We start from the raw sequence: 57,671 nt of genomic DNA on the forward strand, positions 1-57,671 counted from the left end.
GTGCAACTGGTCGACGCGCTCACGGCTGCGGGCCTGGGCTATATAGAAGTCGGCAGTTTCGTCTCGCCCAAATGGGTGCCGCAGATGGCGGGCTCCGCCGATGTCTTCGCGCAGATCCAACGCAAACCGGGCGTCACCTATGGCGCCCTCGCGCCCAACTTGCGCGGTTTTGAGGATGCCCTCGCCTGCGGGGTCAAGGAAGTGGCGGTATTCGCAGCGGCTTCCGAAGCCTTTTCACAGCGCAACATCAATTGCTCGATCAGCGAAAGCCTGGAGCGTTTCGTGCCGATCATGGATGCCGCGAAACAGCATGGCGTGACGGTGCGCGGTTACGTGTCCTGTGTGCTGGGCTGCCCCTATGAAGGTAACGTCGCCCCCGAGCAAGTCGCCCGGGTCGCCCGCGAGCTCTACGCCATGGGCTGCTACGAAGTCTCGCTGGGCGACACCATCGGCACCGGCACCGCTGGCGCGACCCGCAGGATGTTCGAGGTGGTATCGGCCGATGTGCCGCGGGAAAAGCTGGCCGGGCATTTCCACGACACTTATGGCCAGGCCATGGCCAACATTTACGCCAGCCTGCTGGAAGGGATCTCGGTGTTCGACAGCTCCATCGCCGGGCTCGGAGGCTGCCCTTACGCCAAGGGCGCCAGCGGTAACGTCGCCACCGAAGACGTGGTTTACCTGCTCAACGGCCTCGGCATCGAAACGGGGATCGACCTGGACGCGCTGATCCTGGCCGGCCAGCAAATTTGCTCCGTGCTGGGGCGCCCGACGGGTTCGCGCGTGGCCAAGGCTCGTAGTGCGCAGTGAGTGTGCGGGTTGTGTCCGGGTGTTACCGCCCACGCTGAAAACGTGGGCGGGAACGAGTAACACGGAAACAAATTGTCAGGGATTCCCTGAGAGAAAAATCCTACAAAATATTAAGTTGTTGATTTAAAAGAATTTTTAAAAGTTGGCACGGCTTCTGCTATCTCTATGGCATAACAAGAACAAAAAAAGCAGCAAAGCTAATAAAAATAAGACGTAACGACTCTGACATAACAAAAACAACACGGCAGAGACGCAGCTAACAGATTTTTTTGGAGAAGGTGTGCTTTTCAGGGTGCTTTTCGAAGTAACCCGCAACCGGGCAGAGAACAATAAAACTACCTTCAGGTAGCTCCCGAACTGGTTGGATCGCTCAGCGAAAAAGTAGATCAGCGCTCAAAAAAATACGTTTGCTCTTGATCCCGGATGGGGATCGCCAAAAACAGCGGTAAAGGGCAACGGTTGCCAAAAACAAAAACAGACCGCCCCTCAATAATAAAAAAAGAGCACACGCAACGAAAATTAAAGGGGAGCTTCGGCTCCCCTTTGTGCTATCTGCGATTTGGTTTTTTACCACCCCCTGTGGGAGCGAGCCTGCTCGCGAAAGCGGTGGTTCAGTCGACATCCATATTGAATGTGCTATCGCCTTCGCGAGCAGGCTCGTTCCCACAAGAGGAATGAGTCAGGCTTTGTTGATGCGCAACTCCTCGATACTGATCTCGCGCATCCTGAATTTCTGGATCTTGCCGGTCACGGTCATCGGGAACTCTTCCACGAACTTGAAGTAACGCGGCGTCTTGAAGTGCGCGATACGCTCCTTGCACCAGGCTTGCAGCTCTTGCTCGGTGGCGCTGTGGCCGGGGTGGAACTTGATCCAGGCAACGATCTCTTCGCCGTAGCGCGAGCAAGGAATGCCGATCACCTGCACATCAGCCACGGCCGGATGGGTAAAGAAGAATTCCTCCAGCTCCCGCGGATAAATATTCTCACCACCGCGAATGATCATGTCCTTGTTGCGACCGGCAATGCACACGTAGCCCTCGTCGTTCATGCTCGCCAGGTCGCCGGTGTGCATCCACCCTGCCTGGTCGATCGCTTCGGCGGTGCCTTGCGGGTTGTTCCAGTAGCCGAGCATCACACTGTAACCGCGGGTGCACAGTTCGCCGATGGTGCCGCGTGGTACCGGATTGCCTGCCTCGTCGATGATCTTGCTTTCGAGCTGCGGCTGAGTACGGCCGACGGTGGTGACGCGCAGTTCAAGATCGTCCATTGGGCCGGTCTGTAACGACACCGGACTGGTTTCCGTCATGCCGTAGGCAATCTGCACTTCGCTCATGTGCATTTCATTGATGACCCGGCGCATCACTTCGATCGGGCACGTCGCCCCGGCCATGATCCCGGTGTGCAGGCTCGACAGGTCGAACTCGGCGCGTTGCGGTTGATCGAGCATGGCGATGAACATGGTCGGCACACCGTAAAGCGCGGTGGCTTTTTCTTCGGCGACGGTGCACAGGGTCAACAGTGGATCGAACGCATCGTTGGGGTAAATCATCGTGCTGCCGTGGGTGATACAACCCAGATTGCCCATGACCATGCCGAAGCAGTGATACAACGGCACCGGAATCACCAGGCGATCAGTGGCCGCCAGGCCGAGACTTTCGCCGACCATGTAACCGTTGTTGAGAATGTTGTAGTGACTGAGGGTCGCGCCCTTGGGGAAGCCGGTGGTACCGGAGGTGTACTGGATGTTCACCGCCTGGTCGAAATGCAGGCTGTCCTGGCGCTCGTGCAATTGTTCGTCCGACACGCCGCCGGCCAGATCGGTCAGTTGCGACCACGGCAAGAACCCGCTTGGCGGTTGCGCATCCAGGCTGATGACGCCCCGCAACTCGGGCAAACGTTCGCTCTGTAGCTTGCCGATGGACTGCTCCGCCAGTTCCGGCACCAGGCCTTGCAACATGGCGTGATAGTTGGAGGTCTTGAAGGCCCCGGCACACACCAGCCATTGGCAACCGGATTGCTTCAACACGTATTCGAGTTCGGAACTGCGGTAGGCCGGGTTGATGTTGACCAGGATCACGCCGATCTTCGCGGTGGCGATCTGGGTGATGCACCATTGAGCGCAGTTCGGCGCCCAAATGCCCAGACGATCACCGGTCTGCAGGCCCAGCGCCAGCAGTGCTTTGGCGTGCAGGTCGGCAGCCTCCGCCAATTGCCGCCAGGTGTATCGCAGCTGCTGATGGCGCACGACCAGCGCTTCCCCGTTCGGGTACTTTGCCACTGTGTTGTCGAACGCCTGGCCGATGGTCATCGCCAGCAAGGCTTTGTCCTGGGAACCACGGGTGTAACTACGCTGCGGATTTGCACTGGGTTGATCCATGACGACCCCTATTGTCTTTATTAACGGGCTATTCGCGGACGACCATTGTGGGAGCGAGCCTGCTCGCGAAGTGGTCATTACATTCAACAAAAATGTCGACTGATCCGACGCTTTCGCGAGCAGGCTCGCTCCCACAATGGTCGTCCGCGTTCTATCTTGAACTGCCTCTACTCTCGCTCAAGTTGACGTTAACGTAAAGGGTGATTGACAGCCTTTCGTCACAGGCTTACGTTAACGTAAAGGTGAGAGCCGAACCATTGCCCTCCCCACCCTACAAAAAAGCCAAAAGGTGCCCCATGAGCTACCCATCCCTGAATTTTGCCCTCGGTGAAACCATCGACATGCTGCGCGATCAGGTTCAGTCCTTCGTCGCCAAAGAGATCGCCCCTCGCGCTGCTCAGATCGACACCGACAACCTGTTCCCCGCCGACCTGTGGCGCAAATTCGGCGACATGGGCCTGCTGGGCATCACCGTTCCGGAAGAGTACGGCGGCGCGGGCCTGGGCTATCTGGCCCACGTGGTGGTGATGGAAGAAATCAGCCGTGGATCGGCCTCGGTTGCCCTGTCCTATGGCGCGCACTCCAACCTCTGCGTCAACCAGATCAACCGCAACGGCACCCACGAACAGAAAACCAAATACCTGCCGAAGCTGATCAGCGGCGAGCACATCGGTGCCCTGGCCATGAGCGAACCGAACGCCGGTTCCGACGTGGTATCGATGAAACTGCGCGCGGACAAGCGCGGCGACAAATATGTTCTCAACGGCAGCAAGACCTGGATCACCAACGGTCCGGATGCCAACACCTATGTGATCTACGCCAAGACCGACCTGGAAAAGGGCCCTCACGGCATCACCGCCTTCATTGTCGAGCGCGACTGGAAAGGCTTCAGCCGCAGCAACAAGTTCGACAAGCTCGGCATGCGCGGTTCGAACACTTGCGAACTGTTCTTCGATGACGTCGAAGTGCCGGAAGAAAACATCCTCGGCGTGCTCAACGGTGGCGTGAAGGTGCTGATGAGCGGCCTCGACTACGAGCGCGTCGTACTCTCGGGCGGCCCGACAGGGATCATGCAAGCCTGCATGGACCTGATCGTGCCGTACATCCACGACCGCAAGCAGTTCGGCCAAAGCATCGGCGAGTTTCAGCTGATCCAGGGCAAGGTTGCCGACATGTACACCCAGCTAAACGCCAGCCGCGCCTACCTGTACGCCGTGGCCCAGGCCTGCGAGCGCAACGAAACCGCACGCAAGGACGCCGCCGGCGTGATCCTCTACAGCGCCGAACGCGCCACGCAAATGGCCCTCGACGCGATCCAGATTCTCGGTGGCAACGGCTACATCAACGAATTCCCGGCCGGTCGCCTGCTGCGTGACGCCAAGCTGTACGAAATCGGCGCCGGCACCAGTGAGATCCGTCGCATGCTGATCGGTCGTGAACTGTTTAACGAGACGAAATGAATTTCGTCAGCTGCAAGCCACAAGCTTCAAGCGACAAGCAGAAGCTTTCCTCTTGCAGCTTGAAGCTTGCCGCTTACAGCTGCTTACGGAGTAAGCCATGATTTTGCATACCCAGCTCAACCCCCGTTCAGCGGAGTTCGCCGCCAACAGCGCGGCGATGCTCAAACAGGTCGACGCACTGCACACCCTGCTTGCCCAAGTGGCGCAAGGTGGCGGCCCGAAGGCCCAGGAACGCCACACCTCGCGGGGCAAACTGCTGCCCCGTGAACGCATCAATCGCCTGCTGGATCCGGGCTCGCCGTTTCTGGAGATCAGCCAACTGGCGGCCTACGAGGTGTACGGCGAAGACGTTCCAGCCGCTGGCGTGATTGCCGGGATTGGCCGCGTGGAAGGCGTCGAATGCATGATCGTCGCCAACGACGCCACGGTAAAAGGTGGCTCGTACTACCCGCTGACCGTGAAAAAACACCTGCGCGCCCAGACCATCGCCCAGCAGAACCGCTTGCCGTGCATTTATCTGGTGGACTCCGGCGGCGCCAACCTGCCGCGCCAGGATGAAGTGTTCCCGGACCGCGAGCACTTCGGCCGGATCTTCTTCAACCAGGCCAACATGAGCGCCATGGGCATTCCGCAGATTGCCGTGGTTATGGGCTCCTGTACCGCTGGCGGCGCTTATGTGCCGGCAATGGCGGACGAAGCGATCATGGTGCGCGAGCAAGCGACGATTTTCCTCGCCGGCCCGCCGCTGGTGAAAGCCGCGACCGGTGAAGTGGTCAGCGCCGAAGACCTGGGCGGGGCCGATGTGCATTGCAAGATCTCCGGGGTGGCCGACCATTACGCCGAAAGCGATGAACATGCACTGGCCATTGCCCGCCGCAGCGTCGCCAACCTCAACTGGCGCAAACTCGGCGAAGTTCAGCAACGCACGCCCATCTCCCCGCTCTACGGCAGCGACGAGTTGTACGGCGTGGTGTCAGCCGATGCCAAGCAGCCGTTCGACGTACGCGAAGTGATTGCGCGGTTGGTGGATGGCTCGGTGTTCGATGAGTTCAAGGCCTTGTTCGGGACGACGCTGGTGTGCGGTTTTGCCTACCTGCACGGCTACCCGATCGCGATCCTGGCCAACAACGGCATCCTCTTCGCCGAAGCGGCGCAGAAAGGCGCGCACTTCATCGAGCTGGCCTGCCAGCGCGGCATCCCGTTGCTGTTCCTGCAAAACATCACCGGCTTCATGGTCGGCCAGAAATACGAGGCCGGCGGGATTGCCAAGCACGGTGCGAAACTGGTGACCGCCGTGGCGTGTGCCAAGGTGCCGAAATTCACCGTGATCATCGGCGGCAGTTTCGGTGCCGGCAACTACGGCATGTGCGGTCGGGCCTACGACCCGCGCTTCCTGTGGATGTGGCCGAATGCGCGCATCGGCGTGATGGGTGCCGAACAGGCCGCCGGCGTACTGGTGCAGGTCAAGCGCGAACAGGCCGAGCGCGGTGGTCATGGTTTCAGCGCCGAACAGGAAGCCGAGATCAAGCAACCGATCCTCGACCAGTACGAAGAACAGGGCCACCCCTACTATTCCAGCGCTCGCTTGTGGGACGACGGCGTCATTGACCCGGCACAAACCCGTGATGTCCTTGGCCTGGCCTTGTCGGCATCGCTGAATGCGCCAATCGAACCGAGCCGCTTCGGCGTGTTCCGGATGTGATTTTTTTGTGGGAGCGAGCCTGCTCGCGAAGGCTTCACCGCGGTTCATCTACAGTACCGCGTGATCGTTCTTCGCGAGCAGGCTCGCTCCCACAAGGACCGTGGAGAACGGAAGAAATGAGCGACTTCAACACCCTCGAACTGCTGACCGACCCACGGGGTTTTGCGACCCTGTGGCTCAGCCGCGAAGAAAAGAACAACGCGTTCAACGCCGAAATGATCCGCGAACTGATCCTTGCCCTCGACCAGGTGTCGAGCGATGCCAGCCTGCGCTTTCTGCTGGTGCGTGGCCGCGGCAAGCATTTCAGCGCCGGCGCCGACCTGGCGTGGATGCAGCAATCGGCCGAACTCGATTACCACACCAACCTCGACGACGCCCGGGAACTGGCGGAGTTGATGTACAACCTGGCCAAACTGAAAGTCCCGACCCTGGCGGTGGTGCAGGGTGCGGCCTTTGGCGGGGCGCTGGGCCTGATCAGCTGCTGCGACATGGCCATCGGTACCGATGATGCGCAGTTCTGCCTGTCGGAAGTGCGCATCGGCCTGGCACCGGCGGTGATCAGCCCGTTCGTGGTGCAAGCCATCGGCGAGCGCGCCACCCGGCGCTATGCCTTGACTGCTGAGCGTTTCGGCGGGCAACGGGCACGGGAACTGGGTTTGTTGTCGGAGAGCTATCCGGCCCACGAGCTGGAACAGAAAATCGAGCAGTGGATCGACAATCTGCTGCTCAACAGCCCGGCGGCCATGCGCGCCAGCAAAGACTTGCTGCGTGAAGTCGGCGACGGCTCGCTGAACCCGGCGCTACGCCGCTATACCGAAAACGCCATCGCCCGCATCCGCGTCAGCCCTGAAGGTCAGGAAGGCCTGCGCGCCTTTCTGCAAAAACGTCCGCCGAGCTGGCAAGCCGAAATCACCCCCAAGGAGCCGCATTGATGAGCGCACCCGTCCTCACTACCCTGCTGGTGGCCAACCGTGGCGAAATCGCTTGCCGGGTGATGCGCACCGCCAAGGCCCTGGGCCTGACCACCGTGGCCGTGCACAGCGCCACCGACCGTGACGCCCGGCACAGCCGCGAAGCCGACATTCGCGTCGATCTCGGTGGCAGCAAGGCCGCTGACAGCTATCTGCAAATCGACAAATTGATCGCTGCCGCCAAGGCCAGCGGCGCCCAGGCGATCCACCCCGGTTATGGCTTTCTGTCGGAGAACGCCGGGTTCGCCCGCGCGATCGAAGCGGCCGGCCTGATTTTCCTCGGCCCACCCGCCTCGGCCATCGACGCCATGGGCAGCAAATCGGCGGCCAAAGCGCTGATGGAAACCGCCGGCGTTCCGCTGGTGCCGGGTTATCACGGCGAGGCTCAAGACCTCGACACCTTCCGCGACGCCTGCGAACGCATCGGCTACCCTGTGCTGCTCAAGGCCACGGCCGGGGGCGGCGGTAAAGGCATGAAAGTCGTCGAGGACGTCAGCCAGCTGGCCGAAGCCCTGGCCTCGGCCCAGCGTGAAGCCCTGTCGTCGTTCGGCGATTCGCGGATGCTGGTGGAGAAGTACCTGCTCAAACCCCGTCATGTGGAAATCCAGGTGTTCGCCGATCAACACGGCAATTGCCTGTACCTCAACGAACGTGACTGCTCGATTCAGCGGCGACACCAGAAAGTCGTCGAAGAAGCGCCAGCCCCCGGCCTGAGCCCGGAACTGCGCCGCGCCATGGGCGAAGCCGCTGTGCGTTCGGCGCAAGCCATCGGTTACGTCGGTGCCGGCACCGTAGAATTTTTGCTCGATGCCCGTGGCGAATTCTTCTTCATGGAGATGAACACCCGACTGCAGGTCGAACACCCGGTCACTGAAGCCATTACCGGTCTCGACTTGGTGGCCTGGCAAATTCGCGTGGCCCGTGGCGAAGCATTGCCGATGACCCAGGATCAGGTGCCGCTGAACGGCCATGCGATTGAAGTGCGGCTCTATGCCGAGGACCCGGGCAACGATTTCCTGCCGGCGACCGGCCGTCTGGAGTTGTACCGCGAATCCGCGCCGGGTACGGGTCGTCGCGTGGACAGTGGTGTCGAGGAAGGCGACGAGATTTCGCCGTTCTACGACCCGATGCTCGGCAAACTGATTGCCTGGGGCGAGGACCGTGAACAGGCGCGCTTGCGACTGCTAAGCATGCTGGACGAGTTCGCTATCGGCGGGCTCAAGACCAACATCAACTTCCTGCGCCGGATCATTGCGCATCCGGCGTTTGCTTCGGCGGAACTGGATACCGGGTTCATCCCGCGCTATCAGGAACAACTGCTGCCTGCACCGGCCGAGCTCAGCGATGAGTTCTGGCAGGCCGCCGCCCAGTCGTTCGCCCAAAGCCAGCCGCGTTCACCGCGCGCCGATGACCCGAGTTCGCCTTGGGCCAACAGCAATGGTTTTCGGGCTGGCTTGCCGACGGAAATCACCCTGCACCTGAGTTGTGAAGGCCAGGACCGCGCATTGACGTTGGGCGCCGCCAATGCCCACAGCGCACAGCTCAAAGGCGAGCATTTGCTGACGGAACACGACGGCGTGCGCCGCCAGCATCGGGCTATCCGTCGTGGTGACTTCGTTTATCTGCAATGGGAAGGTGAACTGCGCCGCATCGAGTCCTACGACCCGATCAGCGCCGTCGAGGCCAGTCACAGCCATCACGGCGGGCTGACCGCGCCCATGAACGGCAGCATCGTGCGCGTGCTGGTGGAAGCCGGGCAAACGGTCGAAGCCGGGGCACAACTGGTGGTACTCGAAGCGATGAAGATGGAGCACAGCATTCGCGCGCCCCATGCCGGTGTGATCAAGGCACTGTATTGCCAGGAAGGCGAGATGGTCAGCGAAGGCAGTGCGCTGGTCGAGCTGGAAGAGGCGTGAAATGAAGAACGCCCCCAAGGGGCGTTCTGATCAGAATTTGGCTGTCGCCTGAACCACCACGCCGATGATTCGGCACTCTTGGGTGTAAAGGGCTTTCGGATACGTCGGATTGAGCGGGACCAGGTAACGCTGCCCGCCCTCTTCGATCAACTTGCGAAAAATCGCCTCGCTGCTGCTTGGCCATTGCGCGATCACCAGCTTGCCAGGTACGGCTTCCACGTCCGGGTCCACCAGGATCAACATGCCCTCGGCGATGCTCAGGCCACTGGGTGCGGTCATCGCATCGCCCGTGACCGTCAACCAGAAAGCCGCACCTTGAGCGTGATAATCGGACAGTTCGAAACGGTACTGCGCCTGTTCCCCATCGCGGACTTCTCCGGTCTCCCGCCAGTCACTGACCGGGTAGCGGAAGTACGGATTGTACTTCTGCGTCAGGGAAATCCCGTCTTCCTGTGAGTCCGAAGGCTCGCGAATGACCAAAGCCACTTCGAGAAAGTCCATGCCGAGCGCCTTCAACACCCGGTTCATGTTTTCCACGCCAGGCTCGCGACGTTTATTCAGCCAGTGACCCACGCCGCCCTGGGACATCCCGAGGCGGTCGGCGAGTATTTCTTGAGTGACTTTGAGTTCACTCATCTTGGCCTTGACCAATTCAATCCATTTATCCATGGGCGGCACGATACGTGGTGGACTCCGGTCATCAAAACACAAATTGTAGTATTTAAATTATGGTCACAAATACAGATCGTACTAGGATGGCTTCACGGATCTGAATCTACCACGGAGCTTGCCATCACCATGACTCAACCTGCCAACGACTTGCCTGATATGCAAATCGACACCTCCCTCACCTCGCCCCAAGGTTCGGCCGCTGCCCAGCGCGCACTGGACTATTACTTGAAACCGGCTGTTTCAGAGGAAGTGGTCGAGGCGCGTTTCTTTGATGTGAACCGCAACATCAGCTGCGAGGAGGCACTGGTCCATGCCACGGACCTGCTGCGATGCGCCGCCGCCACAGCCTGCGAGTCAGCCAGTCATCTGCAGGGGACGAACCGGGACCTGGCATTTTCGACGGTGCATATGATCGACATGGCCAAGGCCATGGTGGATCGGTCACTGGAGCGATATCAGAACGGTTGAAGCGAAGGTGCAAAAAAGAGAGGACGGGAAAGAATTTTCCAATCGCGCAGATAAAATCATTTGACTTGCAAACGAGAATGATTATTATTGCATCATCTGATCGCGAGATCAGTCGATGGCCCAGGGACCTTAGGTCGGTTTCCTGGACTATCTCCTCATCAGGCTAATCACGGTTTTTGACCCGGCTTTTTGCCGGGTCTTTTTTTGCCAGTTTTCTGGCTTATGTCTTCAGGCTAATGAAGTCTGTAGGTGCTGCAAATTCGATGGCGCGGATGATATCAAAAGAATATTTGTTGGCCAGAAAAGCCTTTAATCACGAGGGCAAACTAATGGTAAATAGCACTTGAGAACCAATCGCACAGTCTCTAAGCTGCGTCGGCGTCAAGGAGGACGCCCCCCCGTTTCTCCTTCATACGCGACTTGTCCCCGGCGATGACATCGCTGCAAGGCAGGCAAAGACCAAATGCCCTTGCCGCCCCTCTCTCCCCTCAATACACAGCAATATGCGAATCCGTTCGCGGCTCGGTTCCGCCACAAAGTACCCCGGTTTCAGGGTCGCGCAGGATGATTTGCCCGCGACCGTAACTGGTGAGATCGCAAGCCACCTCTACCTCATGCCCACGCCGAGCCAATGCCGCCGCCATGTCTCGCGAAGCGTCCTGCTCGATACCGACCTTCAGTCCACCCAGCCATTGCCAACGCGGCGCATCGAGGGCCGCTTGCGGGTTGAGTCCGAAATCCACCAGGTTCATCACCATCTGCACATGCCCTTGCGGTTGCATGTAACCGCCCATCACACCGAAGGGTCCCATCGCCTCGCCGTCCTTGCTGAGAAACCCGGGAATGATGGTGTGGAAGGTCTTTTTGCCCGGCGCCAGGCAATTCGAATGCGCGGCATCAAGACTGAACTCTTCACCCCGGTTTTGCAGGGCGATACCACTGTCGGGCAACACCACGCCGGAACCGAAGCCGTGATAGTTGCTCTGGATGAATGACACCATGTTGCCTTCGGCGTCGGCGGTGGCCAGGTACACGGTGCCGCTGGCGTGGGGATCGCCCGGCTGCGGCGCCACGGCCCGTTCGCCGATCTGCGCCCGGCGATGGGCCGCATAGTGGTCGCTCAGCAAGTCGTCCACGGCGACCCGCATATGTTCCGGGTCCGTGATGTAGTGCAAGCCATCGCAGTAAGCGAGCTTCATGGCTTCGAGCTGACGGTGCCAGGTTTGCTGGCTGTCTCGATGATCGAAATCGAAGCCCTCGAGAATCTTCAGGGTCATCAATGCCACGAGCCCCTGGCCGCTGGGTGGAATCTCCCAGACATCGACACCGCGGTAGTTGACCTTGATCGGGTCGACCCATTGCGCGCGGTAATCCTGCAGGTCGCTGGCGCGCAAATAGCCGCCCGTGGCCCGCGAATGCGCATCCAGCCGTTGCGCCAGGGCGCCGCGATAGAAACTTTCGCAACCGGTGGTTGCCAGTTCACTCAAGGTGCGCGCCTGGGCCGGGTTGCGGAACAGTTCACCGGCACGGGGCGCGCGGCCATCAATCAGAAAGGTGTCGAACCAGCTCTCAAGCACGTCGCTGCGATCCCTGCTGTTATCTTGGCTGAAATCGTCCAGCGCGGCTTGCCATTGCAGGGCAACCACCGGAGACACCGGAAAACCATCCCGCGCCAGACTGATTGCCGGTTGCAGCAAATCGGCAAAGGGCAGTCGACCGAAACGCGTGGACAGCTCCGCCCAGGCTGACGGACAACCCGGGACGGTCACCGGCGTCCAGCCATGCAGCGGCATCTTGTCATGACCGGCAGCTTTCACCGCCTCGATGCTCAAGGCTTGCGGGGCCGCGCCGTTGGCGTTCAAGCCGTGCAACTTGTTTTGCGTCCAGACCAGCGCAAAGGCATCGCCGCCGATGCCGCAACCGGTGGGTTCAACCACGGTCAGTGCCGCGGCCGTGGCGATGGCCGCATCGATAGCGTTACCGCCGCGACGCATGATTTCGATGCCTGCTTCGGCGGCCAATGGCTGAGAGGCGGCAACCATGCCGCGTTTGGCGAAGACACTTTGACGTTGTGAGGCGTAGGGGTATTCATGGGCGGAAAATTTGAACATGGCAGACTCACACAAAGGTTTTTGACGGGTTCACAACACGCGACTGAGAAACGCCCGCGTACGGGCATGACTGGGCTGGCTGAAGATCTGTTCGGGCGGGCCTTGCTCGATCAGTTCGCCCTGATCGAGTACCACCACGCGGTCGGCCACCTCGCGGGCGAAACCCATTTCGTGGGTCACCACGACCATGGTCATGCCCTCCTCGGCCAGTTCCTTCATCACTTGCAGCACTTCACCCACCGTCTCCGGATCCAGGGCACTGGTGGGTTCGTCGAACAGCATCGCCTGGGGCTTCATGGCCAATGCCCGGGCAATAGCCACACGCTGCTGCTGACCACCGGACAACATCGATGGATAGTGATCGGCCTTCTCCGCCAGCCCGACCCGCTTGAGCAGCGCCCGCGCCTGCTCCACCGCCGCCGCGCGTGCTACGCCCAGCACATGGATCGGTGCCTCGATAATGTTTTCCAGGGCGGTCATATGCGGGAACAGGTTGAAGCGCTGAAACACCATGCCGATGTCCCGCCGCTGGCGGGCGATGTTGCGCTCCGAGTCACGGGCCAGGCTGCCGTCGGCGCGGGTGCGGTAACCCATTGGCTGTCCGGCGACGCGAATCTGTCCGGACTGAATGTCTTCCAGCAGGTTGATGCAGCGGATGAAGGTGGTTTTGCCGGACCCGGAGGCACCGATCAGCACCACCACTTCACCGCGCCGCACTTGCAGGGAAATGCCCTTGAGTATTTCCAGGTCACCGAAGGACTTGTGAATGTCCAGCGCTTCGATGACCAGTTCTTCACTCATGTGTGCCATCTCAACGCCCCCTCAACAGTTTCATGGTGTTGCGCCCGAACATCCGGCTGGCCGCCGGCGCCGGACGGTCCGACTGACCGAAGCGGGTTTCGAGCCAGCGCTGGAAAAAGCCCCAGAGTGTGGTCAAGGCCAGGAAGTAGATAGCCACGACCAGGTACAACTCGAATACCCTGAAAGTCGCCGACGTCACCATTTGCGTACTGAGCAACAGTTCCTGTACCCCGATGACGCTGACCAGCGTGGTGTTTTTCAGCATCACGTTGAACTCGTTGCCCAGCGGCGGCACGATCACCCGGAACGCCTGTGGCAACACGACACGCCGCATCAGCTTGGGAAAGGTCATGCCCAATGAACGACCGGCTTCGTACTGCCCCTTGTCCACCGCGCCGATACCGGCACGGATGATCTCGGCCATGTACGCGCCTTCATTCAGTCCCAACGCGATGATCGCGGCCTGAATGTTGCCGGGCACGACGATCCAGCCAAGGTCCAGGTCTTCAAAGCGGAAAATGCCCCCCGCCGCCAATGCCGTGTACAGAAAAACGATCTGTACCAGCAGTGGTGTGCCGCGCATCAGCCAGACATAAAAACGCACCGGGTATTGCAACAGCGGGTTGCTCGACAGCTTCATCAACGCGGCAATCAGGCCCAGGACGCAACCGAGCGCCATCGCCGAAACGCTGATCAGGCAGGTCAGCCACAGCCCCGTCAGGTAGACATCGCTGGGCTGCAACAGGTACTGCCAGAACACATCCCAATTGAAGTTCATCAGGTTTGCCCTCAGTCCAGTTTGTCGCTGTCGACATGCCATTTGCTGAGAAGCGCGGCGTAACTACCGTCGGCGCGCATGCCTTGCAGGACTTCGGTCAATGCCACCGTCAACTGTGGATCGCTCTTGCGCACGCCAAAACCGGTGAGGATGCGATTGAACGCCGGCACCGCCGACTGGAACAGGTCCGGGGCCAGTTGCTGATAATGTCCGGCCGATTCGACCGTGGTACCGAAGGCGTCCACCTGATTGATGCGCAAGGCCTGGAAGGCGTCGGCATCGACGTTGTACACCACCAGTTTCATCGGTGCCTTGCCGGCCGCTTCGAGCTTTTCGTTTTCCTTGCCCAGCAGCACACGGATGGTCGAACCGTTGCTGACCGCGACCTTGAGCCCGGACAGGTCTTCCAGGGTACTCACCGCTTTCGGATTGCCCTTGGGTACAACGATGGATTGGCTGGAATACATGAAGTTGACGATGTCGATCACCTCGCGGCGTTCGGGTTTGTCGAACAACTGATCGACGATCATGTCGCACTGCTGCGCCAGCAGTGCCGGGATCAATCCGGCGAAGGGCGAGATGCGCCATTCGACCTTTTTGTCACCCAGGCGCTTGGCAATCGCTTCCCCCATGTCGACCTGCAGCCCGACCGGTTTCTGCTTCATGTCAAACGACACCAGCGGTGGCGAGTCCATGCCGGAGCAATAGACGATCTTCTCGCTTTTGCTCAGTCGCTCGGGTAACTCGGGGGCGGCGAGCGCCCATTGCGAACACAGACTCAAGGTGAACACGGCAACTAACGCGCAAGGCTTGTGCATGGTGCATGACTCCAGTTGGCTGGTTGTTCTTCTATTGGTGAGCTTCGAGAAACTGAATAAGTCGCGGAATGGTGCCCTCAATGTGTTCGCACACAACGGCGGCGGCTTTGTCCGGGTCGCCCGAACGCAGTGCGTCAATGATCGAGGCGTGTTCGTCCCGGGCGCTGCGGGGTTTGTCGGCGTGTTGCAGCCACAGGCGCATGTGCGGCTCGATCACCGAATACAGCGCCGAAATCTGCCGCATCAGGCGCGGACGTTCACTCAGGCTGCACAGGTATTCATGAAAGGCGCGATGGCGGCTGACCCACTCGGCGCCGTCTTCGCGGTAGTCGTCCATCTCATCGAGCAGGCGCTCCAGATGACTGAAGTGGCGCTCGGTGATTTTCGTCACCGCAACTCGAATGGCCAGGCCTTCGAGAGCGCTGCGCATCTCGAACACTTCGCGCATTTCCTCGATGTTCAAGCCGCGCACGATGGCACCGCGGTTTGGCCGCAGCGTCACCAGGCCGTCGGCATCCAGACGCCGGAAGGCTTCGCGCACCGGCATGCGGCTCATGCCGATTTCCCCGGCGATGTCCTCGGCAATCAGCCGCTCACCGGTGCGGTAACGTCCTTTGCAGATGGCTTCCAGGAGAAAGTTGTAAGCCTCCTCCTCGGCGGTAACGGGCTGGCGCTCGGCGTAGACAGGGGCGAATTTCATCGGGTGCACCTTTTGTATTTTTGTATCCAATTATCCATAAAGCCAAAAAAGCACATTGCGTGCCAGATTCGGCGCACAGCGCGCAGGTGTTTGATTGGATTGATTTAACTGAAATCAGGAAGGCCGATAGCCGCCATGGGCGCCGAACGGGAACGAGTTGAAATGAACCAGGGTGTAACCAAACCGCCACAAAACGGTGCGGGCAGTAACACGGCCAGTGGCAATGCAGTGAAGGTGAATTTCGAGCCGCGAAGCCAAACTTCGGCATGGTCGGTGAAACGTTTTTTCTCCGCTGCCAGCCCCCTTCTCTTGCGTGTAAAGTAGCCGCCATAAAAATCTTAATCAGGAACCCTGACCGTGGCTAAAACTCTCGACATCAGCGCCAACTTCGACAGCGGCAACATCCAGGTGATCGATGTCAGCGACCCGCTCAAACCCCTGCTGGCCATCCGTCCCGATACCAAAAGCAGCCATTTTCAATGGTTCCACTTCAAGGCCAGCGGCCTGCATGTCGGCCAGGAACACTGGTTTCGCCTGAACAATGCCAGCCAGTCCTCGTACAACAAGGCCTGGGATGGTTATCAGGCCAGAGCCTCCTACGATCACGTCAACTGGTTCCAGGTACCGACCATCTTCGAAGGCGACTGTCTGCGCTTTTGCCTCGAAGCCACACAAACCCACGCCTGGTTCGCCTACTTCGAACCCTACAGCCGTGGCCGCCACGATTGGCTGATCGAGCAAGCACTGACCAAGGCCGGCGCCGAACTGCTGGCCACCGGCAAGAGCGTTGAAGGTCGCGACATTCAGTTGCTGCGCAAAGGCACCGGTGCCGAAGGCCGGCGCAAGGTATGGATCATTGCCCAGCAACACCCTGGCGAACACATGGCCGAGTGGTTCATGGAAGGCGTAATTGAGCGTCTGGAAAGACACGACGACCCGGTGCTGAACAAACTGCTGGCCAGCGCCGACCTGTACCTGGTGCCGAACATGAATCCGGACGGCGCTTTCCACGGCCACCTGCGCACCAACGCCATGGGCCAGGACCTGAACCGCGCCTGGCAGAGCGCCAGCCCGGAGATCAGCCCGGAAGTGTTTTTCGTCCAGCAGCAGATGGAAAAGTACGGCGTCGATATGTTCATCGACGTCCACGGCGACGAGGAAATCCCCCACGTCTTCACCGCCGCTTGCGAAGGCAATCCGGGCTACACGCCACGGATCGAAAAACTCGAAGAGCACTTCCGCAGCCACCTGAAGAAAACCACCAAGGACTTCCAGACCAAGCACGGCTACACCCGAGACGAACCGGGCCAGGCCAACATGACCCTGGCCTGCAACGCCGTTGGCCAGAAGTACGACTGCCTGTCCCTGACCCTGGAAATGCCGTTCAAGGATCATGACGATCATCCGAACGCGGAGACTGGCTGGTCGGGCAAGCGTTCGAAGCAGTTAGCCAAGGATGTGTTGATGACAGTGGCGGAAATGATCGATACGCTGCGCTGAATGAAAATAAGACACTACGCCCTGGGAACAGGGCATAGTTTTTACATCCATTTCAGTGTTCCGAAACAATCTATAAGTTTTTACTCTTTATAAATAGAGACTGCCACTCTAATTGGTCGCAACCAACTCCCGCCCGCACTCAACGCCTTCAGCCGAATTTCTCCTGTATACATACCCTTGGGCAGGGTAGGGTTGAGAGACGCTACGTATGTAAGCCATACATGCATATCCCAGCCATTCACACAGGATGACGGTCTATTCAAAGCACCCCGCACGCACGTTCCCACGGATCTCTGACCAAGCAAAGTGACCTTGTGCGGTACTCCTGAGCTATTGAAAAGTGTCGCAGTCAGGTATGTCGGGTTTCCTGCGCTGGACCCCTCGAAATACACCGGACCTTCAGCTGCATTGTAGGCAAGCACACCTGCTGCCCGGTCAGTCTCTGTTGGCTGCCTGGGGATCGTCAACAGCGCTGAGACTTCATTGCCAACGCCGGCCAGAATCATACGTTCTCCGTCAAAGGAGGGCGCATAACCGGAAAGCCGCTGGGCATTCTCGCGCCAGACACGTGCTGTATCGGCAGTTACAGCATTCCCTCGAGGCAGGCCAAACTCATCCTTCACATTCGGTGTCGAGTAGTAGACTTGCCGATTTCCGCCGCACAAAAGACTGCCTGACTTTCCATTGTAGTATCCGAATCTATAGTTACTCACACTATTTGTATTGCAATGATCACTACCAGCATTATGGCCAAGTTCGTGCGCAAATGTCGTCGCGCTGTATTGATTTCCAATCGCGCTTCGCCCGGGAACATACCCCCAGCCTGCCCCAGGCTCCCCCTTATATAAAAATATTCCATAAAAGACGTCCGGCTCAAAAGAGCTTATGCCTGCGGCCAAAATACTGGGCAGCTCAGATAGAGTTCCAGAGGTCATAGGGTAATCTGTTTCTACTATCTGAGTTCCAACCAATCTCATCGAAATATCGGAAACCAGCGAATTGCGAAACGCTAAATTAACAGTCTCGACTTGAGCTAATGCATTAGCCGTTGCGTCACCACCTACTGCATTAAGCGCCGCTTGAGAATATCCTATCAAGACATCGATAATTTTTGGGATGGTGCTGCCCCCCACTGAATCAGTGCTTACTATTTCATTTGGGTTAGCAATAGCATCTTCAACTCCGAAATCAACAATCGGCTCAGGATTGAAAGTAGCTCCGCCACTATTATCGATATGGAGCAATCCGCGCGCACCGAGCTTATTAACTAATGCTGTCAAACTTCCATCAATTGAACGAACTGTCACTAACGCACCTTCGGAATTATCCGGCATCCGCAGCTTGCCGCTTTCGACGGTATAACCATTAATAACCTTTGAACTCGAACGCACGAAAACGCCCGGCGCAATTAAATCCGCCGTCAAATCTGCCGTAGTTTTACTCTTAACATTCTCCACAACCCATTTTTCCGGCTTACCGGAATCAGCCGTCGGTGGATGCGCGCAAGCACCGAGCAATGCAACCATCGACACAATCGAAAACGCAGAAAAAACATGCCACATGGAACGCACACCTGCTGTTTTGAACATGATTCGTCTCCCTGAATGACACGATCAGTGCTGTTCGACTGGCCTCGTCCGGGCCACTGCAGTCTGTAAGCATTGAACGTGCATTTTCAGGGAAGCGATACTGTCAAAGTTGACAGGTACACAGGTGCTATCAGTGCTCCCGCATCACAAAATCAACCGCGATCCTTACCCCGCAACATGCTGTCCAGCACATCATCACGGCGTATCCAGCCATGGAACAGCGCCGCCGCCAAATGCAGCAACACCGTCAAAAACAGCAAATACGCCAGATACCCATGGGCCTTGCGCAGGAACGCGAACACCTGCGCGTTCGCCGGCACGATTGATGGCAACTGCAACGAACTGCTGAGCATCACCGGTTCACCGGACGCCGAAATCATCGCCCAACCCAGCAACGGCAGAATCAGCATCAAGGCGTACAGCAACATATGGGAGGCCTTGGCCGCGAGCGCTTGCCAACCTGGCAGGTCGGCAGGCAACGGCGGTTGTCGGGTAGAGAAACGCACGGCCAGCCGCACGATCACCAGCAACAGAATCGCCACCCCCAAGGGCTTGTGCAGGCTGATCAGCCACTCATGGCGTTCGGAGACCGAGGCGACCATGCCCGCGCCGATAAACAGCATGGCGATGATCATCAGCGCCATCAGCCAGTGCAGCAGGCGCGCCAAGGGAGCGAAATGATTGGGTTGAGTGCTCATTGCTGGGCCTCCTGTTTGGCGGCGGGCAATTGACTGACTTCACTGGTGCGACGCAGGTAAGAAGTGGCGTAGGCGGCTGAGCGCGCGGCGAGCAACGGATCGTCGGAACCCTCGATACCGGCCGGCAACACCAGCGGGTCATAGTTGATGTCGCGGCACTCTCCGCTGAGTTGCGGCTGCACACTCTCCAGCACCAGAGTGCCGGCGTTCAGTACCTTGCGCCCTTCAGGCCAGGCCTTGCTGGCGTCGTTGACCGGATCGCCGGGATTGGCCAGGGTGATCATCAGCTGCCAACGCAACGGGCCGGCTGCGATGCGTTGCACCAGGTCTTTCTCGAGAAAATCACTACCCTCTGGCGCGGTCGCCCCCGGCGCATCCACCGCCTGCGGCACCATGTTCCAGCGCACGGCCTGCTTTTGCCCGGCGGCGTTGACCAGGTAAAACGCGTTGACGCTGTTATAGGTTTCCGTCACGTAACTGGCCGAGGGTTTCGCGGTTTTGACCCAGGCCAGGAATGGCCCGGCTTCCGGGTGTGAACCGAAAAATGCCGGCACCGCTGCCGGGTCCGGTTTGCCGGTCGAAGGCAGCGGCGACTGAGCCTGCTGCAACTGATAGAACGCCTCGGGTGTGCCCACCGGGAACACCGGCATGCTGTTCATTCCGGTCCGCCACTGTTGGCCGTTGGCCTGGGTGAAGCGCAGCGCCATGCTGCGGATCGGAATGGCGCTATCCGGTGCATAGGGATTGCCTGGCGGCAAAGCCAATCGGCCGACCACTGGCGTGCGCGCCTCGTTGAAGACCTGTGCGGTGGAATAACTGCGCGCCTCGCCACTGCTCTCGAAATGGCCAATCACACAGACGCCCTTGGCGTGATTGCGGCGGAATCCAGGGTGCACGCCGTTGTTGGTTTCCAGCACATTGATCAGTTTTTTCGGGGTCAAGCGCTGTGGGTCAAAGGTGCCGTTGACGTAGGCAAACGCCCCGGCCATGGCGGCAACGACCACGGCAATGCCGGCCAGACGCAACGTCAGGCTCGCGGCACTCAAGGGCGGTCGGGATGGCGGTGATGATCGATCTACCATGAAAGACTCCAGGGCCATCGGCCACAAGTGAGAAGAATCAAGCAGACGAACCCCACGGTGGTTTATTCCATCGCCCGGTATTTATTTTTTCGGGCGTGGAATAACCTCGAATGCCGGGCGTCTTCCTAGTCCACAAGCGTAGTGACTAGCCAGAATTTCATGAACGATATCGACGAACAACTGCGAGAAATCATTCCCAGATTGCGTCGCTTTGCCGTTTCGCTCACGCGCAACTCAAGCAGCGCCGACGATCTGGTGCAGTCGTGCCTTGAGCGTGCGCTATCAAGCTGGGGCGACAAACGAGCCGACGGTGACTTGCGCGCCTGGCTGTTCGCGATTCTGTATCGACAGTTTCTCGACGCTCACCGCCGCTCCCGGCGCTATGCGCGAATGCTCGAATTCTTTACCGGGCGCGACGATGCGCAACCTTCGGTAGAGCGCAGCGTGATCGCCCAATCGACCCTCAACGCCTTCGATCAACTGCCCACCGAACAGCGCGCGCTGCTGCTGTGGGTGTCGGTGGAAGGCCTGAGTTACAAAGAGGTCGCCGAGATTCTCGACGTACCCACCGGCACCGTGATGTCCCGCCTGTCCCGGGCCCGTCAGGCCCTGCGCCAACTCAGCGATGGTGAAATCACCCGCCCTGCCCTGCGGAGACTCAAATGATCAGCATGCCCCCCAGCGAACGCGACCTGCACGCTTACGTCGACCACCAGCTCAGCGACGACGACCGACATCGGGTGGAGACGTTTCTCGCCAGCAACCCGCAGATTTGCGCACAAGTACGCGCCTGGCAGCAGGACGCCCAACAACTGCGGGCGGCCCTGAGCGGTGCCTTGCAGCAACCGGCCAACCCGGACCTCGATCCGGCGCAAATCCGCCAGCGCATGAAGCGCCGGTCCAGACGCCACCTGGCCAGCGCCGCCGTGTTGCTGATCGCCGTCAGCGTCGGCGGGTTCAGCGGCTGGAAGGCTCGGGAAATGACCCTACTCAGCGCCGCGCAACCGATGGCCGACGCCATGCAGGCTTACCGTCTGATAGCCGAGCAGGGACTGTTGCCGGCGGATTACAAGGCTGGGAATGACGGCGACATGCAGGGTTGGCTCGATCGTTATTTCACCCAGGCCGATCGCTTGCCCGACCTCGCCGGCGCCGGGTTCAAACCGGTGAGCGGGCGCTTGCTCAGCACCGAGCAAGGTCCAGCGGCGATGGTGGTGTACGAGGATCAGGGCGGGCACAAAATCAGCTTCTACGTGCGACCGCCGGGACCGAAGAATTTCCTGTTGCCCAGGGGCAGTCGCAGTGATGGCGGGTTGCAGGCCGAGTATTGGTCCGGGGGTGGCTACAACTATGCGATGGTCAGCCCGGCGGATGCGCCGGCGGCGCGAATGCTCAGGCAGACCACTCGATTCTGATCACCATCCCACAGGGTTCAGTGTGTCTACAGCGATTGCGTTCAACCTTGCCCAAATACCTGCGATGGCCGCCGCAACAATGGATCAAACGGATTGATCCTCGGCCCGATCAACGCCGCTTCGCGCTTGAGCATGTCCACCACCGTCGGCAGGCGATCCGGTCCCAGGCGATCGCTTACCGTCGCCACGCTCAACGCCGCCACCGCGCGCCCCTCACGATCTAGAATCGGCACCGCCACCCCGGCCATGCCCTGCAACACACCGGTGTTGCGTCCGGCATAACCGAGTTTGCGCACGTTCTCGACTTCCGAACGCAGGAATACCTCGTCGTACAGATGGAAATCCTTGAGCCGCGGCAAGTTGTAGTGAATCACCGTGTCGCGTTCCTCCTCCGGCAGAAACGCCAAAATTGCCAGGCTACCCTGCCCCACACCCAGTGCAACTCGTCCACCGATATCACCGGTAAAGGTGCGGATCGGGAACGGCCCTTCACTGCGGTCCAGGCAAATCGCATCAAAACCGCTGCGCGCCAGCAGGAACAGCGAATCACCCAGTGACGCCGAAAGCCGCAGCAACGCCGGACGCACCAGTTCGCGCAGGTTGCCGCTGTTGCCTGCGCGGGCCGCCAGGGCGAAAAAATCCAGGCTCAACCGATAGCGTTTGCTGCGCGCATCCTGTTCGACCATGCCCTCGTCCATCAGGCTGCGCAGCAAGCGGTGGGTGGTTGGTTGCGACAAGCCGATGTGCTGCGCCAGTTGCGTCACGCGCTCGCCGCCCTCGACGGTATCGCCCAGCGCCCGTAACACCGCAAACAGCCTTGAGACGGCGCCCACACCGACTTCATTTTTGTTTTCATTCCGCTCAATGGAATCTGACATGTATTTTCTCGATAATTTATTTACTCACCGAATGAAACTGAAAATAGTGGTCGATTCAGTGAAATAGGCCATTGAGCCCATCCTAGTCTTCGTCCTAATCTGCGTCCATACAGGGGCGATTCGAACAACAACGGCAGCCGACTCAAGTCGAGCGCCAACGCACCCCGGCAACACGCTTTCGTATCTGCCCATACAAAAAAGCGCGCCTTCGGGCGACGCATAACAATCTCAGGTGGAGGCGCAGTCATGGCTTTTGTGCAACTTGAAAAACTCGGCAAACGCTACGGTGAAATCGACGCCGTGGTCGCCACCGACCTGTCGGTGGAGAAAGGCGAATTCGTTTCCCTGCTCGGCCCCTCCGGATGTGGTAAGACCACCACCCTGCAAATGATCGCCGGCTTCGTCGAAGTTACCAGCGGGCGCATCGTGCTCGACGGTCGCGACATCACCCACGCCAAACCCGCCAGCCGTGGCCTGGGCGTGGTGTTCCAGAGCTACGCGCTGTTCCCGCACATGACCGTCAAGGACAACGTCGCCTTCGGCCTGCGCATGCGCAAGGTGCCAAATGCCGAGCTCCAGCAGCGAGTCGAGCGAGTGCTGAAACTGGTACGCCTGCACCAGCACGCCGAGCGTTACCCACGGGAGCTTTCCGGCGGCCAGCGTCAGCGTGTTGCCCTGGCCCGGGCGCTGGTGATCCAGCCGCCGGTGTTGTTGCTCGATGAACCACTGTCCAACCTCGACGCCAACCTGCGCGAAGAGATGCAGTTCGAAATCCGCCGCATCCAGCGTGAAGTCGGGATCACCACGCTGATGGTCACCCACGACCAGTCCGAAGCGCTGTCGATCAGCGACCGGGTGGTGGTGATGCAGGCCGGGCGCATCACCCAGATCGACGCCCCTTACACCCTCTACGAACACCCGCGCACCGAATTCATTTCCGGATTCGTCGGCAAGGCCAATCTGCTGCCCGGCGAGCGCGACACCGCTGGCGTGGTTCAGGTATGCAGCCGTGGCGATGGCGAGCTGACCCTGAGCCTGCGGCCGGAAAAAATCGATCTGCGCGACGCGGGCTCAGGTCGCCTGCAAGGCAAGGTCAGCACCCGTTTCTTTCTCGGCAGTCAATGGCTGTACGGCGTGTCGACGCCCCTGGGCGAGCTGTGCGTGGTGCGCCGCAACGACGGCTCGGCACCGCTGAATGAAGGCACGGCGGTGGGTCTGGATTGGGACGCGGCACTATTACGGGTGCTGAGTGCCGACGAGGTGACGGCATGAGTACCCTCGCCGCCATCCGCCAGGGGCGACAGGGTTACTGGTTGTCGGCACCGGCCCTGGCCTTGTACCTCGGGTTGCTGGTGATCCCGCTGGCGCTGACCCTGGTGCTGTCGTTCAACGTCTTCGACTACAGCTCGGGGATCAACGGGGACGCCTACACCGTTGACCACTACGGCAGTCTGTTGGGCGATCCGTATTTCTACGAGATCTTTCTGCGGACCCTGTGGATCAGCGCACTGACCACTCTGCTTTGCGTGCTGATCGGTGTGCCCGAGGCCTACATCCTCAGCCGCATGGGCACCCCGTGGCGCTCGATTTTCCTGATCCTGATCCTCACCCCGCTGCTGATTTCGGTGGTGGTGCGCGCCTTCGGCTGGAGTCTTCTGCTCGGCGCCGACGGCCTGGTCAACCAGACCCTGCAGGCCTTCGGCGGCTCGCCGATGAAGCTGCTCTACACGCCGTTCGCGGTGGTGATTGCGCTGGTTCACGTGATGCTGCCGTTCATGATCATCCCGGTCTGGACCTCGCTGCAAAAACTTGACCCGGCTGCCGAACATGCCGCGCTGTCGCTGGGCGCCAGCCACTTCACGGTGATTCGAAAAGTGGTGTTGCCCCAAGTCATGCCCGGCATCTTGTCCGGCACCTTGATCGTGTTCGGCCTCGCCGCCAGCTCCTTCGCCATTCCCGGCCTGCTCGGAGGGCGTCGCCTGAAGATGGTCGCCACGCTGATCTACGACCAGTACCTGTCGGAACTCAACTGGCCCATGGGTGCGGCGATCGCCGTGGCCCTGCTGCTCATCAACCTGCTGATCATGCTGTCGTGGAATCGCATGATCGAAGGCCGCTACAAGAAGTCATTGGGATAATTCGTCATGTCCAGGAACGGTCCTTTCGCCCTGCTGTTTCATACCCTGGTGGTGTTGTTCATGCTCGCACCGCTGGTGGTGGTATGCCTGGTGGCCTTCACCCCGGAGAACACCCTGAGCCTGCCGACCACGGAGTTTTCCCTGCGCTGGTTCCGGGCTGTGTTCGAACGCGCCGACTTTGTCGATGCGTTCTACAACAGCCTGATCCTGGCGTTCAGTGCGGCCTCGCTGGCGACGCTGATTGCGGTGCCGGCGGCGCTGGCGATCACCCGCTTCGAGTTTCCCGGCCGGGACTTTCTCAACGGGCTGTTTCTGTCGCCGATCATCATTCCGCACCTGGTGCTGGGGGTGGCGTTGCTGCGTTTGTTTGCGCTGATGGGGGTCAACGGCAGCTTCGCCTGGCTGATCTTCGCCCATATGCTGGTGATCACCCCATACGTGCTGCGGTTGGTGCTGGCCTCGGCCATCGGCCTGGACCGCAGCGCCGAACACGCCGCGCAATCCCTGGGTGCCGGGCGTTTCACGCTGTTCCGCCAGATCACTTTGCCGATGATTCTGCCGGGGGTCGCCGGCGGGTGGTTGCTGGCGTTCATCAACAGTTTCGACGAAGTCACCCTGTCGATCTTCGTCACCTCGCCGGCTACTCAAACCTTGCCGGTGCGCATGTACGTCTACGCCACCGAATCCATCGATCCGATGATGGCGGCGGTGTCGGCGCTGGTCATCGCGCTGACCGCGCTGACCATGATTCTGCTCGATCGGGTCTATGGCCTGGATCGGGTTCTGGTGGGCAAACAATGAGGGCGCCATGGCTCTGTTGAAACGACTGGCCGAAGGCGACCGCCCGGCCCTGGACTTTACCCTCGACGGCCAACCGGCCAGCGGCCTGCTCGGCGACACCGTGCTGACGGCGGTACTGACCGTGAGCGAACACCTGCGCGGCAGCGACTTCAGCGCCGAACCCCGCGCCGGTTTCTGCCTGATGGGCGCCTGCCAGGACTGTTGGGTGCGGCTGGGCGATGGTCGCCGGGTGCGTGCGTGCTCGACCTTGCTTGAAGCCGGACAGCACATCAACCGCGAGCCGGGGCGATCGATATGAACACCCATTCCATCTGCAGAAAACCAATCCCCTGTGGGAGATCGGGTATGAAGCCTGTGGTCATCATCGGCGCGGGCCCCGCGGGTATTCGTGCCGCACAAACCCTGGTCACCCACGGCATTCGCCCGGTGCTGCTGGACGAAGCCGCGCGCGGTGGCGGGCAGATTTATCGGCGCCAGCCGGACAACTTCAAGCGTTCGCCGGTCAAGCTGTATGGCTTTGAAGCACGCAAGGCCGTGGCGCTGCACCAAACCCTCGATGAGATTGGCGAACAGCTCGATTACCGCCCACAAACCCTGGTGTGGAACGCCGAGGAAGGCACCCTCGACACCTTGCAGGATGGCTGCGCCGGGCGGCTGGAATTTTCCCGGGTGATTGTCGCCACCGGCGCCACCGACCGGATTCTGCCGGTTCCGGGCTGGACATTGCCCGGGGTCTACAGCCTCGGTGCGGCGCAGATCTCCTTGAAGTTCCAGGGCTGCGCCATTGGTGAGCGCGTGGTGTTCGCCGGCAGCGGGCCGTTGCTGTACCTGGTCGCGTATCAATATGCCAAGGCTGGCGCCAAGGTGGTTGCGGTGCTCGACAGCTCGCCCTTCGGTGCCCAGGCCCGCGCCCTGCCCGGCCTGTTGGCGCAACCGGCCACGTTGGCCAAAGGCATCTATTACCGAGGCTGGCTGACTGCCCACGGCATACCGGTGCATCAGGGCGCAACCTTGAAACGGGTCGAGGGCGAACAACGTGCACAAGCGCTGATCTGGTCCGATTCAAAAGGCGAACATCAACTGGACTGCGATGCCGTCGCCTTTGCCCATGGCCTGCGCAGTGAAACCCAACTCGCCGACCTGCTCGGTTGTGAATTCGCCTGGAACCCCCTCAACCGTGCCTGGCTGCCACAACGCGACGCCGCCGGGCGCAGCAGTGTTGCCGAGGTGTACCTGGCCGGTGACGGCGCCGGAATCATGGGCGCCGACGCCGCGGAAATGGCTGGCGAGCGCGCCGCGTTGGCGGTGCTCGAAGACATCGGTTACCTGATCGCGCCGCGACGCGCCGCTCACCTGGAACAAGCCCTCGAACGCATCGGCGATTTTCGCCAGGGTCTGGAACGCGCTTTTGTCTTCCCCGAAGACTGGGCGGCTGGCATCGCCGATGACGTCATGGTCTGCCGTTGCGAAGAAGTCCGTGCCGGCGACATTCGTGAGGTCGTGCGCGAGGGCCATTGGGAAATCAATCGGGTCAAGGCTCATTGCCGGATCGGCATGGGTCGTTGCCAGGGGCGGATGTGTGGCGCGGCCGCGGCGGAAATCATTGCCTGCCATAGCCAGCGCGCCGTGTCCGAGATCGGCCGGCTGCGGGCCCAGGCACCGATCAAACCGCTGCCCTTTGGCCTGGAGATCGAAGCATGATCGAAGTCGACGCAGTGATCATCGGCGGTGGCATCGTCGGTGCTTCGGCGGCGCTGTTTCTCGGCAAGGCCGGACGCCGCGTGGCGCTGCTGGAGCGGGATTTTTGCGGTTCTCACTCCAGCGGCGTGAACTATGGCGGCGTGCGTCGCCAGGGTCGTCCGCTGTCGCAACTGCCACTGTCGCAACGCTCCCACGCCATCTGGGCGCAACTGCCGCAGTTGATCGGCATCGACGGCGAGTACCAACGCAGCGGCCACCTGAAACTCGCCCGCAGTCCCGACGATTTGCGAGCCTTGCAAGACTACGCCACCAGCAGCCTGGGCTTCGGTCTCGATTTGCAGGTACTCGATCGTGCCGAACTGCGTCGGCGTTTCCCATGGGTCGGTGAGGTGGCCGTGGGCGCTTCGTATTGCCCGGATGATGGTCACGCCAACCCGCGGCTGGTATCCCCGGCCTTCGCCCGGGCGGCGCGGCGCCACGGCGTGCAGGTGCATGAGCAATGCGCGGTCACGGCCGTGGAACACGACGGCCAGCGCTTTCGCGTGCGCACCCAGACAGGTCTGGAGTTACACGCGCCCTGGCTGTTGAACTGCGCCGGAGCCTGGGCCGGCAGCCTGGCCGCGCAATTCGGCGAGCCGGTGCCGATGCACTCCGGACACCCGGCGATGCTGGTCACCGAGCCGTTGCCGCTGGTGATGGATGCCAGCACCGGCGTCGAAGGCGGCGGCATCTATGCACGCCAGGTCGCACGCGGCAATTGCGTGCTGGGCGGCGGCCAGGGCTTTGCCCTCGACGACGCACGCGCCCGTCCCGGTCAAGGCGCGGTGCTGGAAATCCTGCGTCAGGCGGTCGAGCTCTACCCGTTTCTGGAAGGCGCCCAGGCGATTCGCACCTGGAGCGGCACCGAAGGTTATCTGCCCGATCGCCAACCGGTGATCGGGCACAGCCGTACCCAGCCTGGTCTGTTGCATGCGTTCGGCTTTGCCGGCGCCGGTTTCCAGATCGGCCCGGCGGTGGGCCAGGCGCTCACCGAGATCATCTGTAGCGGCGCGTCAAAGACGTCGCTGGATGCGTTTTCCATCACCCGGTTTCACTCCATCTCCGTAGCTTGATAGAGGAAGGTCGCGCCAATGAAAAACCTCAAACGCAACGCACTGCTCGGTTTGTCCTGCATGAGCGCCCTGCTCACCATCACCCAGGCCCACGCCGAGCCGACGCTTTACCTGGGCATGAACGGCGGGACCATGGAACGGCTGTACGCCGACAAGGTGCTGCCGGCATTCGAAAAGGCCAACAACGTCAAAGTGGTGATCGTGCCCGGCACCTCCGCCGATATTTTGGCCAAGGTCCAGGCCAGCAAGGGCAATCCGCAGATGCACGTGATGTTCCTTGACGACGGCATCATGTACCGCGCCATTGCCATGGGCCTGTGCGACAAACTCCAGGACAGCCCGCCCCTGGCGCAGATCCCGGCCAAGGGGCGGATCAAGGATGAGGCGGTGGCTGTCAGCCTCGGCGTCACCGGCCTGGCCTACAACACCCGTTTGTTCAAGGAGAAAGGCTGGAACGCGCCGACCTCTTGGATGGACATGGCCGACCCGCGCTTCAAGGACAAACTGGTGTTCCAGTCGATGGCGTCTTCCACCTTCGGCCTGCATGGGTTCCTGATGTTCAACCGGATTCAGGGCGGCAACGAAACCGATGTCGAACCGGGGTTCAAGGCCTGGCCGAACAGCGTCGGGCGTAACGTGCTGGAATACATTCCAAGCTCGGCGAAGATCTCCGAAATGCTTCAGACCGACGAAGCGGCGCTGTTTCCTCTGACCCCGACCCAGGTCACCGCGCTGAAGCTCAAGGGCATGCCGGTGGAATACGCCCAACCGAAAGAAGGCGCCGTGGTACTCAACGTCGCCGAATGCGCCATCGCCAACAACACGCAGCCGGAACTGGCGCAAAAACTCGCGGCGTTCCTGCTGACGCCCGAAGCGCAAGCGGCTGCGCTTGAAGATGGCGACCAGATTCCGTCCAACCCGAACACGCCGACCACCGACCGCACCCGCGGGCAGGTCGAGGCGATGAAGCAGTATCTGCAAACCGCGATTGCGGTGGATTGGGATCAAGTCAACGAACAACGGCCGGCGTGGAACGCGCGGTGGAATCGCAGTATCGAGCGGTAGACCACTGATACACCCCTTGTGGGAGCGAGCCTGCTCGCTCCCACAAGGGTTCGTGGACATCTGAAAAATCGGGTCACCTGAAATCAAAACCCCACATCCAGCACCACACTATCCAGATATGTCCCCGCCGGCGGCGTCGCCTGATCGGTATAAATCCTCGCGTTGTAATTAAAAATCTGACTCCCCGTGCCCAACCCGTTCCCTGGATTGACCTCGGCATCCGAACTCGCCCGACGCGCACTGCCGACATTGCCCCAACGGGTCGTGTCGGCACTTTTGAAAATGTCATAGGCCAGATAATTACCGCCGGAAATCATCCGCCGCTGCCCACCGACACTCTGCGCATTCTGCCCATCGTCAAGGCCCACGGTATAAGCACTGCCCTTGGTGCAGGCCAGGTTGATGGTCTGTCCGGTAACCGGGGTAAAGGCGCTGACCACCGGGGCACTACCGAACGCAATGTTCGGCGCGGTGATGGTGCAGTCGTTGGCCACCGTCAGGTTCACCGTCAGCGTGGTCGTGCCGCTGTTGATATCGCGCCCCAGGCAAACGTTGCCAATACCGATGCCCGAGCAGTAATTCCAGCTCCAGAAAATACTCAGGGTTTCGCTATAAACCCCGGCCGCGACATTGCTGCCGATCGTGGTGCCGAAATACAACGGCACGGTTTTCGGTACCGTACCGTTGAGCAAGCCAAGCGCATCGATGATGCCGTTGCGGGCGAAGTCGTAGGCGGTGCCGCGGGTCAGTGGGTAACTGGTGCTGTTGTTGGCGTAGATCGTGTAGCCGATGACATCGCCGGTCGGCCCGAGCAAACCGCTCTGGGTCGACGTGACGGTAGCCCAGAAGTGATCGTTGCTGGTCAGCAATGACAGCAGTGAGCCGGTGCAGCTCAAGCCGCCGTTGAGCGTGGAACTGGGTTGCGATGTGGTGCGCACGGCAATCGAACTCAGCGAGCCGAAGGCTGCTGGCGTGGTGCTGACCACCGAACACAAAGCCAACGCCTGCCCCGGCAGCCAGAGCACCAGCAGCATCAACCACTTCATCGGCACACCAACGGCCCGATCAGCGGGATCTGGTCCTGATTGATATCGACGGCGAACTGCACATGACAGGCTTTGCCACTGGCCAGGGTCACCTGCAGATCGTTCTGCTGTTGCAGGTTTTCCAGGTACACCAGCCCGTCCCAGCCCACCACGGTTTGCGTGCCGCTCTGTTCGTGCGCCACGCCACTGCCCAAGGGCAATTCCCGCTGCTGCGCATCCACCAGCACAATGCTCGCGGCGACCACCCGGCTCAACGGAAACTCCAGCAGATAACCACTGCCACGACGTACCGCGATGCGTTGTTCGACATTCGGGCTGCGTACGTTGGCCGGCAGGTTCAGCGGATCGATTTCGTATTTGCCACGGTAGTAGGCGCTGCTCCAGGGCACCAGCAAGTGCCCATTGCGATCGGTCTGGCCGACCTGCTGGTTTTCGTAGCGCACGGGAACATCGGCATAGCCACCGGTGCTGACCACAACAAAGGCATCGTCGATGCGATTGGCGGCGAACACCTGGCGATCCATCCACACCAGCGACCCACTGGCATCGGCCCAGCGGGTTTCGGCATCGCTGGTGCCGTAAACCCCGGCCTGCAATTGCACCGACTGCAGACGCCAGGTCAAGTCGGCCTGCCGGTAATCCGGACCGTCTCCCTTGGCGTAACCGAGATTGAATCCCACCCCGCCCTCTGTCGGTACGGCGCGGCTGTAATTGACCCGCTGCTGATTCTGCCCGGTCTTGCTGCGCTCGCTGCTGATGGCCAGGCTGCCGCGCAGGTCGAACGGAATGATCAGTTGTGCCTGCACTGCCCAGTTGCTGTCACCGATCTCGCGGTTGGCCGACAGGTAAAAACTGCTGTTGCGCCACAAGGGTTTGCTCCATGTCAGGTTGAGCAAGCGAGTACGTGAGTCGTCCGCTGCGCGCACGTCGAAATACCCGGCGCCGAGGCTGCCCCAGCTGTTGAGGTTGAGGCTCAGGGTCGCCTGTTCACTGCGCTTGCTGAGGGTGGTGTACGGACTGTCGACCAGCGTCAGGTCGGCGTATTGATCACGCCGTTGCAGGCGCTGCCAGGAGAAGCTGTAGCGCTGGCTGCTGTATTGATAACCGAGGCTCAGTTGCTGACCGCTTTCACCGTCGAAACGGCTTTCGCTGATAGCGCTGTTGAGTACCCCGAAGTTGCCCAGGCGTACATTTGCGCCGAGGCCACCGAGAGTCAGCGCGTCCGAGGCTTCGGCGTGGCTTTCCAGGGTAAAGTTATCGCTCAGGCCATAACGCAGGCTGCCGGAGGTGGCACCCGAGCCATAGCTGAAATCACGCAAGCCGTAGTCCTGGCGCAAGGTGCCGGCCGCCACGGAAAAGTCCGACAGGCCTTTTTGCAGCAAACTGCTGGTGACATAGAACGGCACCGTGGTGGAAACCTGCCGACCCAGTGCGTCGGTAGTCACCACCACCGCCTCGCCGGCGCCGTTGATGAACGGAATATTGGTCAAGGTGTAGGGGCCCGGCTGCAAATCGGCACTGCTGGATTTGTAGCCGTTTATGAACAGGTCCACCGAGGACGGCACCGCTGCTTCACCGGCAAACTGCGGCAAAGGGTAAGTCACCAGATCCGGGCGCACGCCGAAATCCCACGACAGTTGTACCCCGCCCAGGCGTACCGAACTGCTCCAGGGTAAAGCGCCGCTGACCAGATCGCCGGCCTCGTAGGTCAGCAGCCGATCGTCATCGGAGTAACGCCAGGTCGTGTCATAACGCAGATAACCATTGTTCAGCGTGTTGACCTCATCCCCGGACAGGGTACGGCGATATTGGCCGGTGTTGGACAGCGTGCCCCAGCTGTCGAACAGCCGCACTTCGTTCCATGCGGCCAGGTAGGTGCCGCCGTCATCGGTATCGTTGAGGTACAGGTCATAGTTGAGCAAGGCGCCGAAACTGCTCAGGGCCGGGGTGCGCGGGTAGGCTTGGCGACGACCGACAAACTGCTCGGGCAGCCAATCAGGCGGTACATCCAGCAACAGGCGCTGAGCATTGCTGTCGTACTCGCTGTGCAAGCCCGGCAAGCTGTCGAGGCCGACTTCGGCGCCGAGATTGTCCGGCAGTTTCATGCCGGTTTCACGCAACGCGCGGGTGGGTACGAAGAACTGCCCGTTGCGCTGCTCGACCGCCACGACCCGTCCTGTATTCATCTGGTTGACCACCAATTCCAGAAACAACTGCGCATCGGTCACAGCTTCCATGCCGCTGGGCGGAGGCGGCAAGTCGCCCGCCTGCGCTGGATGCATGACCACCAGGCAACACACATAGCCCAAGGCCCACAACGGACGCTGCACACCGCGAGCCCTGCCTTGGCTCATTACTGCTGTACGTCCGTCAATGGACCTTGTCCTCCGTAACACCACCTACTACAAAAGAACTGAGGCAGGGAGCTTTTGTGGCGAGGGAGCTTGTTCCCTCGCCACAAAAAACGCCTGGCCCTGCAAGCGCTCAAACCTCAGCGCGCCGGCGCGATACTCTGGATCTGCGGCGCCCCATTGACCCTCATCTGCAATGCCGGGTCGCCAGCCACCGGAGCCGGCGCGGGCCAGCGCATGATGGCGCCGGGCAACACATACCCCAGCAGTCCTTCCACCAACGGTTTGCTCTGACTGCCGTGTTTGAGCGAGACATCGGTCAGCCGCGCATGCACCGCGCCCTGGTTTCGCACCTCGACATAGGGGCGCCCGTCCACCGACACCGTGCGCCAACTCAGATCCGGCAGGCCAATGCCTTTCGGATCGCGCTGGCGGGTGGTGTCTTCCTTACTCCACAGGCCGGCGCCATAGGCAAACAACGGCACCGAATAGCGCATCTGAAAACGTATCGCCGCCGCGGTTTTTCCGTCGTCTGCCACAGGGGGGTTCGCCGAGGGAATTTCATCGATGATGATCCGGTAAGCCAGCTCTTGCCCCGGCGGGATGTCCCGGGTACGGGTCAGGCGCACCAGTTGTTTCTGGCCGGGCTCTATCTTCGCCACCGGCGGACTGCCGATCACGTCGCGCTGGTTCTGGTATTGATCGCTGAAGCCGCTCTGGCTCCAGGCAAATACGCGGATCTGCAAATTGGCGGTCTCGCTGCCGCGATTTTCCAGCCACAAGGCACCGGCCTGTTGGTCGGCCTCCAGCACCGGATCGATCGGCCAGATCAGCACCGAACTGGCCGCCTGCACCTTGGCCGCCCCCAGCCACAGCAATGCCGACAGCATGTGCCCCACGACCGAAGGTCGCCGCGAAGGTGAATACATGTGCTTGCCCCTTATGTCTGACAGGCCTTGATCCGATCGCCCCGTTACCACGACAGCTGCACCTGCAGCACATCGCTGTACGTCCCCCCGGGTTGATTGCCCGGTAACTGCACCTGGCCGTAAATCGGCAGGTGGATGTTGTTCGCATCGCTATAGGCCACCGCCACACTTTGGCCGATCCCCAGGCTCTGGCTGAACGCCGCATCGCGAAACAGCTGATACGCCACCCGATTGCTGCCAGTGGTGAGCTGCATGTGCCGCCCACCACTGTTGTATTGCCCGCCATCGACGCTCATGTTCAGGGTCACGCCCGGCGTGCATTGCAACTGCACGCCTGCGGTCAGCGCCACCTGGACCGTGCCGGTGGCCAGTGCCGGGCGACTGCCGAAATTCAGGCTGCCGTAATTGGAAACACCGCCGACCACCAGGCAACCGGGGGTGATCGTGGCGCTGACCTGGAAGCTCTGGCTGGTCACCGCCGCCAGCGGCAACGGCACACTGCCCGCACAGAGCAGCAGCATCGCCGTACAGCCATGTCGACCCATGACACTAAAACGTCAGTTCGACGGAAATGGTGTCGGTGTAGGTGCCCGCCGGCAGCCCGGCCTTACCCACCGCCTGACCGTAGATGTTTACGGTCTGCGCCACGCCAGTGCTGGCGGCAAGATTGATCACGTCGTCAATCGCCAGCAGCTGCGAGTGCCCGGCATCGGTGTACAAGTCATACGGCACATAGTTGGCGACACCGTCGTAGAGTGCCCGGGTACCGCCCGCCGATTGCCCGTCGTGAGCCCCGGCACGTACCTTGACCGTCGGCGTGGTGCCGCTGGAGCACAGAATCGATAGCGCCCCGCCGCCGCCACCCAGCACCTGCCCACTGGCCGTGGTGAACAGGCTGTCGGTGGTGCCGAAGTTCAACGCACCGAAGTTCAGATTGGTGGAGCCACCGCTACCGTTGACCTGGCAACTGCTGGTCAGGATCAGGCTGGAGGTGATCTGGCCGGTGACCGTGGTGGCTGCCTGGGCGCCGAACACAAGCGTCAGTCCCAGCAATGACAAACCTATCCCTGATGCAAACGTACGCATGGTGTCCTTCCTCTACGGGGTTACCAGTCGAGCGTCACCGTCAGGGTGTCGGTATAGACACCGGCCAGTAACACGCGGGTGTTCGCCACCATCGAGCCGAATACCGGAATTGGTATCTGCGCCCCGCTGGTGACAGCGAAATTGTGTTGTTGGCCGATGCTGTAGCGCTGGTTGCCGGATGCATCCAGGAACAATTGATAAGGGATGGTCTGACTGCCGTTGCTCAGGCGCCGTGTGGTGCCATCGCCATGGGTGCCGCCATCGATGGTCACGGTGAAACCGGTAACCGCCGGGTTGCAGGCCACGTTCAGCTTGCCGCTGGCTACTTCGCCTAGGCTGGCCTTGATCGGCCTGCTCCAGGTCGGCCCTTGCCGGCCGAAATCCAGCGTGCCGAACTCGCTGACCAGGCTGTCGGGGTCGCCGGCGTTAGTCACTTCGCAACCGGCGAGAAGGGTCAGCCGCGCCTGGATCTGCCCGCTGACTGCCGCTTGTGCGATCCCGGCCAACAACACCAGCGCGCCCATGGCGAAAACCTTGCAGAACTTTGTCATCACACTCATCCCAATCCCTCAGGATTAAATACACGGTCGTTCGTTTGCGAACGCCTTCCCTGCACAACCCGGATCCGCCAGGTTGCTTGCTGCTACCAGCTGAGCGTCACTTTCACCAGATCCGAATAGCGACCGGCCCGGGCAATCTCTGCCAACGGTTCGATGCGGGCATACAACGGTAAATCCACCGAGCCGCTGTCCGGAACGCGACCGCTCACCGGCACATCGACCGCCAGCGGGATACGCCGCGCCGGATCCTGATAGAGTCGATAAGGGATGGATTTGCTGTGTTCGGCGTTGCCCGCCATGTAACGCACGTCGCCGACGCCACCATGCAGGCCGCCATCGACGCGTAATTGATAAGGGGTGTCGGGGTTGCATTCGAGCCGTGGCAGGCGCTCATTCATCAGCGCAGCACCCAGCGGCCCGCCGAGGCTATCCAGCCGCGCGGTATTGCCGAAATCCAGCACGCCCAGTTGCTCGACGCCCGCACTGCGTTGTTGCCCGACCAATTGACAGCCACGTTGCACATCGAGCCGCACCTCCACCAGGAATTCGGCGGCCGACGCTATCGCACTGAGCCCCATGCCCAAGACTGCCAACACCACACGTTCATTCACGGCCCCATTCCTTTTGAGGGGTGTCCTGAAAAAAAAAGATTAGCAAGACATCAAAATATCGCCAGTCACAGAATGAAATTGGATCCCGTAAAAACACATGCTTCGTAGCGCCACAGTGACAGAAATGTCTTAAGCAACGCGAAATAAGTTGTACATACAGCAGTATTCTGTATAACAACGCCTTTTATTCATCGACACAACTGGAAGCAAATTACCCTCTCTGGGTACACTATGCCGCCGCGGCTCAAGCAGCCTGCCTGAAGAAAACGGGGTGACATCACAGTGGCCGCTCGACCGCCCAACCGTTCGCGACTTACACCGCGCTGGCCATCGCTGCGCCGCCTCTTCGGCAAGGCCTCTACCGAACCGGCCAAGGGTGTTGCAAGCGGTCGGGTCATCCACGACTACTTTCACCACAAGGCCCACTCCCAGGGCTACACCCTCAGCCATAGCCAGCAACGCGTGATCGAGTGCATGGCGCAGCACGCCACGACACTGCTGGGTGCCGCGGCAAAAAACCTGCCGGGGCTTTATCTGCATGGTGCGGTAGGTCGCGGCAAGAGCTGGCTGCTCGACGGTTTTTTCCAGGCTGTCCCCCTTGCGGAAAAACAGCGCCTGCACTTCCACGAATTTTTTGCCCGCCTGCACCAAGGGATGTTCCGCCATCGCGATCAGCCGGATGCACTGGCGACCACGCTTGATGAGTTGCTGCGCGATTGCCGGGTGCTGTGCTTCGACGAATTCCACGTCCACGACATCGGCGATGCGATGCTGATCACGCGGTTGTTCAAGGCGTTGTTCCGCCGTGGCATCCTGCTGCTGGTCACCTCCAACTATCCGCCGGAAGGCCTGTTACCCAACCCGCTGTACCACGCGCGTTTCAAGCCGGTGATCGATCTGATCAACGCGCGCATGCAGGTGATGGAAGTCGGTGGGCCGCACGACTATCGCAGCCAGGCCAGAACCCACGCGCAACAACTGTTTACCCAGGGACGATATGTCTGGCCCGCCACGCAGGCACAACGTCAGGCCTCGAACCTGCCGCCCGCCGATACGCCGGCCATTGCTCTGCCGGTCGGCTCCCGCCATCTGCCTGCCCGATACTGCGAAGGCCGCACCATTGGCTTCACATTCGGCGATCTGTGCGACCACCCCACGGCGGTCATGGACTACCTGGAACTGTGCCGGCGCTTCGACCACTGGATCATCGATGAACTGCCCAGCCTGGCCGACTGTTCGATTGCCGCCCAGCAGCGCTTCATCAATCTGGTGGACGTTTTGTACGATCAGGACAAGCACTTGATACTGCTCGGCCAGCGCTCGTTGCGTGAAAGCCTGGGCGGCGATGCCATCGACCTGGCGCGTACACGCAGTCGGTTGGGGCAACTGATGGAAACTCGCGAACCTTAAGCCGCCTTTGCGAGCAAACCCGCTCCCCCATTTGAACGCAGTCAACTGTGGGAGCGAGCCTGCTCGCGAAGGCGGCCTGACTGACACCGAAGCTTTCCCGCTATCATGCCGCCCATTCATTCGACCGATAGCGAACCCCGTTCATGCACACCCTTGCACAACTGCGCGCCGGCACGCTGGCAGGCATCACTCGCCTGGACCTCAGCGCTGGCCTCACAGAGTTCCCTCGGGAAATCTTCGACCTGGCGGACTCCCTGGAAGTACTCAACCTCAGCGGCAACGCCCTGAGCAGCCTGCCGGATGACTTGCACCGCCTGACTCGACTGCGCGTGCTGTTTTGCTCCGACAACCAGTTCACCGAACTGCCTGCCTGTGTGGGTCAATGCGCGGCGCTGACCATGATCGGCTTCAAGGCCAACCGCATCGAACGCGTACCGGGTGATGCGCTGCCGCCGTTGCTGCGCTGGCTCATCCTGACCGACAACCGTGTCAGTGAGCTGCCGACCGAACTGGGTGAACGCCCCTACCTGCAAAAACTCATGCTGGCGGGCAACCGCCTGGAGCGCTTGCCCGACAGTTTGCGCGACTGCCATCGACTCGAGCTGATCCGTATCGCTGCCAACCGCCTGACCGCGTTGCCCGAATGGTTGCTGTGCCTACCGAGCCTGACCTGGCTGGCCTACGCCGGTAATCCGCTGGAAACCGAAGCCGCCCTTGAAGCTACCGCGAGCATTCCCTGGTCGGCGCTGCACCTGGAGCAAAACCTGGGCGAAGGCGCTTCCGGAGTGATTCATCGGGCAACATGGGCGCGACCAGGACAATCGGACACGCAGGTTGCCGTCAAACTCTACAAAGGCGAAATGACCAGCGATGGCTCGCCTTTGCACGAAATGAACGCCTGCATCACCGCCGGCACACACCCCAACCTGATCCGCGTTGAAGGCCGGATCGTCGACCACCCGCAGCAAACAGCCGGGCTGGTCATGCAGTTGATCGAGCCGAGCTACCGCAACCTCGCCGGCCTGCCGAGCCTCGCATCCTGCAGTCGCGACGTTTACTCCGACGATACCCGCTTCACTGCCGATGTCGCCCTGCGTATCGCCCGTGGCATCGCTTCGGTAGCTGGCCACTTGCACCACCAGGGCATTACCCACGGCGACCTCTATGGTCACAATATTCTGTGGAACGAGAACGGCGATTGTCTGCTGGGTGACTTTGGCGCGGCGTCTTTCCATGACACGGCGGACAACCTTGAAAGCCGCGCACTGCAAAGGATCGAAGTGAGGGCGTTCGGGATTCTGCTGGGGGAATTGCTGGAACGGATCGATCCGGGGTTGAGTGAAGAACAGCGACTGACGCTTGAGGATCTGCGGGAGCGTTGCTGTCAGCCGGATGTGCTGGCGCGGCCGGGGTTCAGCGAAATTTTGCAACTACTTGATAGTCAGTGACTGCTTCGCGAGCAGGCTCGCTCCCACAATGGTTCCGTGTTGGACACATAATTTGTGACCAGCATAGACCTACTGTGGGAGCGAGCCTGCTCGCGAAGGCGGTGTCACTGAAGCAACAAATTAACCCGCCAACCCGACAAACATGTCCTGCACGTCATCATGGTTATCCAGGCCTTCGAGGAAGGCCTCGACTTCAGCCATCTGCTCGTCGCTCAGGCCGCTGACCGGGTTCTTCGGCTGGTAGCCCAGCTTGGCCGACAATACGGTGAAACCTTGCTCCGGCAGGGCTTTCTGTACTGCATCGAGGTCAGCAGGATCGGTCAGGAACAAGGTCGCGCCCTCTTCACCGGCTTCGAAATCCTGGGCGCCGGCTTCGATGGCCGCCATTTCCGGGTCGGCATCGGGGGTGTCCGGGGAGGCTTCGATCATGCCGACATGGTTGAAATCCCAGGCCACCGAACCGGAAGCGCCCAACTGGCCCTTGCGGAACGCAACGCGGATTTCAGCAACGGTGCGGTTGATGTTGTCGGTTACGCATTCGACGATCAGCGGCACCTGATGTGGCGCAAAGCCTTCATAGGTCACGCGATGGTATTGCACGGTTTCGCCGAGCTGGCCGGAGCCTTTCTTGATCGCGCGCTCCAGGGTTTCGCGGGGCATCGAAGCTTTCTTGGCCTGTTCAACCACCAGTCGCAGGTGTGCGTTGGTGGCGACATCAGCGCCATTGCGCGCAGCAATGGTGATTTCCTTCACCAGTTTGCCGAAGATCTTGCCCTTGGCATTGGCTGCCGCTTCTTTGTGTTTAACCTTCCACTGTGCGCCCATTACTCACTCTCTTGTCTATGGCGCCGAGACATCTATTGGCCGACGCATGGTGCCAAGTTTATACGGCCTAAAGTTGGCAATCGACCAAAAAATCATGACGTGCCCACCGGTTCCCGGGATCGACATCTTCACCGACCGTTGTAGGGCGATTCTGAAACTTCGGTTTGCGATGACTATACAGCGCTGCGGTTTCGTACCCTCTGCACCCGTATTCCATGGCAGAAGCATTCGATGCACAACGACAAGGAAAGTCCCTTCACCCTGACCCTCCTCGACGACAACTTGAGTTTGCAGGTGGTGCAGTTCAGCGGTCTTGAGGCCCTTAACCAGCCCTATCGATTCGACATCGAAGTACTCGGCCTGGCACCGGCCCTGCCCCTCGAACGCTTGCTGCAACAACCGGCACTCCTGAATCCGGGCCAGGGTCCGGGTTTTCATGGCGTGCTGCACAGCGTCAGCCGTGAACATCAAGGGCCGCACCGGATCCGCTACAAACTGGTGCTGGTGCCAGCGTTGCAAGCGCTGGACAAGTACCGGTCCCGGCGGATCTTTAAACACCTCAGCGTGCCCATGATCCTGCGTCAGTTACTGGAGGAACATGACCTGCCCGACAGCAGTTATCGCTTTGAACTGGCGACCGGGCAGTATCCGTTGCGGCCGTTTTGCATACAGTACGAGGAAACCGACCTGGCCCTGCTGCAACGGCTGTGCGAGGAAGAAGGCATTCACTATCACTTTGAGCATCATTGCGACGCGCATGTGCTGGTTTTCGCCGAAGACAGCCTGAGTTTCCCACAGGAGCCGTTGCTGATGACGTTCAGCAGCGATACGCCTGAGGCAGGCAACCCACCGACCCTCAGCGAACTGTTCCAGCGTCATGACGCGTACTCCCCGTCCCCGCGACTGGACGCCAAAACCCGTGGCGCAGCGGGATGCGACGACAGCGCGGCCAATCACCCCTTTGCTCCGGCAATGCCACCTTTGCCCCGCCCCGCGATCGAACAGCGCCATCGCGATCAACTTGCCCGCCGGCATCTGGAACGCCTGCGTTGCCGACAGATGCAGATCCATGGCCAAAGCAATCACCCCGAACTACGTAGCGCCTGTATCGTCCAGGTGGCGGAACATCCGCTTTCAGGCTTCAACGATCAATGGCTGGTGACCCAGGCCCGGCATCAGGGGCAACAGAACTCGATTCTGGCGCCGGATACGCCCGACACGCCGCCGCGCTACCGCAATCAGTTCACCGCCATCCCCTGGGCGACGGTATTCCGCCCGGCGCTCGAACAGACCAGGCGGGGCATCCCCGGTTATCAGCCTGCCCGGGTATGCGGCCCTGCCGGGCAACCGGCGATGCTGGATGACCGAGGCCAAATACAAGTCAGTTTATGGCCCGCGTCTGACGCCGATTCCGAGGAACCCGGCGATCTGTGGGTACCGATAGCACTGGCATCGGCGGCCAACCGCATTGATCCATCCGTACTGCCATTGGCCGGCAGTGACGGGCTGGTCAGTTTCCTTGGCGGCGACGCCGACCGACCGGTGTTATGCACGTGCCTGGGGCCACACCCTACGCCTCGTCCCGTCCACTCCCCGGTACCCCCGGGCGAATCCCGTTTGCTGCTCGACTGGCTGATCAACCCCACGGCCCCTGAGCCCTGACCATCAGCCCTTATCAGCCTTGCCGGCCGCCGCCGCGAACTTCGCCAGGCGCACGTCCAGGTGCCGTGGCCGGCGCCCGTGATCCTCGGCGCGCTCCTTGCGGCGGATGGCGTTGCGGACCATCAACGAACCGAGGTAACGAATCGGCTCCGGCGGGAAAAAACCCAGCGGCCCGTTCACCAGTGGCGAACGGGTCCACGGGTTGTCGAGGCCCTGGACCATCGAAGCGAGAATCTGTCCGCCCATATGGCACGGCCCGACCCCGCTGCCGGAGTAGCCGAAACCGTAGAACACGTTGCCACTGGCGCTCATTTGCCCGAAGAACGGCAACCCCGTGACCGATCGATCCGACGGCCCGTTCCAGGTCGCCTCGACCTTGACGTCGGCAAAGGCCGGGAAGAAATCCGCCAGGCTGCTTTGCAACAGGCCGGCATAGGGCGACGGCTGATCGAACACCGGCAATATGCGCCCGCCATAGGCGAAAGTGTTACCGCCCTTGCCGAGCATGATCCGGCCGTCGGGCGTGTTGTGGTAGTAGTGCACGAAGATCCGCGAATCGAGCACCGTGACGCCGCTGGTCAAACCGATTTCATTGAGCAGGTCAGGCCGGGGCTCGGTGATCAGCATGTCGCTGGAAACGATCGCCACGCTGCGCTCGAACTGGGGGAATGCCCGGGCCATCCAGGCGTTCATCGCCAGCACCACCCGGTCCGCACGAATGATGCCGTTCGCGGTTTGTATCCCCACCGGCTTACCTTCCTCGAGCCCGGTCATGGCGGTGTTCTCATGAATTTTCACCCCCAGTTGCAGGGCCACCCGACGCAAGCCGCGCACCAGTTTTCCCGGTTGTACGCTGGCGGCCGCCGGGGAAAACCAGCCTTCCAGGTGTTTGCTGGAACCGGCCATGCGCTGCACATCGGCCAACGGTCGTTGACTGAACGAATTGATGCCATTGCGTTCCAGCGCCGCAATCACGGCGTCGGTCGAGCCCACCTGGGCGCGGTTGGTCGCGGTATAGAGGGTGCCGTCGAGACGATAATCGGCATCCACCGCGTACCGCTCGCAGAAGGCACCGATAGCGTGGATGCTGCGTTCTGATTCCTTGACCAGTCGCACGGCTTCTTCGACGCCGAATAGCCGCTCTAGGGTGAAATATTTGGCCGACCACGACAACGCACAACCACCGTTGCGCCCGCTGGCACCGGCGCCGCAGATGTCCGCTTCGATCAGCCGCACCTCCAGTTCCGGGTTCTGCTCCTTGAGCATGATCGCGGTCCACAACCCGGTGTAGCCGCCACCGACAATGCACACGTCGGCGCGAACATCGCCTTGCAGTGGCGGACAGGTTTCGCACGTTTCAGCCTTCAGGGCCTGGTCCAGCCAAAAGGGTCTCATGGGATCGATCTCCGGTTCAGATGCCCACACCACAGCCCCGCACGCAGCAGGCCGCGAGGGGCTGGGTTCAGGGGCGGGGTTCAGGTGCGCAGGGGTTTTACGGTCATCGGCCGGTTAGGCACGAACGGATAGTTGGTTTTCAGGCCACCGGGGCGGCTGTTCCAGTGCGGGATCAGCACCAGCGCGGAGAACATCGCGCAGCCGGCAAAGACAATGAAGACGGTCATGGTGTCGAAGTAGCCCGGCAGCAACCCGCCGAGAATCGCCCCGACCGAACCGCAGCCGTTGACGAAACCCGCTGCCGTGGCGCCGGCCTTGGCGGTGCCGAAATCGATGGCGGCCGCGCCGCTGATCATCGAATCCGGTCCGTAGAGCGTCAGGCCCATGACAAAGAGCAGCGCCACCACCAGCAACACGCTGCCGGTATTCAGCGCCCCCATGAACAACGCCAGTGACACCGTCAGCGCCAACAGGCTGATCACGCAGGCCGGCATGCGGCGGGCGCCGAACAGTTTGTCCGAGGCCAGGCCGATCAGGATCGGCCCGAGCAATCCGGCCAGTTCGAACGCGGTGGGAATGATCGCCGCGCCCACCTTGCCCACCTGTGGCATCTGCTCGAAAACGATCACCGGGCCCCAGAGCAGAATCGCGTAGCGCGCCGGTTTCAACATGAAGTACGCCAGGCCCAGTACCAGCACGGTGCGGTTGCGCAGAATTTCCTTCAGCGGCTCCAGGACGCTGATTTTGCTTTGGGTGTGCGCTTGTTCAGCGGTCAACTCGGGTTCCGGCTCCACGGCCGGCAAGCCCACGTCTTCGGGTTTGTTACGTTGAAAAATGAAGAACAGCACCGCGACAAACCCGACCACCGCCGCACTGGAAATGAACGCCGCGTGCCACGAACCGATCAGCGTGTACGCCCACCATCCGGCAAACGGCGAGGCCACCAGACCGCCAAAGGCGTAGCAGGAACTCCACAAACCCAGCACCTGCCCGCGCTGCTGGTCGGGAAAGAAACTGCCAAGGTTCTTGCACAGCCCCGACCATCCCGTGGATTGCGCCAGTCCCTGGATCAGCATGCAGGTGGCGAAGATCGGCAACGTGGCGAAACTGCCCATCACCAGCGCGGCGGCCGCAGAAATCAGCAACCCGCCAAGCACCACCACACGCGGGCCGAAACGGTCGGCCAGAATGCCCCAGGTGAACTGGCCAATGGCGTAAGCGGTGAGGTAAATGGCATCGAGGTTGGCCATGGCCATTTTGTCGAGGGTAAATGTCGGGTCTTCGCCGATCCCGAGTTTGGCCACGGAAAACGCTTTGCGGGTGAAGTAAAAAGCGGCGTAGGCGAGCCAGGTGATCGCGAAGATCTGCACGCGCCAACGCTTGATGGTGCCGATGTGCTTGTTCATTGTGGTTCTGACCTCAGGGTGTGAGTGTGCCGGCAGAATTGGAAGAAAACGCCTGTGTTTTTATTGTTGAGCACTGCGAAATCCCCTTGTCCCTCTGGGCGATTCCGGTCAGATGAGTCCTGCTGTTGCACGCACAGGCTCATGGCCATCGCGACTGTTCGACTGACCAGTCACCGCGGCTGAAGTGGATAAAAACAATTACTGATTAATAAGTGAAATCGATTTATCGTATTTCAAAAATAAGCCTAGCTTGTTACTGGAGGTTCGATGTCGGTTTCCCACGCCCAGCTCAAAGCCTTCCACGCCGTGGCCATCTACGGAAGCTTCACCAAAGCCGCTGAACGGCTGTTTCTCACGCAACCGGCGATTTCCGATCAGGTACGCAAACTCGAAGAGCGCTACGGCGTGTTGTTGTTCCACCGCAACAAACGCTCGGTACGCCTGACCGACCTGGGTGAGCGCTTGCTGGGCGTCACCCAGAAACTGTTCGTGATCGAGGCCGAGGCCCAGGAGCTGTTGCAGGACTCCCAGGCCTTGCAGACCGGCAGCCTGATTCTGGCGGTGGATGCGCCGGTGCATGTGCTACCGCAGATCGCCCGGTTCTGTGAACGCTACCCCGGCATCAGCGTGAAGATCGAAACCGGCAACACCGATGAGTCGTTGTTCCGGCTGTTCAACTACCAGGCTGACCTCGCGCTGCTGGGCCGGGAAGTCAGCGACGAACGCCTGATTTCCCTGCCGCTGCGCAACGATCCGATGGTGGCGTTCGTCTCACGCAACCACCCCTGGGCCGACCGCGAATCCATCTGCCTGGCGGACCTCGACGACACGCCGCTGGTATTGCGGGAAATCGGCTCGGTGACCCGCCAGACCCTGGAAGAAGAAATGGCCGGCGCCGGGTTTCGTATCCGCCCGGCGATTCAGGTTGAAGGTCGCGAAGCCGCGCGTGAGGCGGTGGTTGTGGGGATTGGCGTGGGGGTGGTCTCGGCTGCCGAATTCGGTGCCGACTCCAGGGTGTGCGCGTTACCGATCACCGATTGCAAACGGCGGCTGACCGAGACGCTGGTGTGCTTGCGCGAGCAGAGTTCGCGGCGGATCGTGGCGACGTTTCTGGAGATGGTGCGCGAGAGTCTTGCGTAAGCAGGCCCGCGAAGGCCGCGCCTCGGTCTACCTGACCGGCGCCAACCCGAAAAACGCCTGTATCAGCCGCAAATCCCGCCGCCGCTCCATGCACCCCATCATGTGCCGGTTCACCAGCCCCTCGCCAATGAGCGGCACCGCCGCCACTCGCGGATCGTGGCTGACTTCCACCGACGACACCACGCCCACCCCCAACTCCGCCGCCACCGCCTCGGTCACCGCTTCGCGACTGTCCAGCTCCAGCAACACCCGCGGATTCACGTTGGCCCGGGCACAGGCCTCATCGAAGGTGCGCCGGGTGATCGAGGTCGGCTCACGCAACACCATGATCACCTGGTCCAGCTCCTTGAGCGGTACACCCTTGGTCCTGTGCGCCCACGGATGCCCGTCAGGCACCAGCGCGCAAATGCGTGATTCGCTCAGGGCTTGCAGGTGCAGGCCCTTGCGCGGTTCGACTTCAGTCAGCACCGCCACATCGGCATGCTCGGACAACAGCGCCGCCAGGGTTTCCTGGGCATTGCCCAGACGCAGGTTCACGGTGATCCCCGGATAACGCGCACGCAGGCTCGCCAGCATCGGCATGACCATGTGCGGACCGTCCGCCGCCACTTCCAGGCGCCCGGTGAGCAACTGCCGGTTGGCTTCCAGCATCACCTGCGCTTCTTCGGCCAGGCCGAACATCGCACGGGTGATCGCTGCCAGTTTGGTGCCCTCTTCCGTCAACTCCACCCGTCGCGCGGTGCGGCGTAACAAGGTGATTTGGTAATGCTCCTCCAGCGCCTTGATATGCCCGGTGACCGCCGGCTGGCTGATGAACAGCCGGGCGGCCGCCCTGGTGAAGCTTCCCTCGCGGGCCACGGCATCGAAGGCGCGGAGCTGAAACAGGTTCATGGATAACCCTCACTGATGGCTGGCATAACAACAAACAATTTGATTGATAACTCGGCAAACTGCAATTTAAGCCCCGTAGCTTCAGCCCATCGATTGCGAGGACACGAGAATGAGTACTGCCGCACCCATCCTGCTCACCCCCGGCCCGTTGACCACGTCGCTCCGCACCCGTCAGGCGATGATGGTTGACTGGGGTTCATGGGATGACCGCTTCAATCAACTGACCGCCAGCCTTTGCGAACAACTGCTGGCGATCATCAACGGTGCCGCCAGCCACCATTGCGTGCCCCTGCAAGGCAGCGGCACCTTCGCGGTGGAAGCAGCCATCGGCACCCTCGTGCCTCGCGATGGCAAAGTCCTGGTGCTGATCAACGGTGCCTACGGCAAACGCCTGGCGAAAATCTGCGAAGTACTCGGCCGCTCGTTCAGCACCTTCGAAACCGCCGAAGACGAACCGACCACCGCCGCCGACGTCGACCGCCTGCTGCGGGCCGATGCCGGCATCACCCACGTTGCGTTGATCCACTGCGAAACCAGCACCGGCATCCTCAACCCGCTGCCGGAAATCGCCCAGGTCGTCGAACAACACGGCAAACGCCTGATCATCGACGCTATGAGTTCCTTCGGCGCGCTGCCGGTGGACGCGCAACAGGTACCGTTCGACGCGCTGATCGCCGCTTCCGGCAAATGCCTGGAAGGCGTGCCGGGAATGGGTTTTGTCTTCGCTCGCAAGGTAGCCCTGGCCAATGCCGCCGGAAACTCGCACTCCCTGGCGATGGACCTGTTCGACCAACACGCCTACATGATGAAAACCGGGCAGTGGCGCTTTACCCCGCCGACCCACGTGGTCGCGGCACTGCACGAAGCCCTGCTGCAATACAACGAAGAAGGCGGCCTGCCAGCACGGCATGCGCGGTACGCCGCCAACTGCCAGGCACTGATGGAAGAGATGGCCAGGCTGGGGCTGCGCAGCTTCCTTCCGGCCGCGATCCAGGCACCGATCATCGCCACCTTCCACGCCCCGAAAGACCCGCGCTACCAGTTCAAGGAATTCTACGAACGGGTCAAGGCCAAGGGTTACATCCTCTACCCCGGCAAACTGACCCAGGTCGAAACCTTCCGTGTCGGCTGTATCGGCCATGTCCAACCGGCCGAAATGCGTGAAGCCGTGGCGGCCATCGGCGAAGTGTTGCGCGAGATGGAAGTACTCGAAATCTGATCTACCTCGATCCCACAGGTCAACCGAACTCTCGAATAGCTTGTTCTAACAGGAATTTGATCACCATGAACTACACCAACCCAACCAAACTCCAGGCCGCCATCCTCGACTGGGCCGGCACCGTGGTCGATTTCGGTTCTTTTGCACCGACGCAGATTTTTGTCGAAGCCTTCGCCGAATTCGACGTCCAGGTTTCCATCGACGAAGCCCGTGGCCCGATGGGCATGGGCAAGTGGGACCACATCCGCACCCTGTGCGATCAACCTGAAGTCGCCGAGCGATATCGCAAAGTGTTCGGCCGCACGCCGACCGACGATGACGTCACCGCCATCTACCAGCGCTTCATGCCACTGCAGATCGAGAAAATCGCCGAGCATTCCGCACTGATTCCCGGCGCCCTGGACACCATTGCCAACCTGCGCCGGCAAGGGATCAAGATCGGTTCCTGCTCCGGCTACCCGAAGCAGGTCATGGACAAGGTGGTCGAACTGGCCGCCACCAACGGTTACATCGCCGACCACGTGGTCGCCACCGACGAAGTGCCCAATGGCCGCCCATGGCCGGCCCAGGCCCTGGCCAACGTGATCGCCCTGGGCATCGACGATGTCGCCGCTTGCGTGAAGATCGACGACACCGTACCGGGCATTCTCGAAGGTCGCCGCGCGGGTATGTGGACCGTGGCGCTGATCTGCTCGGGCAACGCGCTGGGCCTGGACTACGAGGGCTATCGTGCGCTGGGCAGCGACAAGCTGGACAGCGAGCGCAAACGCATCCACAAGATGTTCGAAGGTTCACGGCCGCACTACATGATTGACACCATCACTGACCTGCCGGAAGTGATCGCCGACATCAACAAACGCCTGGCCAACGGCGAGATGCCACAGGCCAACTGATTCACCACCCTACCTGTGGGAGCGAGCCTGCTCGCGAAGTGACCGTGTCAGTCAACATCAAGACGTCTGACACACCGCTTTCGCGAGCAGGCTCGCTCCCACAAATACTGTCCGCTTTTTCTGTCAATTCCCTGAACCAGAGCACCCAGCGACCAATAGTCTCAGGCAAATACGTTGAAACAGGATTACAGTTAAGGCACATCGTCGACCAAGAACGGTGGTTTGACCTGACCTGTGAGGAACGCCGGATGCCGTGGAAGAATTCCGCTTCACGCTACAGCACCGTATCGATCGCGCTGCATTGGTTGATGCTGGTCCTGCTGGCGCTGGTTTACGCCTGTATCGAACTTCGCGGCCTCTTTCCCAAGGGCAGTGGCGGGCGAACGCTGATCGTCGAATCACACTTCATGCTCGGCCTGACCGTGTTCGTCCTGGTCTGGGTACGGTTGTTCGCCCGCAGCCTCGGCCCGGCGCCGCAAATCTTCCCGGCTTCGCCGCCTTGGCAGACAGCGTTGGCCAGACTGATGCACTGGGCGCTGTACATTTTCATGATTGCCATGCCGATGCTTGGCTGGCTGGTCACCAGTGCCAAAGGCAATCAAGTGATGTTCTATGGCCTCGACCTGCCGATGCTGGTGGCCGAGAACAAGGAATGGGCCAAGGAGCTCCAGGGCTGGCATGTACTCGGTGGCACCATCGGTTACTGGCTGATCGGCCTGCATGCCGTGGCCGGGCTATATCACCACTATGTGGTGGGTGATAACACGTTGATGCGGATGATGCCCAAGCGGGTGAGCCGCGATACCTGAAACCACCGCTCCCACATTGGGTATGCGCTGTGCTTCAGGTTTGTGGGCAGAACCCCCGTCGCCCCTGCAAGCCGCCGGTATGGATAAACACCAGCCGCGTGCCACGGGCAAACGTCCCCGCCTCGACTTGCTCTCTGAGCGCCAGCAGCGCTTTTGCGGTGTACAGCGGTTCCAGGGGAACGCCAGTGACTTGTTCGGTTTGCTCGATGAATTCGAGTAACAGCCGATCGACTTTGGCAAAGCCGCCACGACTCGCGTCGAACAGTTGATAATCCGGCGCCGTTACGCCCGCCTCTTCCACGATGTTCTCGACCCGCTCAGCAACGCCATGATCATCGGGCACAGCCAGCGCACCGTAAACCCTGTGTTCGCCCGCTTCGGCCAATACAAGGCCAGCGAGCGTCGTGCCAGTTCCGCAGGCCAGCCACCAACCGTCATAGTCGCTCCACTCCAGACTGTTCAGTTGCTCGCGGACCATGGTCATGAGCTGCATGCAGCCCTTTGCGCCCTGCCAACCGCCACCACCTTCCGGGACCGCAAACAGGCCGGGATACTGTGCCTGCCAAGGTTCCCAGAAACCCGCTTGGTGCCGCGCGCGATAGCCGCCATAACCCAGCCAATGCAGCCGCATGCCGAACGCCTGCAAATCCTTTACCGTGGGTGTTTCCTGAGGATGCCCGCGCAACAGGCCGACCGTGGAAAAACCAAACCGCTTGCCGGCAGCCGCCAGCGCATGAAGGTGATTGGAGTGAGCCCCGCCCAGGCTGATGATGCCTTCGGCACCGCACCGGTCGGCGGCCTTGAGATGTTCGATGAGCTTGAACCACTTGTTGCCGCTGATCAGTGGGTCGATCAGGTCCAGGCGCAGGATGGCGACTTCGATGCCGGCGGTTTTAAGCCAGTCGAGATGGAGGTGTTCGAGAGGGGCTTTGGGTAGCCAATCACAGGGAGGGAAAAACATCGATGCCAGCTCTGGGTAAAGAGCCGGCATCTTAGCAGCAGACAGGACGCCATCGCGGGCAAGCCCGCGATAGCCTTTGGCACGCTTGGCCTGCGAATTACAACTCAGCCGCCAATCGCGACCCCTGATTGATCGCCCGCTTGGCATCCAGCTCCGCCGCGACGTCCGCGCCGCCGATCAGATGCACGTTCTGCCCCGCGGCCACCAAGCCGTCCTGCAACTCCCGCAGCGGGTCCTGCCCGGCGCAGATCACGATGTTGTCCACCGGCAGCACTTGCGGTTCACCGGTTTCACCAATGCGGATGTGCAGGCCGTCATCGTCGATCTTCAGGTATTCGACACTGTTGAGCATCTGCACCTGCTTGTTCTTTAGACCGGTGCGGTGAATCCAGCCGGTGGTCTTGCCCAGGCCGTCACCGACCTTGGATTTCTTGCGTTGCAGCAGGAACACTTCGCGGGCCGGTGCATGGGGTGCAGCCTTGATCCCGGCGACACCACCACGCGCTTCAAGATGCGTATCGATCCCCCACTCTTTCCAGAACTCATCGCGGTTCAGGCTGGTGGCCTGGCCTTGGTGAACCAGGAATTCCGAAACGTCGAAACCAATACCACCGGCGCCGATCACCGCGACACGCTTGCCCACCGGTTTGCGCTCAAGCAGCACGTCCAGGTAGCTCAGCACCTTGGCATTCTCCACGCCGGGAATCGCCGGTAGCCGCGGTGCAATGCCAGTGGCGAGGATGATCTCGTCGTAACCGCCCTCGACCAGCTTCGCCACATCCACGCGGGTGTTCAGGCACACCTCAACGTTGGTGGTTTGCAGTTTGCGGCCGAAATATCGCAGGGTTTCATAGAACTCTTCCTTGCCCGGCACCCGTTTGGCGACGTTGAACTGACCGCCGATTTCGCTGGCAGAATCAAACAGCGTCACCTGATGACCACGCTCGGCAGCCACGGTCGCGGCGGACAATCCGGCAGGGCCCGCACCGACCACGGCGATTTTCTTGAGCTGTTGTACCGGCAGGTAGTTGAGTTCGGTTTCGTGGCAAGCACGCGGATTGACCAGGCAGCTGGTTAACTTGCCGCCAAATGTGTGGTCCAGGCACGCCTGGTTGCAACCGATGCAGGTGTTGATTTCATCAGCGCGACCTTCAGCCGCCTTGTTGACGAAATCCGGGTCGGCGAGGAACGGCCGAGCCATGGAGACCATGTCGGCATCGCCTTCGGCGAGGATCTGCTCGGCGACTTCCGGGGTGTTGATACGGTTGGTGGTGATCAACGGAATGCCCACCGAACCGCGCAGCTTGGCCGTGACCTTGCTGAATGCCGCACGCGGCACCTTGGTAGCGATGGTTGGAATCCGCGCTTCGTGCCAACCGATACCGGTGTTGATGATCGTCGCGCCGGCCTGCTCGATCGCCTTGGCCAACTGCACGATTTCTTCCCAGGTGCTGCCGCCTTCCACCAGGTCGAGCATCGACAGGCGGAAAATAATGATGAAGTTCGGGCCGACCGCTTCACGGACCCGGCGCACGATTTCCACCGGCAGGCGCATACGATTTTCGTAGCTGCCGCCCCAGCGGTCAGTGCGGTGGTTGGTGTGGGCGGCAAGGAACTGGTTGATGAAGTAACCTTCCGAACCCATGATTTCGACGCCGTCGTACTCGGCCTGTTGCGCCAGGGTCGAGCAGGTGACGAAATCGCGGATCTGCTTCTCGATGCCTTCCTCGTCCAGCTCTTTAGGCTTGAACGGGTTGATCGGCGCCTGAATCGCGCTTGGCGCGACCTGCTTCGGGCTATAGGCATAACGGCCGGCATGGAGGATCTGCATGCAAATCTTGCCGCCCGCCTCGTGCACCGCGCGAGTCACGATCTGATGTTTGAGCGCTTCTTCTTCGGTCGTCAGCTTTGCCGCACCCGAGTACACGCCACCCTCGTCGTTCGGACCGATACCGCCTGTGACCATCAGGCCGACACCGCCGCGGGCACGCTCGGCGAAGTAGGCCGCCATGCGCTCGAAGCCACCGGGCTTTTCTTCAAGACCGGTGTGCATCGAGCCCATCAGGGTGCGGTTGCGCAACGTCGTAAAACCCAGGTCCAGTGGGGCCAACAGGTGCGGGTAATGAGCGGCGGTCATCGGTAACTCCACATCGAACGATCACGGGAATAATGTGGGCGCTCTTCGGCGCCCCTCTGTCATGTGTTACAGACTATGAGCAGTCCAGTGGCCGCTCAATGACCGTAACTGACAACTTAATGATCCAAATGCGCAGTAGCCCTTGGCAGCATCTCCATTCGACGCGTGTTGCGAGAAGCGCCCTGCGTGAGTTTTCACTACGATTGGAATTCTTTTCATTAAGAATGGAACCAGCCAACCATAGCCAGCTGTGTCGCGAAAACTTTAAACGCCACATTGGCGCCGTTTGTGAAAGGTTTTATGTCGTGAAGTCGGGCCATTGTTAGAAGAATTTCCGCGGTGCGGTGCTGAACAGCTGCACTCCGAAGCGCACACCACCAGCTTGGCGACACTCTTACCCCCGCAATCAGTTTCGCTCAAGCATCAAGCGGTATTGGCGAAGCTGCCGGCCCCGGCACTGCGCACAAAGCATTCGATACACCTGAAGGTTTCCATAGATGTCACTATAAACTTTTGGTTTACACCACCTATTGCAATTACTACCACCCTACCCTTCAGTGGTCATTAGAAACTAAAATGGAGTCATTAGATTTTAAAGCGGACGAGCAAGTCTTGTTTCATTTGACCACTATATCCAGTACTTAAGAGCATCGCGCACGGCACACGCATTCATCGCCTTAGATGGCAATGTCTGGCATCGAGTTCGTTATTCACTGAGCACAAAGTGTGACTGCCAAAGCACAACATCTCAGGCTAAATGAGCACTGTTCTGGCACAGACAGTATCTGACAGCTCCATGATCGATGTGGTGACCACTTGGCATTCCAACAACAATTTGACGTGGAGCCGTAACGTTTGGAATTAAGACAACTGCGCTATTTGGTAAAAATAGTCGAACAAGGCAGTCTGGGGCGCGCAGCACTCGAGCTGGACGTCGGCGTATCAGCCCTGAGCCAACAGATCGCGAAACTTGAAAGCGAGCTTTCAACCCGATTGCTCAATCGCACCACGACTGGCGTTACACCCACCAGCGCCGGCATGGCGTTCCTGCATCACGCCCAGTTGTGCTTGCGTCAGGCCGACAATGCAATCATGGCCGCCCACCGAGGCCGGATGAGTGGGTATGTCACCGTCGGCTTACCACCCACTACTGCAACTGTTCTTGCCCTGCCTTTGATCAACGCTATGCGAGAACGCTATCCAGATATTCAGTTGCACCTGGTCGAGATGCTGTCCGGGCACCTGGCCGCGCAGCTCAATGCTCGCCAGATCGACCTAGCCGTTTTGTTTCAACTTGAAGGTGGCAAGCGCTGGAGCGTGACACCGCTGCTCGACGAAAAGTTGTTTGTCATCAGCTCACCGCTCATGCCCCATGCGCCACAAGGCACAAGCGTGCAGCTGGCGGATCTGGGTCAGTTGCCACTGGTGATGCCGAGTGCTCAACACGGTTTGCGCTCCACGTTGATGGCTGCGTTTGAACGTTCGGGATTGGCGCCCAACATCATCATGGAAGTGGATGGTCTAGCCGTGTTGATGAATGCTGTACGCGCAGGTCATGCCGCCACCATCCAACCCGGGGCGGCGGCGGCGCTCAAAGGTGAGTCAGGACTTTCGGTGGTGGAAATTTCCGATGCTCACGCAGGACGACGAAATTTGTTAGCGACACTGCCTGATGACGAGCTGTCTCCCGCGGCACTGGCGGCGCGGCTGGTTATCACCGATGTCGCTCGACAGTTGGTCGTTGATCAACAATGGCCGGGGGCGTCGTGGATCGAGGACGTCGCTTCATGATCCCGGCGAACCCTCTTCTCCGCTTCCAGTACTGGCGTGATCCGCAGCAAAGCCTTTACTAAAACTAAACGCCCCGACTTGTTTTGCGCCTTTCGGCACCACGCTGACGCCCCTACCTTCTCCCCACTCGCGAGGAGCACTTCGTTCATGCCTCCTTGCGATTGAGGAGTGATGATGATCGACGTATTAGTAATTGGCGGCGGCAATGCCGCCTTGTGCGCAGCGCTGATGGCTCGTGAGGCCGGCGCTAGCGTCATGTTGCTGGAGGGCGCACCAAAGATCTGGCGCGGTGGCAACTCGCAACACACCCGAAACCTTCGCTGCATGCACGACGCACCCCAGGATGTATTGATCGATGCCTATCCCGAAGAAGAGTACTGGCAGGATCTGCTGAAGGTCACCGGTGGGATAACCAACGAAAAACTTGCGCGTATGGTCATCCGCGCGTCGTCGAACTGCCGTGGCTGGATGCGCTCCCATGGTGTGCATTTTCAACCATCGTTGTCCGGTGCTCTCCATGTTGCGCGCACCAATGCTTTTTTCATGGGGGGCGGCAAAGCATTGGTCAATGCGTACTTCCGCAGCGCCGAACGATTGGGCGTCAAGATTCGCTACGAAGCTCAAGTAACTGATATCGAATTAAAGGATGGAACATTCGTTGCTGCCCACATCGGTGAACGTGAGGTCAATGGTCAGCGTTTGCCCGCCGAGCGGATCCAGGCTAGGACCTGCGTTCTGGCGGCTGGCGGATTCGAGTCCAATCGCGAGTGGCTTCGTGAGGCCTGGGGTCAAAACGAACGCGGAGAATGGCCGTCAGACAACTTTCTAATTCGCGGGACGCGCTTCAATACGGGCGTGCTGCTTCGGCGGATGCAGGACCTGGGCGCCGACTTTATCGGCGACCCGACCCAGGCCCACATGGTTGCCATCGACGCCCGCGCGCCCCTGTACGACGGCGGCATCTGCACCCGTATCGACTGCGTATCGCTGGGTGTGGTCGTTAACCGTTACGGTGAGCGTTTCTATGACGAAGGCGAGGACTTCTGGCCCAAGCGCTATGCGATCTGGGGCCGCCTGGTAGCGGGTCAGCCCGAACAACAGGCCTACTCGATCATCGATCAACAAGCCCTTGGTCGTTTCATGCCGCCAGTGTTCTCAGGGACTAAAGCAAATTCCCTGCAAGACCTGGCCCGCCAGTTGAAGCTGCCCGTTGCGCAATTCGTCAAAACCATCGAGCAGTACAACGCGGCCTGCCGTGTCGGCACGTTCGACCACACCGCGCTGGACGATTGCCACACTGAAGGTTTGACCCCCGCCAAAACCCATTGGGCCCGTCCACTGGTGACCCCCCCGTTCTGCGCCTACCCGCTCAAGCCAGGTGTGACCTTCACCTATCTGGGTCTGGCGACCGACGAAACCGCCGCCGTTCACTTCAACGGCGAGGCCAGCCCCAACCTGTTTGTCGCAGGAGAAATGATGGCCGGCAACGTACTGGGCAAGGGCTATACCGCCGGCATCGGCATGGCCATAGGTACCGCATTCGGTCGCATTGCCGGCGTGCACGCCGCAGCGGCGGCCGGCTTCATGACCCCTTCCTTCACGGAGCCTCAGCATGCAGCTGTTTGACCCCAAGGCACCGGGCAATTTGATTCCCGTCCTCAACCTTGATGAAAGCGAAGTCCAGCGACAAATGACCGTGTGCAACGCCTGCCGCTATTGCGAGGGCTTCTGTGCGGTTTTCCCGGCCATGACCCGCTGCCTGGAATTTTCCCAGGTTGACATCCATTTCCTGGCGAACCTTTGCCATAACTGCGGCGCGTGCCTGCATGCCTGTCAGTACGCAGCCCCTCACGAATTCGAAATCAATGTGCCCAAGGCCATGGCCAAAGTCCGCCTGGGCACTTACGCCGAGTACGCCTTTCCACAGGTAATGGGCAAGTTGTACCAGCGCAACGGGCTGACGCTCGCGCTGGCATCAGGTGCGGGGTTGGCGCTGTTCCTGTGCCTCACGTTAATGGTGATGGGCAACCTGTTTACCGCAATGCCCGGGGGCAATTTCTACGGGATATTCCCGCACAACACGCTAGCCCTGATGTTCGGTGCGGTCTTCGGTTTCGCGGTACTTGCGTTGACGATTGGCGTGCGGCGCTTCTGGCGTAACATTTCACCGGCGGATGCTCCCGCGCAGGAAAAAACCGCCGCTGCACTGGAGGCCACGGCCAACGTTGCCCGGCTCAAGTACCTGGACGGAGGCCATGGTGAGGGCTGCAACAACGCCGATGATCAATTCACCTTATGGCGGCGGCGCTTCCACCACTTCACCTTCTACGGCTTCATGCTGTGCTTCGCCGCCACGGGTGTCGCCACGCTCTACCATTTCCTTTTGGACTGGTCGGCACCCTATCCCGTCCTGAGCTTGCCGGTACTGCTGGGTATTGCAGGTGGACTCGGGCTTCTGGTCGGCCCCGCGGGTCTCTTGTGGTTGAACCTGCGACGCAACCCCGAACATGGCGACGAAAATCAGAAACCCATGGATCGTGGCTTTATAGCACTGCTGTTTCTAATCAGCGCCAGCGGCCTGGCACTCCTGGCGTTTCGCGAAACCACTGCCCTCGGTCTGTTACTGGCGATCCATCTCGGCCTGGTCATGGCGTTCTTCTTGACCATGCCCTACAGCAAGTTCGCCCATGGCATCTTCCGCAGCGCCGCGCTGCTCAAATATTCCATCGAAAAACGTCAACCCAACCCGATCAATGCTGGAAGCGACTGATCGTTAAGCCACTCATTCCAAAAACAATATTGATCACCACGGTAGCCATGATGAAAACAACAACACTAGACAGCCGATCCAAGGGGTCGAAACTGGGCGCCATTCTGCGGGTCACTAGCGGCAATTTTCTCGAACAGTTCGACTTCTTTCTGTTTGGGTTCTACGCGACCTACATCTCACAAACCTTCTTTCCTGCCACCAGTGAGTTCGCTTCGCTGATGATGACCTTCGCCGTATTCGGCTCGGGATTTCTGATGCGTCCACTGGGCGCTATCGTTCTGGGCGCGTACATCGACAAGGTAGGACGGCGCAAGGGATTGATCATGACGCTGTCGATCATGGCCGCGGGCACGGTATTGATTGCATTGGTGCCAGGCTATGCCAGCATTGGTGTGGCAGCGCCAGTACTGGTGATGCTCGGCAGACTGCTGCAAGGCTTCTCCGCAGGCGCGGAAATGGGCGGTGTCTCGGTGTATCTGGCTGAGATCGCCACACCCGGCCGCCGCGGTTTCTACACCAGTTGGCAGTCGGCCAGCCAACAAGTGGCGATCATTCTGGCGGCACCGTTGGGCTATACGATCAACGCATCCATGGAGGCAGCCGAAGTTGCAGCCTGGGGTTGGCGCATCCCGTTCTTTATTGGCTGCGTGATCATCCCGTTCATCTTCATCATTCGTCGGTCGCTTCAGGAAACCGATGCGTTCAAAGCGCGCAGCCATCATCCCAGTGCCAATGAAGTGTTTCGCTCGATGCGCGACAACTGGCGAA

Annotated in this window: 50 protein-coding genes and 1 pseudogene (1 of these 51 running past the window's edge); 27 read left to right on the forward strand and 24 right to left on the reverse strand. The window is 60.5% G+C overall.

Features of this window, described 5'->3' with window-relative positions; genetic code table 11:
* Positions 1–810 (forward strand): hydroxymethylglutaryl-CoA lyase (locus tag FFS64_RS18775; RefSeq protein WP_137806643.1); only part of this gene is annotated, 810 nt, incomplete at its 5' end.
* Positions 811–1,489: 679 nt separating this feature from the next.
* On the opposite strand, the gene FFS64_RS18785 is transcribed toward FFS64_RS18775, so the two are convergent.
* Entirely contained in the window at positions 1,490–3,187 is a 1,698-nt protein-coding gene (locus tag FFS64_RS18785; protein WP_137806645.1) for an AMP-binding protein, read from the reverse strand.
* A 296-nt stretch (positions 3,188–3,483) separates the two neighbouring features.
* Here FFS64_RS18785 and FFS64_RS18790 point away from each other — a divergent pair, with 296 nt between their 5' ends.
* From FFS64_RS18790 to FFS64_RS18805, 4 genes are all read left to right on the forward strand, one after another.
* On the forward strand, positions 3,484–4,647 hold the full coding sequence (locus FFS64_RS18790; protein WP_137806646.1) for an isovaleryl-CoA dehydrogenase: 1,164 nt from the start codon (positions 3,484–3,486) through the stop codon (positions 4,645–4,647).
* A 97-nt stretch (positions 4,648–4,744) separates the two neighbouring features.
* On the forward strand, positions 4,745–6,349 hold the full coding sequence (locus FFS64_RS18795; RefSeq protein WP_137806647.1) for a carboxyl transferase domain-containing protein: 1,605 nt from the start codon (positions 4,745–4,747) through the stop codon (positions 6,347–6,349).
* 116 nt (positions 6,350–6,465) lie between these two features.
* The gene (locus tag FFS64_RS18800) at positions 6,466–7,281 is read left to right on the forward strand and encodes a gamma-carboxygeranoyl-CoA hydratase (RefSeq protein WP_137806648.1); all 816 of its coding nucleotides are present in this window, start codon (positions 6,466–6,468) and stop codon (positions 7,279–7,281) included.
* Positions 7,281–9,236 carry an acetyl/propionyl/methylcrotonyl-CoA carboxylase subunit alpha gene (locus FFS64_RS18805; protein ID WP_137806649.1) on the forward strand — a complete coding sequence of 652 codons (1,956 nt, stop codon included), beginning with the start codon at positions 7,281–7,283 and terminating at the stop codon, positions 9,234–9,236. Before FFS64_RS18800 ends, FFS64_RS18805 begins: the two co-directional genes overlap by 1 nt.
* A gap of 30 nt (positions 9,237–9,266) precedes the next feature.
* On the opposite strand, the gene FFS64_RS18810 is transcribed toward FFS64_RS18805, so the two are convergent.
* Positions 9,267–9,905 carry a LexA family transcriptional regulator gene (locus FFS64_RS18810; RefSeq protein ID WP_137806650.1) on the reverse strand — a complete coding sequence of 213 codons (639 nt, stop codon included), beginning with the start codon at positions 9,903–9,905 and terminating at the stop codon, positions 9,267–9,269.
* Between the two features lie 129 nt (positions 9,906–10,034).
* Here FFS64_RS18810 and FFS64_RS18815 point away from each other — a divergent pair, with 129 nt between their 5' ends.
* Entirely contained in the window at positions 10,035–10,376 is a 342-nt protein-coding gene (locus FFS64_RS18815; RefSeq protein ID WP_137806651.1) for a DUF6124 family protein, read from the forward strand.
* 488 nt (positions 10,377–10,864) lie between these two features.
* Here FFS64_RS18815 and FFS64_RS18820 read toward each other — a convergent pair whose 3' ends face one another.
* From FFS64_RS18820 to FFS64_RS18840, 5 genes are read right to left on the reverse strand one after another with little or no spacing between them, the layout of a single operon-like run.
* Positions 10,865–12,487 carry a gamma-glutamyltransferase family protein gene (locus tag FFS64_RS18820; RefSeq protein WP_137806652.1) on the reverse strand — a complete coding sequence of 541 codons (1,623 nt, stop codon included), beginning with the start codon at positions 12,485–12,487 and terminating at the stop codon, positions 10,865–10,867.
* Positions 12,488–12,517: 30 nt separating this feature from the next.
* Positions 12,518–13,297, reverse strand: a complete 780-nt coding sequence (locus tag FFS64_RS18825; protein ID WP_137806653.1) for an amino acid ABC transporter ATP-binding protein — start codon at positions 13,295–13,297, stop codon at positions 12,518–12,520.
* A gap of 1 nt (position 13,298) precedes the next feature.
* Positions 13,299–14,066, reverse strand: coding sequence for an amino acid ABC transporter permease (locus FFS64_RS18830; protein WP_137806654.1), 768 nt, complete (start codon positions 14,064–14,066; stop codon positions 13,299–13,301).
* An 11-nt stretch (positions 14,067–14,077) separates the two neighbouring features.
* The gene (locus FFS64_RS18835; RefSeq protein WP_095192758.1) at positions 14,078–14,884 is read right to left on the reverse strand and encodes an ABC transporter substrate-binding protein; all 807 of its coding nucleotides are present in this window, start codon (positions 14,882–14,884) and stop codon (positions 14,078–14,080) included.
* Positions 14,885–14,915: 31 nt separating this feature from the next.
* Positions 14,916–15,584, reverse strand: a complete 669-nt coding sequence (locus FFS64_RS18840; RefSeq protein ID WP_137806655.1) for a GntR family transcriptional regulator — start codon at positions 15,582–15,584, stop codon at positions 14,916–14,918.
* 351 nt (positions 15,585–15,935) lie between these two features.
* Between FFS64_RS18840 and FFS64_RS18845 the strand changes: the two genes are divergently transcribed.
* A complete protein-coding gene (locus FFS64_RS18845; RefSeq protein ID WP_137806656.1) occupies positions 15,936–17,084 on the forward strand; it encodes a M14-type cytosolic carboxypeptidase in 1,149 nt (382 codons plus the stop codon).
* 80 nt (positions 17,085–17,164) lie between these two features.
* Here FFS64_RS18845 and FFS64_RS18850 read toward each other — a convergent pair whose 3' ends face one another.
* The 3 genes from FFS64_RS18850 to FFS64_RS18860 all read right to left on the reverse strand — a co-directional run bounded on the left by FFS64_RS18850 (position 17,165) and on the right by FFS64_RS18860 (position 20,453).
* Complete coding sequence (locus tag FFS64_RS18850) at positions 17,165–18,673, reverse strand: M12 family metallo-peptidase (protein ID WP_137806657.1); 1,509 nt, start codon at positions 18,671–18,673, stop codon at positions 17,165–17,167.
* A gap of 152 nt (positions 18,674–18,825) precedes the next feature.
* A complete protein-coding gene (locus tag FFS64_RS18855; RefSeq protein WP_137806658.1) occupies positions 18,826–19,371 on the reverse strand; it encodes a cytochrome b in 546 nt (181 codons plus the stop codon).
* A complete protein-coding gene (locus FFS64_RS18860; RefSeq protein WP_137806659.1) occupies positions 19,368–20,453 on the reverse strand; it encodes a catalase family peroxidase in 1,086 nt (361 codons plus the stop codon). Before FFS64_RS18860 ends, FFS64_RS18855 begins: the two co-directional genes overlap by 4 nt.
* A 159-nt stretch (positions 20,454–20,612) precedes the next feature.
* Here FFS64_RS18860 and FFS64_RS18865 point away from each other — a divergent pair, with 159 nt between their 5' ends.
* Both FFS64_RS18865 and FFS64_RS18870 read left to right on the forward strand, forming a co-directional pair.
* Entirely contained in the window at positions 20,613–21,119 is a 507-nt protein-coding gene (locus FFS64_RS18865; protein ID WP_137806660.1) for a sigma-70 family RNA polymerase sigma factor, read from the forward strand.
* Entirely contained in the window at positions 21,116–21,868 is a 753-nt protein-coding gene (locus FFS64_RS18870) for an anti-sigma factor (RefSeq protein WP_137806661.1), read from the forward strand. Before FFS64_RS18865 ends, FFS64_RS18870 begins: the two co-directional genes overlap by 4 nt.
* Positions 21,869–21,909: 41 nt before the next feature.
* On the opposite strand, the gene FFS64_RS18875 is transcribed toward FFS64_RS18870, so the two are convergent.
* Positions 21,910–22,746: an IclR family transcriptional regulator gene (locus FFS64_RS18875; RefSeq protein ID WP_137806662.1), complete on the reverse strand. Its 837-nt coding sequence runs from the start codon at positions 22,744–22,746 to the stop codon at positions 21,910–21,912.
* Positions 22,747–22,992: 246 nt separating this feature from the next.
* On the opposite strand from FFS64_RS18875, the gene FFS64_RS18880 reads away from it, so the two are divergent.
* Genes FFS64_RS18880 through FFS64_RS18910 form a run of 7 tightly spaced genes read left to right on the forward strand, consistent with a single transcriptional unit; the run spans position 22,993 to position 29,563 of the window.
* Positions 22,993–24,018 carry an ABC transporter ATP-binding protein gene (locus tag FFS64_RS18880; protein ID WP_137806663.1) on the forward strand — a complete coding sequence of 342 codons (1,026 nt, stop codon included), beginning with the start codon at positions 22,993–22,995 and terminating at the stop codon, positions 24,016–24,018.
* Positions 24,015–24,884 (forward strand): ABC transporter permease, encoded by an 870-nt coding sequence (locus FFS64_RS18885; RefSeq protein WP_137806664.1) that lies wholly within the window; start codon positions 24,015–24,017, stop codon positions 24,882–24,884. The genes FFS64_RS18880 and FFS64_RS18885 overlap by 4 nt, the downstream gene beginning before the upstream one ends.
* Positions 24,885–24,890: 6 nt before the next feature.
* Complete coding sequence (locus FFS64_RS18890) at positions 24,891–25,685, forward strand: ABC transporter permease (RefSeq protein ID WP_137806665.1); 795 nt, start codon at positions 24,891–24,893, stop codon at positions 25,683–25,685.
* A 7-nt stretch (positions 25,686–25,692) separates the two neighbouring features.
* Positions 25,693–25,983 (forward strand): (2Fe-2S)-binding protein, encoded by a 291-nt coding sequence (locus FFS64_RS18895; RefSeq protein ID WP_137806666.1) that lies wholly within the window; start codon positions 25,693–25,695, stop codon positions 25,981–25,983.
* Positions 25,984–26,030: 47 nt separating this feature from the next.
* Entirely contained in the window at positions 26,031–27,386 is a 1,356-nt protein-coding gene (locus FFS64_RS18900) for an FAD/NAD(P)-binding oxidoreductase (RefSeq protein ID WP_137806667.1), read from the forward strand.
* Positions 27,383–28,498, forward strand: a complete 1,116-nt coding sequence (locus FFS64_RS18905) for an FAD-binding oxidoreductase (protein ID WP_137806668.1) — start codon at positions 27,383–27,385, stop codon at positions 28,496–28,498. The genes FFS64_RS18900 and FFS64_RS18905 overlap by 4 nt, the downstream gene beginning before the upstream one ends.
* A gap of 18 nt (positions 28,499–28,516) precedes the next feature.
* Complete coding sequence (locus FFS64_RS18910; protein ID WP_137806669.1) at positions 28,517–29,563, forward strand: ABC transporter substrate-binding protein; 1,047 nt, start codon at positions 28,517–28,519, stop codon at positions 29,561–29,563.
* A gap of 83 nt (positions 29,564–29,646) precedes the next feature.
* On the opposite strand, the gene FFS64_RS18915 is transcribed toward FFS64_RS18910, so the two are convergent.
* The 7 genes from FFS64_RS18915 to FFS64_RS18945 all read right to left on the reverse strand — a co-directional run bounded on the left by FFS64_RS18915 (position 29,647) and on the right by FFS64_RS18945 (position 36,113).
* The gene (locus FFS64_RS18915) at positions 29,647–30,609 is read right to left on the reverse strand and encodes a spore coat U domain-containing protein (RefSeq protein WP_137806670.1); all 963 of its coding nucleotides are present in this window, start codon (positions 30,607–30,609) and stop codon (positions 29,647–29,649) included.
* Positions 30,606–32,963, reverse strand: a complete 2,358-nt coding sequence (locus tag FFS64_RS18920; RefSeq protein WP_137806671.1) for a fimbria/pilus outer membrane usher protein — start codon at positions 32,961–32,963, stop codon at positions 30,606–30,608. Before FFS64_RS18920 ends, FFS64_RS18915 begins: the two co-directional genes overlap by 4 nt.
* A 137-nt stretch (positions 32,964–33,100) precedes the next feature.
* A complete protein-coding gene (locus FFS64_RS18925; RefSeq protein ID WP_137806672.1) occupies positions 33,101–33,889 on the reverse strand; it encodes a molecular chaperone in 789 nt (262 codons plus the stop codon).
* Between the two features lie 44 nt (positions 33,890–33,933).
* On the reverse strand, positions 33,934–34,434 hold the full coding sequence (locus tag FFS64_RS18930; protein WP_137806673.1) for a spore coat U domain-containing protein: 501 nt from the start codon (positions 34,432–34,434) through the stop codon (positions 33,934–33,936).
* A 4-nt stretch (positions 34,435–34,438) separates the two neighbouring features.
* Positions 34,439–34,975 (reverse strand): spore coat U domain-containing protein, encoded by a 537-nt coding sequence (locus tag FFS64_RS18935; RefSeq protein WP_137806674.1) that lies wholly within the window; start codon positions 34,973–34,975, stop codon positions 34,439–34,441.
* 20 nt (positions 34,976–34,995) lie between these two features.
* A complete protein-coding gene (locus FFS64_RS18940) occupies positions 34,996–35,526 on the reverse strand; it encodes a spore coat U domain-containing protein (protein WP_137806717.1) in 531 nt (176 codons plus the stop codon).
* A 92-nt stretch (positions 35,527–35,618) separates the two neighbouring features.
* Positions 35,619–36,113 (reverse strand): spore coat U domain-containing protein, encoded by a 495-nt coding sequence (locus FFS64_RS18945; protein WP_137806718.1) that lies wholly within the window; start codon positions 36,111–36,113, stop codon positions 35,619–35,621.
* Between the two features lie 315 nt (positions 36,114–36,428).
* Between FFS64_RS18945 and zapE the strand changes: the two genes are divergently transcribed.
* Together zapE and FFS64_RS18960 are read left to right on the forward strand one after the other, a co-directional pair.
* Positions 36,429–37,556 carry a cell division protein ZapE gene (zapE, locus tag FFS64_RS18950; protein WP_137806675.1) on the forward strand — a complete coding sequence of 376 codons (1,128 nt, stop codon included), beginning with the start codon at positions 36,429–36,431 and terminating at the stop codon, positions 37,554–37,556.
* Between the two features lie 143 nt (positions 37,557–37,699).
* On the forward strand, positions 37,700–39,004 hold the full coding sequence (locus tag FFS64_RS18960; protein ID WP_137806676.1) for a leucine-rich repeat-containing protein kinase family protein: 1,305 nt from the start codon (positions 37,700–37,702) through the stop codon (positions 39,002–39,004).
* A 120-nt stretch (positions 39,005–39,124) separates the two neighbouring features.
* On the opposite strand, the gene FFS64_RS18965 is transcribed toward FFS64_RS18960, so the two are convergent.
* A complete protein-coding gene (locus FFS64_RS18965; protein ID WP_137806677.1) occupies positions 39,125–39,829 on the reverse strand; it encodes a YebC/PmpR family DNA-binding transcriptional regulator in 705 nt (234 codons plus the stop codon).
* Positions 39,830–40,060: 231 nt separating this feature from the next.
* On the opposite strand from FFS64_RS18965, the gene FFS64_RS18970 reads away from it, so the two are divergent.
* A complete protein-coding gene (locus FFS64_RS18970) occupies positions 40,061–41,491 on the forward strand; it encodes a type VI secretion system Vgr family protein (RefSeq protein ID WP_137806678.1) in 1,431 nt (476 codons plus the stop codon).
* Between the two features lie 3 nt (positions 41,492–41,494).
* On the opposite strand, the gene FFS64_RS18975 is transcribed toward FFS64_RS18970, so the two are convergent.
* Both FFS64_RS18975 and FFS64_RS18980 read right to left on the reverse strand, forming a co-directional pair.
* Positions 41,495–42,886, reverse strand: a complete 1,392-nt coding sequence (locus FFS64_RS18975) for an FAD-dependent oxidoreductase (protein ID WP_137806679.1) — start codon at positions 42,884–42,886, stop codon at positions 41,495–41,497.
* An 80-nt stretch (positions 42,887–42,966) separates the two neighbouring features.
* Positions 42,967–44,292 (reverse strand): MFS transporter, encoded by a 1,326-nt coding sequence (locus FFS64_RS18980; protein WP_137806680.1) that lies wholly within the window; start codon positions 44,290–44,292, stop codon positions 42,967–42,969.
* Between the two features lie 267 nt (positions 44,293–44,559).
* On the opposite strand from FFS64_RS18980, the gene FFS64_RS18985 reads away from it, so the two are divergent.
* Positions 44,560–45,432, forward strand: coding sequence for a LysR family transcriptional regulator (locus tag FFS64_RS18985; protein ID WP_137806681.1), 873 nt, complete (start codon positions 44,560–44,562; stop codon positions 45,430–45,432).
* 27 nt (positions 45,433–45,459) lie between these two features.
* On the opposite strand, the gene FFS64_RS18990 is transcribed toward FFS64_RS18985, so the two are convergent.
* Entirely contained in the window at positions 45,460–46,323 is an 864-nt protein-coding gene (locus tag FFS64_RS18990) for a LysR substrate-binding domain-containing protein (RefSeq protein WP_137806682.1), read from the reverse strand.
* Between the two features lie 109 nt (positions 46,324–46,432).
* On the opposite strand from FFS64_RS18990, the gene FFS64_RS18995 reads away from it, so the two are divergent.
* The 3 genes from FFS64_RS18995 (at position 46,433) to FFS64_RS19005 (ending at position 49,244) form a co-directional block, all read left to right on the forward strand.
* Positions 46,433–47,542, forward strand: coding sequence for a 2-aminoethylphosphonate--pyruvate transaminase (locus tag FFS64_RS18995; RefSeq protein ID WP_137806683.1), 1,110 nt, complete (start codon positions 46,433–46,435; stop codon positions 47,540–47,542).
* 65 nt (positions 47,543–47,607) lie between these two features.
* Entirely contained in the window at positions 47,608–48,435 is an 828-nt protein-coding gene (gene phnX / locus FFS64_RS19000; protein ID WP_137806684.1) for a phosphonoacetaldehyde hydrolase, read from the forward strand.
* Positions 48,436–48,683: 248 nt separating this feature from the next.
* Positions 48,684–49,244, forward strand: coding sequence for a cytochrome b (locus FFS64_RS19005; RefSeq protein WP_137806685.1), 561 nt, complete (start codon positions 48,684–48,686; stop codon positions 49,242–49,244).
* 34 nt (positions 49,245–49,278) lie between these two features.
* Here FFS64_RS19005 and FFS64_RS19010 read toward each other — a convergent pair whose 3' ends face one another.
* Together FFS64_RS19010 and FFS64_RS19015 are read right to left on the reverse strand one after the other, a co-directional pair.
* Entirely contained in the window at positions 49,279–50,205 is a 927-nt protein-coding gene (locus FFS64_RS19010) for a 1-aminocyclopropane-1-carboxylate deaminase/D-cysteine desulfhydrase (RefSeq protein WP_137806686.1), read from the reverse strand.
* 97 nt (positions 50,206–50,302) lie between these two features.
* Positions 50,303–52,342 (reverse strand): FAD-dependent oxidoreductase, encoded by a 2,040-nt coding sequence (locus FFS64_RS19015; RefSeq protein WP_137806687.1) that lies wholly within the window; start codon positions 52,340–52,342, stop codon positions 50,303–50,305.
* A gap of 855 nt (positions 52,343–53,197) precedes the next feature.
* Between FFS64_RS19015 and FFS64_RS19020 the strand changes: the two genes are divergently transcribed.
* The 4 genes and pseudogenes from FFS64_RS19020 to FFS64_RS19035 all read left to right on the forward strand — a co-directional run.
* Positions 53,198–54,133: a LysR substrate-binding domain-containing protein gene (locus FFS64_RS19020; protein WP_137806688.1), complete on the forward strand. Its 936-nt coding sequence runs from the start codon at positions 53,198–53,200 to the stop codon at positions 54,131–54,133.
* A gap of 174 nt (positions 54,134–54,307) precedes the next feature.
* Entirely contained in the window at positions 54,308–55,759 is a 1,452-nt protein-coding gene (gene tcuA, locus FFS64_RS19025; protein ID WP_137806689.1) for an FAD-dependent tricarballylate dehydrogenase TcuA, read from the forward strand.
* Positions 55,746–56,903: a tricarballylate utilization 4Fe-4S protein TcuB gene (gene tcuB / locus FFS64_RS19030; protein ID WP_137806690.1), complete on the forward strand. Its 1,158-nt coding sequence runs from the start codon at positions 55,746–55,748 to the stop codon at positions 56,901–56,903. The genes tcuA and tcuB overlap by 14 nt, the downstream gene beginning before the upstream one ends.
* A gap of 47 nt (positions 56,904–56,950) precedes the next feature.
* Positions 56,951–57,671: pseudogene (locus FFS64_RS19035) on the forward strand (MFS transporter); it runs 577 nt beyond the window's last position.

Source organism: Pseudomonas sp. G(2018) (assembly GCF_005502415.1).
Lineage (GTDB): Bacteria > Pseudomonadota > Gammaproteobacteria > Pseudomonadales > Pseudomonadaceae > Aquipseudomonas.

Coding starts and splice junctions, on each gene's coding strand:
- FFS64_RS18785 (WP_137806645.1), bottom strand. CDS start 3,187: ATGGATCAACCCAGTGCAAATCCGCAGCGTAGTTACACCCGTGGTTCC.
- FFS64_RS18790 (WP_137806646.1), top strand. CDS start 3,484: ATGAGCTACCCATCCCTGAATTTTGCCCTCGGTGAAACCATCGACATG.
- FFS64_RS18795 (WP_137806647.1), top strand. CDS start 4,745: ATGATTTTGCATACCCAGCTCAACCCCCGTTCAGCGGAGTTCGCCGCC.
- FFS64_RS18800 (WP_137806648.1), top strand. CDS start 6,466: ATGAGCGACTTCAACACCCTCGAACTGCTGACCGACCCACGGGGTTTT.
- FFS64_RS18805 (WP_137806649.1), top strand. CDS start 7,281: ATGAGCGCACCCGTCCTCACTACCCTGCTGGTGGCCAACCGTGGCGAA.
- FFS64_RS18810 (WP_137806650.1), bottom strand. CDS start 9,905: ATGGATAAATGGATTGAATTGGTCAAGGCCAAGATGAGTGAACTCAAA.
- FFS64_RS18815 (WP_137806651.1), top strand. CDS start 10,035: ATGACTCAACCTGCCAACGACTTGCCTGATATGCAAATCGACACCTCC.
- FFS64_RS18820 (WP_137806652.1), bottom strand. CDS start 12,487: ATGTTCAAATTTTCCGCCCATGAATACCCCTACGCCTCACAACGTCAA.
- FFS64_RS18825 (WP_137806653.1), bottom strand. CDS start 13,297: ATGGCACACATGAGTGAAGAACTGGTCATCGAAGCGCTGGACATTCAC.
- FFS64_RS18830 (WP_137806654.1), bottom strand. CDS start 14,066: ATGAACTTCAATTGGGATGTGTTCTGGCAGTACCTGTTGCAGCCCAGC.
- FFS64_RS18835 (WP_095192758.1), bottom strand. CDS start 14,884: ATGCACAAGCCTTGCGCGTTAGTTGCCGTGTTCACCTTGAGTCTGTGT.
- FFS64_RS18840 (WP_137806655.1), bottom strand. CDS start 15,584: ATGAAATTCGCCCCTGTCTACGCCGAGCGCCAGCCCGTTACCGCCGAG.
- FFS64_RS18850 (WP_137806657.1), bottom strand. CDS start 18,673: ATGTTCAAAACAGCAGGTGTGCGTTCCATGTGGCATGTTTTTTCTGCG.
- FFS64_RS18855 (WP_137806658.1), bottom strand. CDS start 19,371: ATGAGCACTCAACCCAATCATTTCGCTCCCTTGGCGCGCCTGCTGCAC.
- FFS64_RS18860 (WP_137806659.1), bottom strand. CDS start 20,453: ATGGTAGATCGATCATCACCGCCATCCCGACCGCCCTTGAGTGCCGCG.
- FFS64_RS18865 (WP_137806660.1), top strand. CDS start 20,613: ATGAACGATATCGACGAACAACTGCGAGAAATCATTCCCAGATTGCGT.
- FFS64_RS18870 (WP_137806661.1), top strand. CDS start 21,116: ATGATCAGCATGCCCCCCAGCGAACGCGACCTGCACGCTTACGTCGAC.
- FFS64_RS18875 (WP_137806662.1), bottom strand. CDS start 22,746: ATGTCAGATTCCATTGAGCGGAATGAAAACAAAAATGAAGTCGGTGTG.
- FFS64_RS18880 (WP_137806663.1), top strand. CDS start 22,993: ATGGCTTTTGTGCAACTTGAAAAACTCGGCAAACGCTACGGTGAAATC.
- FFS64_RS18885 (WP_137806664.1), top strand. CDS start 24,015: ATGAGTACCCTCGCCGCCATCCGCCAGGGGCGACAGGGTTACTGGTTG.
- FFS64_RS18890 (WP_137806665.1), top strand. CDS start 24,891: ATGTCCAGGAACGGTCCTTTCGCCCTGCTGTTTCATACCCTGGTGGTG.
- FFS64_RS18895 (WP_137806666.1), top strand. CDS start 25,693: ATGGCTCTGTTGAAACGACTGGCCGAAGGCGACCGCCCGGCCCTGGAC.
- FFS64_RS18900 (WP_137806667.1), top strand. CDS start 26,031: ATGAAGCCTGTGGTCATCATCGGCGCGGGCCCCGCGGGTATTCGTGCC.
- FFS64_RS18905 (WP_137806668.1), top strand. CDS start 27,383: ATGATCGAAGTCGACGCAGTGATCATCGGCGGTGGCATCGTCGGTGCT.
- FFS64_RS18910 (WP_137806669.1), top strand. CDS start 28,517: ATGAAAAACCTCAAACGCAACGCACTGCTCGGTTTGTCCTGCATGAGC.
- FFS64_RS18915 (WP_137806670.1), bottom strand. CDS start 30,609: ATGAAGTGGTTGATGCTGCTGGTGCTCTGGCTGCCGGGGCAGGCGTTG.
- FFS64_RS18920 (WP_137806671.1), bottom strand. CDS start 32,963: ATGAGCCAAGGCAGGGCTCGCGGTGTGCAGCGTCCGTTGTGGGCCTTG.
- FFS64_RS18925 (WP_137806672.1), bottom strand. CDS start 33,889: ATGTATTCACCTTCGCGGCGACCTTCGGTCGTGGGGCACATGCTGTCG.
- FFS64_RS18930 (WP_137806673.1), bottom strand. CDS start 34,434: ATGGGTCGACATGGCTGTACGGCGATGCTGCTGCTCTGTGCGGGCAGT.
- FFS64_RS18935 (WP_137806674.1), bottom strand. CDS start 34,975: ATGCGTACGTTTGCATCAGGGATAGGTTTGTCATTGCTGGGACTGACG.
- FFS64_RS18940 (WP_137806717.1), bottom strand. CDS start 35,526: ATGACAAAGTTCTGCAAGGTTTTCGCCATGGGCGCGCTGGTGTTGTTG.
- FFS64_RS18945 (WP_137806718.1), bottom strand. CDS start 36,113: ATGGGGCTCAGTGCGATAGCGTCGGCCGCCGAATTCCTGGTGGAGGTG.
- FFS64_RS18960 (WP_137806676.1), top strand. CDS start 37,700: ATGCACACCCTTGCACAACTGCGCGCCGGCACGCTGGCAGGCATCACT.
- FFS64_RS18965 (WP_137806677.1), bottom strand. CDS start 39,829: ATGGGCGCACAGTGGAAGGTTAAACACAAAGAAGCGGCAGCCAATGCC.
- FFS64_RS18970 (WP_137806678.1), top strand. CDS start 40,061: ATGCACAACGACAAGGAAAGTCCCTTCACCCTGACCCTCCTCGACGAC.
- FFS64_RS18975 (WP_137806679.1), bottom strand. CDS start 42,886: ATGAGACCCTTTTGGCTGGACCAGGCCCTGAAGGCTGAAACGTGCGAA.
- FFS64_RS18980 (WP_137806680.1), bottom strand. CDS start 44,292: ATGAACAAGCACATCGGCACCATCAAGCGTTGGCGCGTGCAGATCTTC.
- FFS64_RS18985 (WP_137806681.1), top strand. CDS start 44,560: ATGTCGGTTTCCCACGCCCAGCTCAAAGCCTTCCACGCCGTGGCCATC.
- FFS64_RS18990 (WP_137806682.1), bottom strand. CDS start 46,323: ATGAACCTGTTTCAGCTCCGCGCCTTCGATGCCGTGGCCCGCGAGGGA.
- FFS64_RS18995 (WP_137806683.1), top strand. CDS start 46,433: ATGAGTACTGCCGCACCCATCCTGCTCACCCCCGGCCCGTTGACCACG.
- phnX (WP_137806684.1), top strand. CDS start 47,608: ATGAACTACACCAACCCAACCAAACTCCAGGCCGCCATCCTCGACTGG.
- FFS64_RS19005 (WP_137806685.1), top strand. CDS start 48,684: ATGCCGTGGAAGAATTCCGCTTCACGCTACAGCACCGTATCGATCGCG.
- FFS64_RS19010 (WP_137806686.1), bottom strand. CDS start 50,205: ATGTTTTTCCCTCCCTGTGATTGGCTACCCAAAGCCCCTCTCGAACAC.
- FFS64_RS19015 (WP_137806687.1), bottom strand. CDS start 52,342: ATGACCGCCGCTCATTACCCGCACCTGTTGGCCCCACTGGACCTGGGT.
- tcuA (WP_137806689.1), top strand. CDS start 54,308: ATGATCGACGTATTAGTAATTGGCGGCGGCAATGCCGCCTTGTGCGCA.
- tcuB (WP_137806690.1), top strand. CDS start 55,746: ATGCAGCTGTTTGACCCCAAGGCACCGGGCAATTTGATTCCCGTCCTC.